Source organism: Streptomyces tailanensis (genome assembly GCF_008386495.1).
GTDB lineage: Bacteria > Actinomycetota > Actinomycetes > Streptomycetales > Streptomycetaceae > Streptomyces > Streptomyces tailanensis.
In genome coordinates this window covers 110501-168171 of sequence record NZ_VTHJ01000003.1, presented here as the reverse complement: position 1 = coordinate 168171, position 57671 = coordinate 110501, and the positions used below count along the sequence as shown (strand labels likewise).

Below are 57671 nucleotides of genomic sequence, written 5' to 3'. Positions count from 1 at the left end.
GGGTCGTCCTCGTCGTCCTCTGTGTCAGCCTGCTGCTGGTCGCCGTCGACGCCACCGTCCTGCATGTGGCGGTGCCCGCCGTCACCGAGGACATCAAGCCCGGCGCCATGGAACTGCTCTGGATCGTCGATGTCTACCCGCTGGTCTGCGCCTCGCTGCTGATCCTCTTCGGCACGCTGGGCGACCGGGTCGGCCGCAGACGGATCCTGCTGCTCGGATACGCCCTCTTCGGCGTCGCCTCCGGGCTCGCGGCCCTCGCCGAGACCCCCCAGATCCTGATCGCGGCCCGCGCCCTGCTCGGCGTCGGCGGCGCGATGATCATGCCCGCGACGCTGTCGATCCTGCGCCAGGTGTTTCCCGACCGACGTGAGCGGGCGCTCGCCATCGGCGTCTGGAGCGCTGTCGCCGCCGTCGGCGCGGCCGTCGGCCCGCTGCTCGGCGGGTTCCTGCTGGAGCACTTCTGGTGGGGCTCGGTCTTCCTCGTCAACATCCCGCTGATGCTCGTCAGCCTCCCGATCGGGCGACTGCTGCTGCCCGAGTCGACGGGCGATCGCGACGGTCCCTGGGACGTGGTCGGCGCCCTCATGGCCGCCGTCGGTCTCTTCGGCATCGTCCTCGGCGTGAAGAAGCTCGGCAGCGGCCACCCGCCGTTCGCCCCGGGCACCGCGCTGGCCCTGCTGGTGGGCGGCACCCTGCTGGCCGCGTTCGTACGACGGCAGCGGCGGCGGGCGAACCCGCTGGTGGACCTGCGGATGTTCGCGCGCCCCGCGTTCAGCACCTCGGTCGGCTGCATCGTGCTGGCGATGCTCGCGCTGGTGGGGCTCGAACTGATCGCGGCGCAGTACCTGCAACTCGTCCTCGGGCTGTCCCCGCTTCAGACGGGCCTGCGGCTGCTGCCGCTGACCATCGCCGCGATGGCCGCCGGGCTCGTCGGCTCCCATCTGCTGCACCGCTTCGGGCCGCGCCGCATGGTGTCGCTCGGCTTCTGCCTCACCGCTCTCGCGGTCGTCCTGCTCACGGCGATGGGGCGCCACGACAACGCGGGGCTGCTGCTCGCCGGGTTCGTCCTGCTGGGTTTCGGCCTGGAGACGACGCTCTTCGGTGCGTACGAGTCGATGCTGAGCGAGGCGCCGGCGTCCTCGGCCGGCGGGGCGGCCGCGATCGGTGAGACGTCCTACCAGCTGGGCGCGGGTATCGGTATCGCCCTCCTCGGCAGCGTCATGAACGCGGCGTACGCGCCCGGGCTGTCCTCGGTGCCGGGTGTTCCCACGGCGGCGTCCAACGCGGCCGGGCACTCGCTCGGCGAGGCGTACGAGGTGGCCGGGCGGCTGGGGGGCTCCTCGGGTGAGGCTCTGCGGCATGCCGCGCGGGACTCGTTCGTGCATGGGCTGCATGTGACGTTGCTGGTGAGTGCGGGGTTGTTGGTGCTGGGGGCGGTGATGGCGCTGCGGCTGCCTCGGGTGATGGAGTGCGGGACCTCCGCGGATGTGCCGGGGCCTCGGGAGGCGACGGCTGTGCAGCCGGTACGTGCGGAATCGGTGCGCTGAGTGGTGTTGGGGCGCCCGGCGGCTGGTGCTGGGCGGCGGTCGGGTGCGCTGCTCGGCGCTACGAGGTGCCGCTGCGCCCACCCGTGCCGCCCCCAGCGGCACGATTGCCCGCAGCTATGCATGGCGATAACGTCGGCGTCGAATCGTAACTAGCGTTGCTAGTTTTCGTGAGCCGGAGGCTGCCATGAGTTTCGACCCCGCCGACCCGCTCGGCCTCGACGACCTGCTGAGCCCCGAAGACCTCGCCGTGCGTGACACCGTGCGGAGTTGGGCGGCGGATCGGGTGTTGCCGCACGTCGCGGAGTGGTACGAGACGGGGGAGTTGCCCGGGATTCGGGAGCTCGCGCGGGAGTTGGGGGACATCGGGGCGCTGGGGATGTCGCTCAGCGGGTACGGGTGTGCCGGGGCCAGTGCCGTCCAGTACGGGCTCGCCTGTCTCGAACTCGAAGCCGCCGACTCGGGGATCCGGTCGCTCGTGTCCGTGCAGGGCTCCCTCGCCATGTACGCCATTCACCGGTTCGGGAGCGAGGCGCAGAAGCAGCAGTGGCTGCCGCGCATGGCCGCCGGTGAGGTCATCGGGTGCTTCGGCCTCACCGAACCCGACCACGGGTCCGACCCGGCGTCGATGCGGACGTACGCCAAGCGCGACGGCGGGGACTGGGTGCTTGGCGGGCGGAAGATGTGGATCACGAACGGGTCCGTCGCCGGGGTCGCCGTCGTGTGGGCGCGGACCGACGACGGCATCCGGGGGTTCGTCGTGCCGACCGACAGCCCCGGGTTCGCGGCGCCGGAGATCAAGCACAAGTGGTCCCTGCGCGCCTCCGTCACCAGTGAACTCGTCATGGACGACGTACGGTTGCCCGCCGATGCCGTACTGCCGCAGGTCACCGGGCTGAAGGGGCCGCTGAGTTGTCTCTCCCACGCCCGCTACGGGATCGTGTGGGGATCGATGGGAGCGGCGCGCACCTGCTTCGAGACCGCCGTCGAATACGCGAAGACGCGGGAGCAGTTCGGGAAGCCGATCGGGGGATTCCAGCTCACCCAGGCCAAACTCGCCGACATGGCGGTCGAGTTGCACAAGGGGATTCTGCTCGCCCACCATCTGGGGCGGCGCATGGACGCGGGACGACTCCGTCCCGAGCAGATCAGCTTCGGCAAGCTGAACAACGTACGAGAGGCGATCGAGATCTGCCGTACCGCCCGCACGATCCTCGGCGCGAACGGGATCTCACTCGAGTACCCCGTGATGCGGCACGCGACGAACCTGGAGTCCGTGCTCACCTACGAGGGCACCGTCGAAATGCACCAACTGGTGCTGGGCAAGGCGCTCACCGGTCTCGACGCCTTCCGGTAACCACGAACGTGTTCGACGAGTGACGTCGTGAACCTCGTGAACGTGGTGAACACCGGGGGGCGGGCGGGTGAGCCGCCCTGCCTCAGCTCTGGTTGAAGAAACCGTCGGCCGGACGGCCCGCGGCTTCGCCGCTGACGATCTCCGTGTCGGCGGGCGTCAGCAGGAACACCCGGTTGGACACCCGCTCGATGGAACCGCGCAGACCGAAGATCAGGCCGGCCGCGAAGTCGACGACACGCTTGGCGTCGGCGGGCTCCATGTTCGTGAGGTTCATGATGACCGGGACGCCGTCCCGGAAGAGCTCGCCGATGTGCCGGGCGTCGCGGAAGCTGTCAGGCGTGACCGTGCCGATCCGGCGGCCCTGCTCCTGCGCGGACTCGGACGTGACCTTCACGCGGGGGTCGGTGACCCAGGCCTCGCCGGACGAGGACTCCCGCTCATCGGCGTAGTCGTCGTCGTAGTAACGCTCGTCATCGTTGTCGTCGACGAGGCCAAGCCAGGCACTCGCCTTGCGCACCGATCCCATGGACGCCTCCTCTCACAGCGGTCTTTGTCTCTTTCCGCATCCCTATCGTCGTCCATGATGCGGATGTCTCGCCAAGTGGATAGACGCCGCACGGGGGTTTCGTGACGGTACTGGTGCAGAACGAATTCGTCGAGAGTCCATGTGCCCCAAGGGCTCTGCCGTACACGTCCGCTGACTGGGAGTGAAATAATATTGTTCACGGCGTTTGGGTGAGTGCGGTGCGTACGGGTGAACGTTCCGGCGCTGCGATCGGCGACGGTCGAGCATGCTCGCGGGGCGGACACGGGGCAATGCGGTGGACACGGGGGAGTTTCGTTGTTCGGAATCGTGAGGCCTTGCAGCCATCGACTCGGTGAGGGGCTGCGGGCGCAGTAGATGGCGCATTTGTGCGGGCTCTGTCTCGCGCTGCGCGGGGACCATGGGCAGTTCGCCCGGGTCGTGACCAACTATGACGGCCTGCTCGTCTCGGTCCTGACGGAGGCTCAGGCCGAGCGGACCACGGGTTGGCGGCGGACCGTCGGGCCCTGTCCGCTGCGTGGGATGCGTACCGCGTCCGTCGCGCGGGGAGAGGGCGCGCGGCTCGCCGCCGCCGTCTCGCTGGTGCTCGCCTCGGCCAAGGTGCGCGACCACGTGGCCGACGGGGACGGGCTGCTCGCCCGGGGGCTGGTGGCGCCGACCGCGCGCCGGGTCGCGGCGAGTTGGGGGCGCGCGGGCGCTCGTACGGGATCGGATGTCGGGTTCGACACGGCGGTGCTGGTCGACGCGGTGGACCGGCAGCCGGCCATCGAGGCGCTCGCCGGGCCGGGGACGCCGCTGTTGACCGTCACCGAGCCGACCGGGACCGCGACCGCCGCCGCCTTCGCGCATACGGCGGTACTGGCCGGACGCCCCGGCAACGCCGAACCGCTCGCCGAGGCCGGCCGCCTCTTCGGACGGCTCGCCCATCTGCTGGACGCGGTGGAGGACCAGGCCGCGGACGCCGCCGCCGGCGCCTGGAACCCGCTGACCGCCACCGGTACCTCCCTGGCCGAGGCCCGGGGGCTCGCCGACGACGCCCTGCACGGGATACGGCTCGCGCTGCGCGAGGTCGCGTTCGTGGACGGCAAGCTGGCCCATCTGCTCCTCGTGCATGAACTGCGGCGCTCGGTGGACCGGGCCTTCGGGACGGTGCCGGTGTGCGTGTCCCACCAGCACGGAGGGCCGCCGCAGCAGGGAGGTCCGTACGCGGGTGGCGGGAATCCGTACGCCGGGGACGGCGGGAATCCGTACGCCGGAGGTGGCGGGAATCCGTTCGCCGGGGGTGATGGGGCACACGGTGGTGGTGGTTCCGGCGGTTTCGGTGGGTTGCCGTCTCCGCAGCCGCCGCAGCGGCGGGGGTTCTGGGCGGGCTGCGGGATGTTCTCGCTGCTGTGCTGCACCTGCCAGTTGTGCTGTGCCGAGGAGTACGAGGGTCCGTGGTCCCGGCAGCAGCGCGAGGGCTGTTGCCGGTGTTGCGACTGCTGCGACTGCTGTGAGGGGTGCGACTGCTGCGGCTGTGACGGCTGCGGCTGTGACTGCTGAAGCGGTCGGCCGGATCGTGGGCCGTTCGGTGGGGCGACTTCCGGACACCCCCGGGTGGCGGGAGAAGCGTCCTGCGGGTGCTGTCGGCGGCCGGCGCGGAGGTCGGATGGCCGCTCGGCGGGGAGTCGGCGTTCGCGCTGGACAGGTCGGAGGCGGCCGACACCGAGAACGCCCTCAGGATTTACACAGAACCCGCACATACCCCGTAGATGAGTTCAACTGCCGTGGGTGGCACGCCGGTTGGATTCCGCGCGACTGAAAGGCACCCTTGCGGGGATCGGCCGTACCACCGAATACTTCCCGGCAGCGCCTTGTCAGGGGCACGGCGTGTCCGGAATCCGGAACGATGCCCTTGATCTGCGCCTCACGGGCCCCGACCCCACGCGGGCCCCCGACTTCCCTTTAGGAGGGAACGAACAGTGAGGATCAAGCGCACCACCCCCCGCAGCGGCATAGCGAGACGGACTCGGCTGATCGCCGTGACCACCGGACTCGTGGCCGCAGCCGCCGTCACGGTCCCCACCGCCAGCGCGGCCGGCACCCAGACCTTCAGCGCTGCCGAGCTGAAGAGCGCCAGCTCATCGGTGCTCAAGGCCGATGTCCCGGGCACCGCCTGGGCGATCGACCCGGCGACGGACAAGGTCGTCGTCACCGTCGACAGCACCGTCTCCCAGGCGGAGCTCGCGAAGATCAAGGAGGCGGCGGGCGACAACGCCGGCGCCCTGACGATCAAGCGGACCCCGGGGAAGTTCAACAAGTTGATCAAGGGCGGCGACGCCATCTATGCGAGTAGCTGGCGCTGCTCCCTCGGCTTCAACGTCCGCAGCGGGAGCACGTACTACTTCCTGACCGCCGGTCACTGCACGGACGGCGCGGGTACCTGGTACTCCAACTCCGGCCGTACGACGGTCCTCGGTCCGACCACCGGGTCGAGCTTCCCGACCAACGACTACGGCATCGTGCGCTACAGCAACACGTCCATCACCAAGGACGGCACCGCGGGCAGCGTGGACATCACCAGCGCCGCCACCCCGAGCGTGGGCACCAACGTCATCCGTACCGGCTCCACCACCGGTACCCGCACCGGACGCGTGACCGCCCTCAACGCGACCGTCAACTACGGTGGCGGCGACGTCGTCTACGGCATGATCCAGACCACGGTCTGCGCCGAGCCCGGCGACTCCGGCGGCCCGCTCTACGGCAGCAACGGTGTGGCGTACGGCCTCACCTCCGGCGGCAGCGGCAACTGCACGTCCGGCGGCACGACCTTCTTCCAGCCTGTCACGGAGGCACTGAGCGCCTACGGCGTCGCTGTCTACTGACAGGTCTACTGACAGGTCTCCTGACCGTCAGTTCCACTCGGAGCCGGTGCTCTTCCCCCGGCACCCGCCCCGAGCACAGCTGCGGCCGGCAGCAGGCGAGCCCCTCGCACACCTGGTGTGCGAGGGGCTCGCCCTCGTTCGGGCGGCGCGGTGTACGTGGTGTCGGCGGCGCGGGTGGTGCAGCAGTACGAGCGGGGTGTGGTGTTCCGGCTCGGCTCGATGGCCCGGCAGGCGAGGCCGACCGTGAGCGGCGGGCCCGGGTCATCAACGCCGACGCCGAGTTGCAGACGTCGAAGAAGCTCGCGGAAGCCGCCAAGGAGATGTCCGAGCAACCCGCCGCACTCCAACTGCAGCTGCTGCAGACGGTGGTGACGGTGGCGGCCGAGAAGAACTCCACGCTCGTACTGCCCTTCCCGGTGGAGCTGCTGCGGTTCCTGGAGCGGGCCCAGCAGGCGCCCCCGCAGCAGCCGGCTGTCGACCGGCAACCGGTGCAGGAGCAACTTCCGCGTCGGGCGCCCCGTTTGGATTCGGGCCCTGAGGTGTCGAATTTCGGACAGGACTAGACCTCACCCGCTGCTGAAGGGGTCGTCGCGTCGCGTGTTTGCAGTGCGAATTCACCTGGTCCGAGGTGCGAATTCACGTGGCGTGATACCAGACGGTAACAATGCGGGGGTGTGCGCCGTCGCGGCGTTTGCGCCCTGATGCGGGGCCTGAAGTCGACCTTGTGTGCGCCCTGTGCGGCTAGGAATAGTTGGCGCCGCAGAGTTGGCATGGACGCGGCGTTTTTGTTGTTCGTCGCCTCCTTGTCCGTACGCCTTCCGGCCGGCGGGGGTCCCCACAACCCTCTCCGGCCAACCCCCCACAGGAGGACGTGAGTTGAAGCACCGACGCATACCCAGGCGCCGTGCCGTCGTGACAGGTGCGGGCATCGCCGCACTCGTCGCCGCGGGAGTGACCTTCCAGACTGCGAACGCGAGTGAGACCGCGCCGACCGCCGAGCCGAAGGCGCTCTCGATCACGGCGGCCGGAAAGCTCGCCTCGACCCTCGGCGCGGACCTCGGCACCGACGCGGCGGGAACGTACTACGACGCGAAGAGCAGGCTCCTCGTCGTGAACGTGCTCGACGAGGCCGCCGCCGAGACCGTCGAGGCGGCCGGCGCCAAGGCCCGCATCGTCGAGAACTCCCTCGCCGAGCTGAAGAGCACCCGGACGACCCTCAAGGAGGACGCCACCATCCCCGGCACCTCCTGGGCCACCGACCCGACCACCAACAAGGTCGTCGTCACCGCCGACCGCACCGTCTCCAAGGCCGAGCTGGCGAGACTCACGAAGGTCGTGGACGGCCTCGGCGCCAAGGCCGAACTCAAGCGCACGAAGGGGGAGTTCAAGCCCTTCGTCGCGGGCGGTGACGCCATCACCGGCGGCAGCGGCCGCTGCTCCCTCGGCTTCAACGTGGTCAAGGGCGGCGAGCCGTTCTTCCTGACGGCCGGTCACTGCACCGAGGGTATCTCCGAGTGGTCGGCCGACGGCCAGGTCATCGGCGAGAACGAGGTCTCCAGCTTCCCGGACGACGACTACGGCCTGGTCAAGTACACCGCCGACGTCGACCACCCGAGCGAGGTCAACCTCTACAACGGCTCCGCCCAGGCCATCAGCGGCGCCGCCGAGGCCACCGTCGGCATGGAGGTCACCCGCAGCGGCTCGACCACCCAGGTCCACAGCGGCACGGTCACCGGCCTCGACGCCACCGTGAACTACGGCAGCGGCGACATCGTCAACGGCCTCATCCAGACCGACGTCTGCGCCGAGCCCGGCGACAGCGGCGGCTCGCTCTTCTCGGGCGACAAGGCCATCGGCCTCACGTCCGGCGGCAGCGGCGACTGCACCTCGGGCGGCGAGACCTTCTTCCAGCCCGTCACCGAAGCGCTGTCGGCGACCGGTACACAGATCGGCTGAGGCTCGAAGAGCCGGAAAGCCCGGGGCTCACGCTTCGGAAGTCCGGCGCTCCGGCTTCTCCTTCAGGGCCGCCATCACCACGGTGATGGCGGCCCCCGCCGTTGCCTGCGAGGCGAAGCCTCCGGGCGTTTGCGCAGGTGGGGTGGGGTCGAGCGGTGATCGCACAGAGGTTCGAAAAGTGGTCTATGGTGGAGGCGGGAAGGTTGTGAACTGATGTTCGAGTGAGCGTGCGAACCACGGAGGTGTGCGTGCTGGGATTCACGCATCTGCACACCGTCTCCGGGTTCTCCCTGCGCTATGGCGCCTCGCACCCGGAGCGGCTGGCCGAGCGCGCCTCCGAGCGGGGTATGGACGCCCTCGCCCTCACCGACCGGGACACCCTCGCGGGCGCGGTCCGGTTCGCCAAGGCCTGTGCCGCGGCGGGGATCCGCCCGTTGTTCGGGGTGGAGCTGGCGGTGGGGGAGCCCGCGCCGACCGTGCGGCAGGTGCGGCGGCGTGCTCCCGTGCGCGGGGGTGCCTTCATCGATGAGTCGACACCCCGGGTGACGTTCCTTGCCCGGGAGGGTGCGACCGGCTGGGCCGAGCTCTGCAGAATCGTTACTGCAGCGCATGCGGGCGACAGTGAGAAAGAGGGGAGCCCGCCCCTGCTGCCCTGGGAGGAGTGTGCCGCCGAGGGCCTGACCGTCCTGCTCGGCCCCGCCTCCGACGTGGGGCGCGCGCTCGCCGCCGGGCGCCCCGACCGCGCCGCGAAGCTCCTCGCGCCCTGGCGGGAGGCGTACGGCGACGCCCTGCGCCTGGAGGCGGTGTGGCACGGCCGCGAAGGCACCGGCCCGGGCTCGCTGCGGCTGGCCGCCCGTACCGTCGGCTTCGCCGCCGAGCAGCGGATCCGCCCGGTGCTCAGCAACGCGGTCCGGTACGCCGACCACGGGATGGGCCCGGTCGCCGACGTGCTGGACGCGGCCCGCCGCCTGGTCCCCGTCGACCCCCGTGGCGAGCTGGACTCCGGCGAGGCCTGGCTCAAGGACGCGGACGCCATGCTGGCCGTCGCCGAGCGGGTCGTCGAGGCCGCCGGGTACCGCCGCAGCGTCGCGTACCGCCTGCTGGAGCAGACCCGCGCCACGGCCGCCGAGTGCCTGGTCGACCCGGAGGACGACCTCGGCCTCGGCACCGTCCACTTCCCCGAGCCGCACCTCGTCGGCGCCGGCCGCCGTACCGCCCAGCGGGCGCTGGCCTCACGCGCGGCGGCGGGCATGGTGCTGCACGGCTACGACCACCGGCGCGCCTACTGGGACCGGATGCACCAGGAACTGGACGTCATCGCCCACCACGGCTTCGCCTCCTACTTCCTCACGGTCGCCCAAGTGGTCGACGACGTACGGAAGATGGGCATCCGCGTCGCCGCACGCGGCTCCGGCGCGGGCTCCCTCGTCAACCACCTCCTCGGCATCGCGCATGCCGATCCCGTCGAACACGGCCTGCTGATGGAGCGGTTCCTGTCCAAGCGGCGGACCGTGCTGCCCGACATCGACATCGACGTGGAGTCCGCGCGCCGTCTGGAGGTCTACCGCGCGATCATCGCCCGCTTCGGCACCGAGCGGGTCGCCACCGTCGCGATGCCGGAGACGTACCGCGTCCGCCACGCCGTCCGCGCCGTGGGCGCGGCCCTCTCCCTGGACCCCGCCGACATCGACCGGATCGCCAAGTCCTTCCCGCACATCCGGGCCCGCGACGCCCGCGCGGCCCTCGAAGAGCTGCCGGAACTCAGGAAGCTGGCGGGGGAGAAGGAGCGGTACGGCCGGCTGTGGGAGCTGGTGGAGGCCCTGGACGCCCTCCCGCGCGGAGTCGCCATGCACCCGTGCGGAGTACTGCTCTCCGACGCCTCCCTCCTGGCCCGTACGCCGGTGATGCCGACCAGCGGCGAGGGGTTCCCCATGTCCCAGTTCGACAAGGACGACGTAGAGGACCTCGGACTGCTCAAACTTGACGTGCTCGGGGTGCGGATGCAGTCGGCCATGGCGCACGCGGTGGCGGAGGTGGCGCGGGCGACGGGGGAGCGGCTCGACCTCGACGCGCTCGACTTCGAACGGGGCGACGGCGACCCGGCGACGTATCGACTGATCCGTTCCACCGAGACGCTGGGGTGCTTCCAGATCGAGTCGCCGGGCCAGCGGGACCTGGTCGGACGGCTGCAACCGGCCACCTTCCACGACCTGGTGGTCGACATCTCCCTCTTCCGGCCCGGGCCGGTCGCCGCCGACATGGTGCGGCCGTTCATCGCGGCCCGGCACGGGCGGGCGCCGGTCCGCTACCCGCATCCGGACCTGGAGGAACCGCTGAAGGAGACGTACGGCGTCGTCGTCTTCCACGAGCAGATCATCCACATCGTCGACATCATGACCGGCTGCGGACGCGACGAGGCGGACCGGGTGCGGCGCGGGCTGTCCGACCCGGAGTCGCAGGGGCGGATCCGGGTGTGGTTCGCGCAGCACGCGGCGGCGAAGGGGTACGACGCCGAGACGGTCGCGCGGACCTGGGAGATCGTCGAGGCCTTCGGGTCGTACGGCTTCTGCAAGGCGCACGCGGTGGCCTTCGCGGTGCCGACGTACCAGTCGGCGTGGCTGAAGACGCATCATCCGGCGGCCTTCTACGCGGGGCTGCTCACGCACGACCCCGGGATGTATCCGAAGCGGCTGCTGCTGGCGGACGCGCGGCGGCGCGGGGTGCCGATCCTGCCGGTGGACGTGAACCGGTCGGCGGTCGCACACTGTATCGAACTGGTGTCTGAATTCATGGTGTGGGGGCTGCGGTTGGCCCTCTCCGACGTGCACGGCATCAACGAGGCCGAGGCGGCGCGGATCGAGGCCGGGCAGCCGTACGCCTCGCTGCTGGACTTCTGGGAGCGGGCGCGGCCGAGCCGACCGCTCGCCCAGCGACTCGCCCAGGTCGGCGCGTTGGACGACTTCGGCGCCAACCGGCGTGACCTGCAACTGCACCTGACGGAACTGCACCGGGGCGCCCGCGGTGCGGGTGGCGGTCAGCTGCCGTTGGCGGGCGGGCGCAGGACCGCGCCGGCCGGGCTGCCGGACCTGTCCTCCGCCGAGAGGCTCAGCGCCGAGCTGGGCGTGCTGTCGATGGACGTCTCGCGCAATCTGATGGACGACCACCGGAAGTTCCTCGACGAGCTGGGCGTGGTGCCGGCGCGGCGGCTGCGCGAGGCACGGCACGGGGAGACGGTCCTGGTCGCGGGCGCCAAGGCGGCCACCCAGACCCCGCCGATCCGCTCCGGCAAACGGGTCATCTTCACCACCCTCGACGACGGCACGGGCCTGGTCGACCTCGCCTTCTTCGACGACTCCCACGACGCCTGCGCCCACACCGTCTTCCACTCCTGGCTGCTGCTGGTGCGCGGCGTGGTGCAGCGGCGCGGCCCGCGGAGCCTCAGCGTGGTCGGCGCGGCCGCCTGGAACCTCGCCGAACTCGTCGAACTGCGCCGCGAGGGCGGCCTCGACGCGGTGATGCCACGGCTGGCGGAGCCGGTGGCGGAGGGCACCCACCGCGACCCCACGAACGGCCGGCGCATCCGCATGCCCACCGGATACGAGATGAATCCATGGGCCGATCTGCGGCCCGCGGGCGAAGAGCCCACGAACGTACGGAAGTTGTGGCACCAGAGTCCAGGGAGTGCGGGATGAACATTGTTCGCGTACCTGACGACAAGCCGTCCACCTTCTTCCACGTACGGCTGTCGCGTCCCGAAGGGCTGCCCGAGCTGATGGCGGTGCTGGAGCGGTTCACACCTGCCGCGCAGGCGCTGGCGCCGTCCGCCGCTGTCGCCCAACTCGGCGGTGCGCTAAGGCTGTTCGGGGCGGGGCCGGTCGATCTCGCGGAGCGGATCCGGGTGCAGGCCCTGGCCTGGTACGGGCTGGACACGGCCGTGGGCATCGGCCCCTCCTGGACGGTCGCCGCGATGGCCTCGGCCCGTGCCGGACCCGGCGGCATCCGGTACGTCGTACCGGAACAGGCCGAGGCGTTCCTGGGCCCGCTGCCCGTCGAGGACCTGTACGGGATCCGGCGAGCGCAGGCTGCGGAGCTGCGGAGCCTGGGCGTGGAGACGGTCGGGCAACTGGCCGGCCTCCCGGCCGGCACCGTCCTGCGGATCCTCGGCCAGCCCGGCCGTGAGCTGCGGGAACGCGCACACGGGATCGACCGCCGTACGGTCGTCCCGGGGCGCGGCGCGCAGTCGGTGAGCGTCCGCGCGGACTTCCCGCTCGACACACTGGACGGCGTCGAGATCCGCGCCGCCGCGCTGCGGCTGGCCACGGAACTCGGCGCACGACTGCGCACCCGCGACCGGGCGGCACGCCGGATCACCGTCACGGTACGGACGGCCGACCGGCGGGACCTGTCCAGGACCCGGACCCTGCCCGCGCCCTCGGCCCACACCGACGACCTGAGGGAGGCGGTGTACGCCGTCCTCGACGGCTACGGCCTCCAGCGCGCCCGGATTCGGCGGCTCACCCTGACCGCCGAGCACCTCGTGGACGCCGCCCTGGCCCACACCCAGCTGACACTGGACCGCGGCAGGGAGGCACGGCTGCGCGCGGAGCCCGTCATCGACGCCCTCAACGAACGGTACGGACCCGGCACGGTGGGCCCGGCCGCCATCGTCAACAGGGGGCCGCACGCGGCGTGACCGCCTGATCGGTGCCTGCGGCCGGGCCTCAGCGCGCCCAGGGCGGAGCGATCCGCGTACCGTCCGCGAGCACCGCCTCAAGACCGATGGACGTGGTGACCCAGGAGACCGCGACCGCCGCCGTCGGGTTCTCGACGGCGAGGGTCGTCCCCGGGTTGATGATCACCGTGTCGCCCGCGGTGATGCGGTGGGTCCGGTCGTCGAGGGTGATCAGGAGTTCGCCGTCGAGCAGATGGAAGATCTCCTCGCGGTCGACGGTGTGAGCGGGGGCCTTCGTGCCCGCGGGGATCTCGCCGCGCCAGGCGCAGAGTTCCTTGCTGCCGGTGCGGGTTGAGGCGTGCGAGATGAATCGGGCGCCGTGCAACTCGTGGACGACGGCTTCGGACGAGCGGATGACTGGCATGGCTGCCTCCCCGTAGAGGATGTGTGATGGATTAGCTTGGTCAAGCTGCTTGACTATGTAGATTGGTCAAGCAGCTTGACCAATCCGTCAAGGGTGTTTCAATGCGGGTGTGCAGAACTCCGAGGCCCTCGCCCTGACCGCCGCCCTGCTCGCCGCCGCGGGCGACCTCACGCAGCGCATCAACGACGGTGTCGTCGCCCGAGGTTTCGAGGGGCGGCCCGCGTACGGCTTCGCCTTCACCCGGCTCTCCCGGGGGGGCGCCACGGTCACCGACCTCGCCACCCATCTCGGCGTGACCAAACAGGCCGCCAGTCAGCTCGTGGAGGAGCTCGTGCGCAAGGGGTACGTCGAGCGGCGGCCGCATCCCGGGGACGCGCGCGCCCGGCTGGTCGTGCTGACCGAGCGGGGCTGGGGCTGTACTCGGGCGGCGGAGGAGGCGGCCGCGGAGGTCATCCAGGAGTGGGCCGAACTGCTCGGTGGGGAGGGTGAAGTGCGGGTGCTGCGCGATCAATTGACGCGCATCGCGCCCTACGGCCCCATCCGGCCCGCCTGGTGACCGTTGAAGTTTTTACTGACGCGTAACTTCCCACTTTTTCTACTCGCCCGTAACTTGGCGAAGAAGAACAGCATCCTCGTGATCCGGATCACTGGGCGCACGCCGTAGCACGTCCCTTGAGCCGCAAGGAGATCACTCGATGCTGCCCTGGAAGCGCCTGATCAGACCCCTGGCCGCCCTGCTTCTGGCCTCCGCCGTGACCGCCGTCCCCGCCACCGCCGCCGAGGCGGCCGACGTTTCTAGCCGTGGCTGGAACGACTACTCCTGCAAACCCTCCAGCGCCCACCCGCGCCCCGTCGTCCTCGTCCACGGCACTTTCGCCAACTCCGTGGACAACTGGCTGGGCCTCGCGCCGTATCTCGTGAACCGCGGATACTGCGTCTACTCCGTCGACTACGGCCAACTGCCCGGCGTCGCCTTCTTCAACGGCCTCGGCCCCATCGACAAGTCGGCGGAACAACTGGACGCCTTCGTCGACAGGGTGCTCGCCGCGACCGGAGCCGCCGAGGCCGACCTCGTCGGGCACTCGCAGGGCGGCATGATGCCCCGCTACTACCTCAAGTTCCTCGGCGGAGCCGCGGAGGTGAACGCCCTCGTCGGCATCGCACCCTCCAACCACGGCACGACCCTGGGCGGCCTCACCGAACTCCTCAAGTACTTCCCGGGCGCCGGCGATCTGCTGTCGTCCTCCACCCCCGCCCTCGCCGACCAGGTGGCCGGCTCGCCCTTCATGACCAAGCTCAACGCGGGCGGAGACACCGTCCCGGGCGTCACGTACACCGTGCTCGCCACCAAGTACGACGAGGTGGTCACGCCGTACCGGTCACAGTTCCTGAACGGGCCCAACGTGCGGAACATCCTCCTTCAGGACCTGTGCGCCGCCGACCTCTCCGAGCACGCGGCGATCGGCCTCATCGACCGCATCGCGTTCCACGAGGTCGCCAACGCCCTCGACCCGGCCCACGCGACCCCGACGACCTGCCTTTCGGTCGTCGGCTGACACGTGCACATCCGGTGACACGTACGTGTGTCGTCCGGTCATGACGGAGCCCCCACGCCCGGCGCCCAGGCCGGGCGTCGGGTGCGGGGGCTGCTTTGCTGGAATTTGTGGACACACACGCGCGTGTGCCGGGTGGGCTCAGCCGTCCGGCCACCAGGTGCGCGCGATGTCCTTTCGCACTTCCCGGCGCTCGACGGGGCGTTCGTCCGCCTCTTCCCGCATCCGGCGGGACTCGGACTTCCTCAGGGGCTTCTGCACGGTCGTACGGCGCATGGCTGCCTCCTTGCGTCTACCGGGTTCCGCTGTTTCACGGAGGTAGACCCTTTCCGGGAGCGTTACTCATCGGTCGTGCTCTGTCAGTGGCGGTTGTCACCATCTGGACTGTCAGTGGCAGGTGTCACTCTGGCGGCATGACCAACATCGACGACGACGAAACCTCCCGAGCCTCCGAAACCCCGAAGAACTCGGCGTCGAACGACCCGCCCGCGACCGTCGACTGGGACGCGGAGGCGGCCACGTTCGACGACGAACCCGATCATGGCCTGCGGGATCCCGCCGTCCGGGACGCCTGGGCGACCCGACTGCGGGGCTGGCTGCCGGGCCTGGCCTGCGACGTACTGGACCTCGGCTGCGGCACCGGCAGCCTGTCACTTCTCGCCACCGAACAGGGGCACCGGGTGACCGGCGTCGACAGTTCCCCGGCCATGGTCGGCGTCGCGCGCGGCAAGCTTGCCGGGCACCCCGCCGTGTTCCTCGTCGGCGACGCGGCGGCCCCACCGGTGGGGGAGGAGCGCTTCGACGTCGTCCTCGTCCGCCACGTTCTGTGGGCCCTGCCCGATCCGGGGCGCGCCCTGCGCCACTGGTGCGGGCTGCTGCGGCCCCAAGGGCGGCTCGTGCTGGTCGAGGGGGTGTGGGGCACGGTGAGCCCGGTCGGGATGTCCGCCGAGCGGCTGACCGGGCTGCTCGCGCGGCTGGTGTCCGACATACGGGTGGAACTGCTGTCGGACGAGGCGCCGCTGTGGGGGAGGGCGGTCGAGGATGAGCGGTACGCGGTGGTGGCCCGCCCCTGACCGGCTACGTGAGCAACGACTCCAGGCCGCCGTCGACGGTGGCCAACACCTCCAGCTCGTCGAGGGCGGCGACGGCGGCTGCCGCGGCCTCCGGGTCTCTCTCCCTGAGCCCGCTCTCCTCGAACTCGTCCTCGTCCAGCCGCAGTACGGCCGTGCCGTCCGCGGAGCGCCACAGGTCCAGGTCGAGGTCCTCGACGACGAGCTCACCGCCGGACAGTGTGGCGGGGCGTGTGATGTCGCAGTACCAGCCCTTCAGCCGGCCCTGTCCGTCGCGCACCTCCTTCACGGCGTACCACCGGTCGCGCCAGTAGTACTCGGTGAAGACATCGCCCGGCTCGAACCGTACGAAGCCGAAGTCCCGTACGCCGTCGCTCGCCCAGTCGGCGCGCACGGTGACCCGGGTGCCGTCGTCGCCGAGCAGTCGCGCGGGGTAACGGATCTTCGTACGGCCCGCCTTGAGCAGGACGACGTCCAACTCGTCCGTCGGCTCAGCCGAGTTCGCGGACATGGCGCACCTCCGTCGCACACACCTCGTAGCCGAACCACTTGTTGATCGCGATCATAGGGCCGTTGCCGGCGTCGTTGCCCGTGAACGCCTCCGTGTAGCCGGCGGCGCGGGCGCGGTGCAGGGAGTCGTTCTTGGCGAGCTTGGCGAGGCCCCGGCCGCGGAAGGCGCGGGCGGTGCCCGTCATGCCGGTGAAGTAGCGGTTCCGGCCGTCCGTGCGGACCGCGGTGAACGCGGCCGGGGTGCCGTCCACCAAGACCACCGTGCTCAGATCGTGGTCGAGGAGCGGGTGGCGGTAGGTCTGGGCGACCCACTGCTCGTAGTCGTCGAACTCCGCGTCGAGATCGCTCGGTTCGTCCGCCACCGTCTCCGCGTCCAGGTCGAACAGGGGGCGCGGGTCGTCGGCGAAGTCGGCGGCCGTGTGCAGTTCGACGTCCGGGGGTGGGGACTGGACCGAGGGGAGGGTGCCCTTCGCCAGGTCCAGGCGGAGGAAGTGGGCCGAGCGGCTGCTCGTGTAGCCGCGCCGCTCGGCGAACGCGCGGTTGTCCGGGGTGTCCAGCACCCAGGAGAGCAGCCGGGTCGCCCCCACCGCGGCCAGCCGCTCCTCGGCGGCGCGCACGAGCAGCCCGCCCGCGCCCCGGCGCACGTGCTCCGGGTGCACATACACGTTGAGGTACCCCTGGCCCGGTGCGTGGCTGTCGTGGGCGATGCCCAGCTGTACCGTGCCGATCACCTCGCCGTCCGCCTCGGCCACCAACTGCTGGTAGTGGGCCTCGGCGGGTGCGCTGGTGGCGTCGTGGAGGAGGGACTCGGCGGTGCTGACCATGAAGGGCAGGGCCCCCCTTCGTACGTCGGCGAAGGCCTCGGCGTCCGCGCGGTCGGCGGTGCGGAGGGCGCGCACGATCGGTGTCATGTGTGCCCACGGTACGCGTGGGGTGCGGCCCGCTGCCTCCGATTTTCCGGTGGGTACGGGACAATCGCCGCGTGACCTTGAAGATTCGCATCGTGGAGGGGGCCGCGCCGTACGAGCAGGTGCGGGCCCAGATCTCGGAACAGGCCCGCTCCGGGGCGCTGCCCGTGGGGTATCGGCTGCCGACCGTGCGGGGGCTCGCCGAGGAGCTCGGGCTCGCCGCCAATACCGTCGCCAAGGCGTATCGGGCGCTGGAGACGGATGGGGTGATCGAGACGCGGGGGCGCAACGGGACGTTTGTGGCTGCCGCCGGGTCGGCCGCGGAGCGGGAGGCCGCGGCCGCGGCGGCGGTGTACGCGGAGCGGGTGCGGCGTCTCGGGCTGAGCGAGGCGGAGGCGTTGGCCGCGGCCCGGGATGCCCTGCGGGCGGCGTACGGGGAGTAGGGAGCGCGGGATGTCTTTCGCCCCCGCCGCCCCTACCCGTACCTCCCCCACTCTCGGCTCCGCTCGAGCGGGGGGACCCCCATCTGGGGCTCCGCCCCAGACCGCGCTCCTCAAACGCCGGAGGGGCTGAATTTTCCCGGATTTCCGCGGCTACGCCCGTGCCAGCTTCTTCGGTGTTCGTGTCACCTTCAGGCCCGCCCTCCTCGCCGCCCGGGCGAACGTCATCGCGTCCTCCACCGCCGCCGCGTGCGGGTCGTTGTTGAAGTAGGCGTAGACGTCGTGGTCGGAGGGCCAGGTGTCGGTGATGCGGTGGGTCCAGGTGGTGAGGGACTGGCGGCCGTAGTGGGGCCAGGGGCGGGCGCGGCCGACGTGGAAGCGGAGGTAGCCCCAGTCGGCGGTGCGCCAGAGAGGGGTGGCGGGGCGGGACTCGACGTCGGCCCAGCAGAGGGCCGCGCCGCGGGACTCCAGGACCTCGCGTGTCTCGTCCGTCCACCAGGAGTCGTGGCGGGGCTCCACGGCGACCCGGGTGCCGCGAGGGAAGCAGGCCAGGCAGGCGTCCAGGAGGCCGGGGTCGGCGTGGAGGTTGGGTGGGAGTTGGAGGAGGATCGGGCCCAGGCGGTCGCCCAGGCCCGCGGCATGGCTCATCAGGCGGTCCACCGGCTCCTCGGGGTCCCGCAACCGCTTGATGTGGGTCAGGAAGCGGCTCGCCTTCACCGCGACCACGAAACCCGGCGGGGTGCGCTCCCGCCAGGCATCGAACGTCTCGCGTGACGGCAGCCGGTAGAACGCGTTGTTGTTCTCCACCGTGGCGAAATGCTCGGCGTACTCCTCCAGCCACAGCCGGGTGGGACAGTCCTCCGGGTAGAGGGCGCCCCGCCAGTCCTTGTACTGCCACCCCGACGTGCCGACGAACAGGGTCATACCTCTATGAAAGCACCGCTCATGGAAGTGCTGCCCATGGAAGCACTACAGGTACAGCCCCGCGTCCACCCCACCCCGCGGCTCCGGCACCGACGTCGGAGACGTCCCCCGGCGCAGCGCGTACAGCTCCGCCAGGGTCGCCCCGTCGCGGCCGACGCCCTCGTCCGTACCGAGCCAGCTCACCGCCTCCTCGCGGGTGAGCGGGCCCACCTCGATACGGGCCAGGCAGCGGCCGGGGCGGACGACCGCCGGATGGAGGCGCTCCAGGTCCTCGTTGGTCGTGACGCCGACCAGGACGTTGCGACCCTGGCCGAGGAGGCCGTCGGTCAGGTTCAGCAACCGCGACAACGCCTGGCCGGCCGTGTGCTTGGCCTCGCCGCGGATCAGTTCGTCGCAGTCCTCCAGGAGGAGCAGCCGCCAGCGGCCCTTGCCCGCCGCGTCCTCCTCGCCGATCGCGATGTCCATCAGATAGCCGACATCACTGAACAACCTCTCCGGATCCAGGACGCAGTCCACCTGGCACCAGTCCCGCCAGGAGCGGGCCAGTGTGCGCAGGGCCGAGGTCTTGCCGGTGCCGGGCGGGCCGTGCAGAAGCAGGAGACGGCCCGCGATGTCCTCGGGGGTCGTCTTCATCAGCCGGTCCATCGCGTCCGCCACCGGGGCCGTGTAGTTCGGCCGTACCTCTTCCCAGGTGCCCGCCGAGATCTGCCGGGTCGTACGGTGCGGGCCCCGGCGCGGCGACACGTACCAGAAGCCCATCGTCACGTTCTCCGGCTGCGGCTCGGGCTCGTCGGCCGCGCCGTCCGTGGCCTGGCCGAGCACCTTCTCCGCGAGCTCGGCACTGGTCGCCGTCACGGTGATGTCGGCGCCGCGGTTCCAGCGGGAGATCAGCACGGTCCAACCGTCGCCCTCGGCGAGGGTCGCGCTGCGGTCGTCGTCGCGCGCGGAGCGCAGGACCCGCGCGTCCGGCGGCAGCAGGGTGGCGCCCTTCCGTACGCGGTCGATGTTCGCCGCGTGCGCGTACGGCTGCTCGCCCGTCGCGAAACGGCCGAGGAACAGCGCGTCGACGACATCGGACGGGGAGTCGCTGTCGTCGACGTTGAGCCGGATCGGCAGTGCGTCGTGTGGGTTCGCAGACATGCCGACATGATCCGTCACCGAGGGCGCCCGTGCATCCGCTTTCCGTAGCGCGCCGAATCCTGTCGTCGGGGCCCGGCGATGTGGCTCAGGAGTTCACCGCGGAAGCTCCCCCACCGCCACCTCGCGCCGTTACTGTTGCCCTTGATGGCACGTCATGGGTGGAATTCGGGGGAGCGGCGGTGGCGACTCACCGCGCTCCTCGGCGTGGGGGCGGCCGCCGTGGCCCTCGTCGTGACCCTGGTCAACACGCTTCCCGGGGGCGGCGGAAGCACCGCCGGCACCTCCCGCGACGGCGACAAGGTGCACGGCACGCCCGCCGTCCCCTCCGGCGACATCGGGCCCGACGTGGGCTGGGGCTTCACACACACCCAGTACAGCGCCGACGTGGGCAGCGGGGCGGCGGTGAAGCGGGTCGAGGAACGCCTCGCCGATCAGCCCCTGCCGCAGATCCAGCACATCATGGGCTGGGGCGCCGGCAATCCCGAACCCGTCAAGGGGCGTTACGACTTCGAGGAGATGGACCGGCGCATCGACTTCGTCCGCGCCACCGGCGGCACACCTGTCGTCACCCTGTGCTGCGCCCCCGACTGGATGAAGGGCGGCGAGTCCGGGGCCGACAGTACCGACTGGAGCCAGGCCGCGCTGGAGACCGCCCCCGAGCCCGAGCACTTCGAGGACTACGCCGCCCTCGCCGCGACCGTCGCCAAGCGGTACCCCGACGTACGGCACTTCATCGTCTGGAACGAGTTCAAGGGCTTCTGGAACGACAGCGAGGGCCGCTGGGACTACGAGGGTTACACCGAGCTGTACAACCTCGTCCACAAGGCGCTGAAGAAGGTCGACGAGGACATCATGGTCGGCGGGCCGTATCTCGTCATGGACAGCGTCGACCCGCGCCAGAAGCAGGATGCGTCCACGTCCCTGAAGGGCGCGTGGGGTGCGATGGACCAGCGGGTCCTCGACGCGTTCGACTACTGGAACAAGAACAAGACCGGCGCCGACTTCGTCGTGGTCGACGGCTCCAGTTACACCAAGGACGACGATCTGCTGCCGGACGAGTTCGCGGCGACGGAGAAGTTCACGGCCGTGAGCGAGTGGGTGCGGGAGCGTTCCGGCGATCTGCCGCTGTGGTGGGCCGAGTACTACGTCGAGCCCGCCGACGGTGACGACAACCGTCATGGCTGGTCCGAGACCCGTCGTGTCGCCGTGCAGGCGTCCGGGTTGATCGGTATGGCGAAGGGCGGGGCGACTTCCGGCTTCTACTGGAACCCGGAGGAGAAGAGCGGCGACTGCCCCGGGTGCCTGTGGACTCCGACCGACAAGAGCGACGGTGGCGAGTCGCTGCCCATGTTCGATCTGCTGTCCCGGTTCAGCGAGGAGTTCCCACCGGGGACGACGTACGAGACGGTGTCCGTCGCCGACGACGACAAGCCCAACGTGCGAGTGCTGGCCGACGACAAGACCGTGCTCGTGGTCAACACCCTCGACCGCACGATCAGCGCGAACATCGACGGCCAGAAGTTCGACATGGGCGCGTACGAGGTGAAGTGGCTCAAGCGCTGAGCCACTACGCCGAGCCCATCGTCAAGAAGCGCTGTACGAGTGACGCCAGCAACAGCGCCAGCAGCGGCAAGCTGAACCAGAAGGTGCTCTGCAGCCACCTCAGCTGGCGGACGCTCGGGCGTACCGCCACCCGTACGACCTCGCGTGCCGTCAGCAGGACGATCAGGGCGATGGCCGCCATGCCGCCCACCACCGACCACGGGGTCCAGGTCACCTGGGGGCCGATCGGGCCGGGGTCGGCCTTGGGGGCCGTACCGGTCTGGTCGCGCAGCTCGAAGATGGTGACATCCTCGTTGGCGAAGGCCCGCTTCAGTTCCCCCCGTTTGTCGAGGTTCTGGATGAGCCGGGACTCCCAGTTCCTGGAGTAGCCGGAGTCCAGCTGGAGGGAGACGACCTGGCTGCGGTTGACCATCAGATAGGAGTTGGGGCCGGCGTCCTTGAGCGACTTGACCAGGCCCGATACCAGGACCGGGTCGCTCGGTGCGAGCGTCGGCACGTACTCGACCTTCTCCATGCCCCGGGCGCCCCACGGCATCGCGGGCGTCACCGAGTTCACGGGGTCGTCGCTCAGCCAGAGCAGCCGCAGGGTGGGGTCGTCGTGGGCGTACACGTACTCCATGGCGGCGACCTCGCCCGTGCGGACGCGCTCGAAGGGCTCGTTGCCCCAGCGGGCGATCAGGAAGCCGCCGATGAGGACGAGGCCGGCCATGAGGGCGGCCAGCGGGGCGAGGCTCACCCGGTCCTTGTCGCGTTCCTCGGCGGTGACTCCGGTGCGCGGGAACAGGGCGAGACCGGCGAGCAGGGCGGCGCCGGGGAGGGCGAACATGAAGACGCGCAGGGCCATTTCGCCGCCGTACGACTGCATGCCGAAGCCCAGGAACGGGATGAAGGCCAGGACGAGGAGGGAGCGTTCGCGGTACTTGTTCTCGCGGCGGCGCCAGAAGCCGTAGCAGGCCAGGAGCATCACGGTGCCGGCGAGGGCCACGCGCGCGTAGAGGACGAGTTTGTGGGTCGAACTGCCTTCGCCGATACGGCCGGAGACGGAGGACGTGACGTTTCCGCCGACGCCGCCGACGCCGCCGAAGAGTTCGTCGAAGTGGCCGGACCAGTACGGCTCGGCCAGGAAGCCCACCCAGACGGCGACCATGACGGCGAACAGGATCGGCAGTCCGCGCAGTTCGGAGCGGCCGGCGAGGACCAGGACCGCGAGGACGCCCAGCATCACGAACGGGGTGAGCTGGTGGGCTGGGACCGTGGCCGCGTAGAGCGCGATGAGGACCATCAGGAGGACGGCCCGCTGGCGGCGGTCGGTCGGTTCCACCTCCGCCTCGCCGGGGCGCACCTTGCCCCACAGCATGCGCGGGGCACGGAACCAGACCAGGAGGATCGCCACGAAGGCCAGGTAGAGGAGGTACGTGAAGCCCTGGGGGGAGAAGTAGTCCTGGCCCACCCAGCCGCTCAGTACGAAGATCCAGACGCCCGTCCACTTCGCGCGCCAGCCCGCCCGCATATGGCGGGTGAGCAGGAACATGGGCGCCAGGTAGAGCAGTTGCATGGCCGTCGGCCACCAGCGGATGATCTCCGTGAAGCCGGTGATGCCGCAGGCCTGCGCGACGAACGTGGCCGCCGCGAAGAAGCCCGGCCAGCTCCAGCGGGCGTCCAGGTCGGGTACGGCCGAGCCGGTGCGGTCGATGTAGTCGATGAAGCCGAGGTGCTGCCAGGCGGTCGCGAAGCGGGGCTCGGTCTCGATCACGGCCGGCAGCGCGTGCAGGGACACGACGGTGGCCAGGAGGGTGATGAGGAGCAGGCCCTTGTGCTCGCGGCCCAGCCACAGCAGGGAGGCGAAGACCGTGGCCAGCAGCGCGGCCCCGACCAGGGTCGGTGCGGGCAGCACGGAGATCAGGCCGAGTCCGTCCATCCGGTCCAGGTCGCTGTCGTTCAGCGCCAGCGCGGGCACCCAGTAGAGCAGCAGTGCCGAGAGCAGGAGGCAGCCGAGGACCACGCCGGTGATCGTGGGGTGCAGCAGCCGTTCCCGCAAGGGCGCCACGGACGGTTTCACAGGCTCCCGTACGGCGGCCTTGGGCTTCACGATCTCGCGGGCGGTCGACTCCTGCCGTACGGCGGTTGCCTCCGGTACGGCCTCCTCGCGGTTCGGTACGCCCCTCTCTTCCTCCTCGAACGGCGCATCCACCTCCGGCACTTCGGCCGGGCCCAGCGAGGCCTCCGAGCCGGGCTCCCGGTTCTCCATGGGCAGTCCCACCGCCGGTGGTGTCCCGAGGGCCCAGGTCGGCCGGTGGTCCCTGCGGACCCCCGCCGTTCCGGTGGGCGGGGTGCCCGGGCCGGGGCGTACGTCGGGGCGGCGCTCCAGGTGGTCGAAGTCGACGTGGAGGCCGAGCGCGAGGGTGTCGGAGTCGAGCCGCCGGGACCAGGCGCCGCTCTGCTTCTTCGCGGCGGCGGCCACCTTGCCCAGGTCGGCGAGGTCGCCGTCCGGTGCCGCGTCCGCCGGCACCTCGGCGGGCGGCGCTCCCCGTACGATCCTGTACAGCCTGGGCGCGGCGATCAGCACGATCACCGCGAGACTGGCGACCTCGGCGATGCCCGCGCCGGTCAGTCCCATCCGGGGGAGCAGGAGCAGCGTCAGGCCGAGCACCAGGACGCACAACAGGCCCTGCAGCCAGGCGAGTCCGGCGGTACGGCTCTGGGCGCGCAGCACCGCGAAGTACGTCTCCATCACGACCCGCAGCAGGGCGCCCACGGCGAACCAGCGCAGCAGCACGGTGGCCGCGTCCGCGTAACCCTGCCCGAAGACGGCCAGGATCCAGGGCGCCCCGAAGAACAGCACCGCGCACACCGGCAGCATGATCCGCGCCATCCGCTTCAGCGCGGCCCGGGTGTTGGCGGCGAGGCGTGCCGGGTCGTGGGCGCCCTCCACGGTCAGCGAGGCGCCCATGTTGATGGCGAGCAGATTGACCGTGCCGCCGATGGTGGTGGTGATGTAGAAGTAGGCGTTGTCGGCGGAGGCGACCTGGGCGGCGACGATCACCGGGACCAGGTAGACCACGGCCAGCGAGAACAGCGAGCCGGTGTAGTCGCCCGCGAGGAAGCGGCCGATCTCCCGCAGCGACGGCGGACTCGCGTGGTCCTCGGTGGCCTTCACATGCCTGGGGATCAGGCGCCGGAACACCATCCAGCCCAGGGGCAGCACGGACATCGCGATCGCCGCGACCCAGGACACGAACACACCCATGGTCGGGACCGCCGCGGCGAACAGCACCAGCAGCACCAGCTTCACCGCCGAGAACACGGTGTTGCCGACCGGCACCCACACCGCGCTGCGCAGTCCGGTGAGCACCCCGTCCTGAAGCGTCAGCACCGACCAGGCGACCACCGCGAGAACGAAGAACACGGCGTTCACCGGGTCGTGCAGGAAGCGGTACGACGACCCCCACAGACCCAGCGTCAGCAGGAACACACCCGCCGCCAGCGCCACGACCACCGAACTGCCCGCGTACGTACGGAAGACCAGCCGTCCCGTGCCGCGTCCGGCGACAGGGATGAACCGGGCCAGGGCACCCGTCAGCGTCAGCGCGGTGAGCCCCGCCAGGAGCTTCATCGCGGCGATCGCGGCGGAGCCCTGACCGACCGCGTCCTCGGTGTAGTAGCGGGCGGCGGCCAGCCAGAAGCCGAGCCCCAGGACGGCCGAGATGCCGGTGTTGAGCATCAGGGCGTAGGCGTTGCGGAACAGCTGGTTGCCTCCCGCCCCCTTGCCCATCCCGGGCAGTCGCAGCCGGCGTCCGGAGCCGGACCGCTGCTCGGCGCCCTTGGTGGCCTCGGACATGGTGGTCTCGGCCGTGGTGGTCGTCGTGTCAGACACGGGAACGGATGGCCTTCCGGACCTGTCGTGCTCTTCGGACCATGGCGAACCCCTTGGTCAGGGCACGGTCCCGGGCGAAGTTGCGGCCGATCGCACGGCCCTCGATCAGCCGCTCGAACTCCTCGACTCCGGTGGAGCGCCGCACCGTGACCCGCCTGAGCGCGTACGGGCCCTGGCCGCGCCGGGCGAGCACGTTGCCCACCGCCAGCGCCTGCGCGAACCCCGTCTCGCGCACCGCGACCCGCACCCGGCGGCTGGAGTAGCCGTACGGGTACGCGAACGAGGCGGGCCGGGTGCCCAGTTCGTCGGCGACGATTCTCCGGCAGCGCCGCAGTTCGAACCGGAGCCGGTCCTCGTCGAGGTCGTCGAGCTGCGGATGGGTGTGGCTGTGGCCGCCGATCTCGACGCCGCCCGCGGCGAGCTCGCGCACCTGGTCCCAGTCGAGCATGGTGTCGAGGCCGCCGCCGTTGTCGTACGGGCCCTTGAGCCAGCCCGTGGTGACGAACAGCGAGGCCGCGAAGCCGTGCTTGGTGAGGGCGGGCAGGGCGTGGCGGTGCACGCCCTCGTAGCCGTCGTCGAAGGTGATCAGCACGGGCCGGGCGGGGAGCGGGCGGCCGTCCCGCCAACTCGCCGCCAGGTCAGCCGTGTTGACCGGGGTGAAGCCCAGGTCCCCGATCAGCGCCATCTGCTCCGCGAACGCCTCCGGGGCCACGGACAGGTCCCGGGTGGCGTCGTTCGGCGCGGTGGACACCGCGTGGTACATCAGGATCGGTACCGCAGCTTCGTTCATGACGAGCCCCCCTCGCCCCCTTTGGCACCCGGGATCTCGCCGACGGAGAACGTGACATCACCCCTGCGGGCCCGGACGCTCCCGACAACGTACCCCCCGGCCGCCGCGGCCACCCCCGCGACGATCGCGCCCACCCGTCCCGCGCCCCCCGCGCGTCCGAGCAGCGCGTCCCGCGCCCCGCGCGCCACCCCGGCGGGCAGCACGCGGGTGGTGTACCGGCGCTCCGACTCCAGCCCCTTGCCGGCACCCACGCTCCGGGCGACCAGCGCCTTGGACAGGCCCTCGGCGTAGGTGCGCGTGCGGAAGTACCCGAAGCGCTCCCGCACACCGGGCACCCGGTGGTGGATCACCGCGCGGTCGTCGAGCAGCAGGATCGCGTCGGGTCTGGCGCGGGAGAGGCGGATGCACAGTTCCGTCTCCTCGCAGCCCAGCGGGCGCTTGTCCCCGTCGCGGCCGATACCGGTGGCGAAGCCCCCCGCCGCGTCGAACGCGGTGCGGCGGAACGAGGCGTTGCCGCCGAGTACGTTGCGCACCCGGGCGACCCCGCCGGGCAGGCCCTTGTAGGCGCAGCCCACCACCCAGTCGAACTCCTCCGGGAACCAGGCCGGGCGGCGGCCCGACGCCCAGATGGGCACCGTACGGCCGCCGACGGCCATGACCCGGGGGTCGGTGTATCCCTCGGCGAAGTACGCGAGCCAGTCGCGCTCGGCGACGGCGTCGTCGTCGAGGAAGGCGATGATCTCGCCGTGCGAGGCGGCGATGCCCGTGTTGCGGCCGGCGGACAGTCCGCGCGGGCCCGCGTTGGCGAGCACCCTCACCTCGGCGACCTCCTTGTACTCCCTGGTGAGACGCTCCAGCAGACCCTGGTTGTGGTCCACCACCAGGAGCGTCTCCAGGGCCGGCCGGGACTGGGCGCGCACCGAGGCGACCGCCGCGAGGATGTCCTCCCAGCGGTCCTCGGTGTACACACAGATGACGACCGAGACGGCCGGCTCGTTCAAGACGACTCTCCCCGGCCGGCGGTGAGCATGGTCGCGTGCGAACGGCTGCGCAGCGCACGCCGGTTGGAACGTTCCTTCAGGATCACCTTCAGCACCCGCAGCCCGTCGCGTACGGCACGCAGGTTGCTCGCGCCGTGGATGCGCAGATACTCGTGGCTGGGGATCTCCTGCACCTTCAGGCCGGCCTTGACGACCCGGATGTTCATCAGGGTCTCGACCTCGAAGCCGGTGCAGTCGAGGTCGATCTTGTCCAGGCAGTGCCGCCAGAACGCGTTGTAGCCGTAGCAGAGGTCGGTGTAACGGGCGCCGAACTTGCGGTTCACGGTGGTGCACAGCGCCCAGTTGCCGAGTTTGCGGATCAGGGTCATGTCGTCGGTGCCGCCGCCGTTGGCGAAGCGGGACCCCTTGGCGAAGTCCGCGCCCGAGACCAGGGCGGAGACGTACGACACGATCTCGTGGCCGTCGGCCGAGCCGTCCGCGTCGACCATCACGATGATGTCGCCGGTCGCCGCCTCGAACCCGGTGATCAGGGCGTCCCCCTTGCCCTTCCCGCGCTGCGGCACGACCTTGACGTCCGGCCACAGCTCACGGGCCACCTCGACGGTGTTGTCGGTGGAATTGCCGTCGACCAGGACCACTTCGTGGATCCAGCCCGGCAGGGTCTTGAACACGTACGGCAGGTTCTCCGCCTCGTTCATGGCGGGGATCACCACGCTCACCGGCGGCGCGATGGCCAGGTGGTTGGAGATCGGCCGGTACTTGCCGTCGGAATTGGATACCGCCGGGCGCAGAACTGAGCTCATGAGTCTGGTCCCTCTCGTCCGGTGGACCGCCCGCCCCTGGGCGGTCCGGCTTTGTGTCCGGTTCGAAAGGGGGGTTCTCACTTACGGCACGCGAAATCGATCTCCGTATCGATCTTTTGTGCATACCAAGTGAGCTGGCAAAAGCCGGCCGACTGTCGCGACTCGGCAGTCGGTCGCGCGGCACGACTCGGCAACAGCGTGATCACCGAGCACGGCACCCCCCTACCGCGCCCCGCGCCGGGACCGTCGCGCTCCTCGAGCCCTCCCCTTGGAGCATGTACCGACGGACCGATGCGGGTAGATGTACAACGATGTACGAAGGTATTGATGATTGAGCCCATATGGCAAGGCCTATTACGCAGCCTCACGTTTTTGTTGTTGTGTCCGATACTGGTCGTCTACTTGTCGTCACGTACGTCTCGCCCCGACCGGATTTTCCCCATCCGTTTCAGTAGTTTGTCTGCCGGTTCGAACAATTCCGGCCGCGCCAACACCGTGTTCCGCAGCGCCCGGACCGGGGCTCGGCGAGCCCGGTGCCCGAGTGCCACGGGATGGCGTCGGGTGACCCACCCCTCGGACACGGAGATCTCCCGTGTCTTCAGGGAATCCTTGTACTGCTTCTGGCCACGGCCCAGATCCAGGTACGCGATGCCGTCGGCGGCGCCCTCCTCAGCCATGTGCAGATGCAGGAGCAGCCCCGGCGAGAACTTCGCGAACGCCGGGTCGTACGCCGGGAACCAGCAGGTCAGCACCCGCTCGGACTGCAGCCCGAAGTGGGCCGCGATCGGCTTGCCGTCCGAGTACAGCACCGACAGCCGCCCGGCGAAGGAGTCGGAGCGGGTGTGGAAGAGCTGGTGCACGAGCCGGATGATCCACGGGTGCGCGAAGCGGTCGCTGCGCCCGGTCCTGCGGTACTGCGCAGACTTCCAGGCCATCAGGGTGCGCAGGATCCTCGGGTCGCGTTCGTCGTGCACATAGCGCACCTCGCCGACCGCCCGGCCGAGCCTGCGTTCCTTGGCGCGCGTCGCCCTCACGAACTTCGGCGAGTCGGCGCGCAGTTGGCCGAGATAGGCCTCGTAGCCCTGCTCCAGATCCATGACCGGTGACGGGAAGGTGCCGGTGATGTGGCGTGCGAACGGCGTCTGGCCCGCCGCGAGATGGTCGAACTCCCATACGGCCAGCCCGCAGGCCCGCAGCAGCGCGTGGGCGTCCCAGGTGAATCCGGGGCGGTGGACCACGCCCTGGCAGTCGGAGAGGCCGAGACCGATGGCTCTGCCGACGCCGGCGGCGGATCTCTGGAACGGGAAGAAGGCCGCCGGTTCACCGTCCTCGCGTACGACCGCGATCCGCACCCCGTGCCGGCAGCGGCCGACCGCGAGGGCGAACTCGGGGGACAGGAACGGGTTCGCCAGCTCGGGCGCGCCGTGGAGATGGGCCTTCGACTGCAAAGCGGTCCAGGCCGCCCGGTCGGCGGCGGTCAGCTCGCCGGGGCGGTACACACTGATGTCCACGTCAGGTCCGTCTTCTCTCCGTACGGCCGCGCAGGCGCCGCAGTGGAGTCAGCAGGAGAACGAGCGAACTGATCACGGTCACGGCCGCGATCCCGCCGGGCATCGACCACGAGTGTGTGGCGATCATGCCCTGCGCGACGAGGAGGTTCACCGCGATCGCACCGGCGGCGGACACCACGATGCGGCCGAACGGTGCCAGTCCGCGCAAGCCGGTGCCGATGGCGGCGCCCGGCGCGACAAGGAGGAAGAACAGCGTGAACGGGCCGCGCAGCACCGAGTCCGCGTCGGCGAACGCGAGTACCGCGCCGACCCCCGCGACAGCCGCGGCCGCGCCCGCGAGCAGCGGCGACAGATCCCTCCGAGCCTCCTGCCGCGGCGGCCCCTCACCGCTCGATGACGAGGGAGATGGCTTGATACGTATGGTCTGCATTGGCGACTTTGCCCCCCGAAGCGCCGGATGCCGGGCTTCAATGTCGCTCAGAGGGCGAGGGGCAGTCAAGATGCGGAACCGGCCCCGACGGGTATTCGTAATGTACGGGCAAAGGAATTCCCGTCCGCATACGAAGAGTCCCCGGAGGCGAGGTGCGCCTCCGGGGAACTCCCGTTCACGGCCTGCCAGTTGGTGTTACCGGACTGGTGTTACTGGACGATCTGGAGCAGACGGTTCGGGGAACCGGTGCCCGGGCTGGTGACCTTGCCCGTGACGGCCCCGGCGGTCAGGGCCGAGGCGACCTGGGCCGGGGTGGCCGAGGTGTGGCCGGCCAGGTAGACGGCGGCTGCGCCCGCGACGTGCGGGGTGGCCATCGAGGTGCCCGAGATGGTGTTGGTCGCGGTGTCGCTGGTGTACCAGCCGGCCGTGATCGAGGAACCCGGGGCGAAGATGTCCAGAACCGAGCCGTAGTTGGAGTAGCTGGCCTTGGCGTCGGTGCTGGTGGTGGCGCCGACCGTGATCGCCTCCGTGACGCGGGCCGGGGAGTACGAGGAGGCGTTGGCGCTGCTGTTGCCGGCCGCGATGGCGTAGGTGACACCGCTGGCTATGGAGTTGCGGACGGCCGTGTCGAGGGCGGTGGACGCGCCGCCGCCGAGCGACATGTTGGCGACCGAGGGGCCGCTGTGGTTCGCGGTCACCCAGTCGATGCCCGCGACGACACCGGCCGTGGTGCCGGAGCCGGAGTTGTTGAGCACGCGCACGGCCACGACCTTCGCCTGCTTGGCGATGCCGTAGGTGGAGCCCGCGATGGTGGACGCCACGTGGGTGCCGTGGCCGTTGCCGTCCTGCGCGACGCTGTCGCCGTCCACCGCGTCGTAGCCGTTGACCGCCCGGCCGCCGAACTGGGAGTGCGAGATACGGACGCCGGTGTCGATGACGTACGCGGTCACACCGCTGCCCGCGCTGTCCGGGTAGGTGTACGTGCCGGAGAGCGGCAGCGACGCCTGGTCGGAACGGTCCAGACCCCACGGGGCGTTGGTCTGCGTGGCACTGGCCGTGAACACCTGGTTCTGCTCGACGGAGGCGACCGCCGGGTCGGCGGCGAGTCTCTTCGCCTCGGTCGCGGAGAGTTCGGCCGAGTAGCCGTTGAGCGCGGTCTTGAAGGTCCGCTCGACCGTGCCGCCGTACTCCTTGACCAGGTCCTTGCCCGCGCTCGACGCGGCCTTGAGGCCCGCGCTCTTCTTGAGCGTGACGATGTAGCTGTCCTTGATCGCGGTGGGGGAGTCGGCCGCGAGCACCTTGCCCTCGGCCGGCGCGGCCTGGGCGGGCATCGAGGTGAGGCCGCCCAACAGGGCGGCGGCCGCCAGGGTGGTGACGGCGGCGACACGGGTCTTCTTGCTACGCAGTTTTGCCATTACGAGGGAGTCCTCCTCATAGGCGGCGCACGCCTGGGTGGGGCGCGCGTCTGTGGGGGGTGTGTGCGTGCTCGCACTCACGACCGGGAGCGTCGCGTTCCGCTCACGGCTGTAAGCAGATTGATCGATCCAGGCAGGTAGCTCAAGAGTGTTGAGGCCTTGTCATGTTTCTGTCACGCATCCGTAATAGAACGCGGGTTGAAGAAGGTGAGTACGTTCCGGTAGGGCCGGGAAAGTATTGACATGGACACTTCCCATCAACCCGCGTAGTTGCTACGACGGTTGAGGCAGAGATCCTGCTAAAGGGAGGTTCCATGAGACGTTCCCGACTTGCGGCATACGCGACCTCACTCCTCCTCGCCGCCGGCACCGCCCTCACCGGGGCGACACCGGCCCAGGCGTCCCAACAGGCCGCCCCCACCGGCTATGTGGCCCTCGGCGACTCGTACTCCTCGGGGGTCGGCGCCGGCAGCTACATCTCCTCCAGCGGCGACTGCAAGCGCAGCACCAAGGCCTACCCGCACCTCTGGGCGGCCGCCCACTCACCCTCGTCCTTCCACTTCACGGCCTGCTCGGGCGCCCGAACGGGTGATGTTCTGGCCAGTCAACTGGGCCCGCTGGGCCCGAACACCGGGCTGGTCTCCCTCACCATCGGCGGCAACGACGCCGGCTTCGCCGACGTCATGACCACCTGCGTCCTGAAGTCCGACAGCGCCTGCGTCTCCCGCATCAACACCGCGAAGGCGTACGTCGACTCGACGCTGCCCGGCCGGCTCGACAGTGTCTACTCGGCGATCAGGTCGAAGGCACCCGCAGCCCATGTGGTGGTCCTCGGCTACCCCCGCTTCTACAAGCTCGGCGGCACCTGCCCCGGGCTGTCCCAGACCAAGCGGTCCGCCATCAACAACGCGTCCGACTATCTGAACACCGCGATCGCCAAACGCGCCGCCGACCACGGCTTCACCTTCGGCGACGTCCGCTCCCCGTTCACCGGGCACGAACTGTGCTCGGGCAGCGCGTGGCTGCACGGTCTCAACCTGCTCAACGTCGGTGTGTCGTACCACCCGAAGGCCGCGGGCCAGTCGGGTGGCTATCTGCCGGTGTTCCGCAAGGTCGCCTGACAGTCACTCAGAAGGCGTGGGGGAGGCCCCGCCCGTGGTCGGGGCCTCCGTCTCGCAGGTGACCGAGAACGCCACGGAGTTCGACCAGAGCTCGACCGGGCCGCGCACCTCCACGCTGATCTCGTCCTCGAACGTCCCCGACGTCTGGTCCGTGGTGACGACGACCTGGTCCTCCTTCGTCGTCCCGCCGCCCGAGGGGAACGACAGCGTCTGCCAGCCCGGATCCGAGACCGCGCCGCTCTTCGTCACCCAGCGGTACTGCACATCCACGGGCGCACGGCCCACCGTGAACGTCGCGGTGAAGGCGGGCGCCTCGCCGTCGGGCGGCGGACAGGCACCGGAGTAGTCGGTGTTGGATCCCGTGACCTTCACCTGCACGGTCTGGCTCGCGGGCGGCGGAGAGCTGGTCCCGTTGTCGTCGGGCGGGTCGTCGGAGGGCGACTCGGCGTCCTCCTCGTCGTCGGTGCTGTCGTCCGTGCTCTCGTCGTCGCCCGGATTCCCGCCGGAACCTTCGTCGCCCGTCCCGCCGTTGGTGCCGCCGTTCGTGCCCGCGCCACTGGTGGTGTCGTTCTTCTTCCCGCCGTCGTCCTGGTTGACCAGGGCGTACGTCAGTCCGGCGACCGCCAGCGCGATCGCGGCGATGCCCGCGACCAGGAAGAGCAGGGCCCGGCGATTGCGGTCCGGCTCGCCCGCGGGCACCGTCGAGGAGGCGGCCGGGGAGGGGCGCGGCGGGGTCGGCGGCCCGAACCCGTTCGCGCCCGGGGCCGGTGTCCGGCTCGGCGTCGGGGCCGGTGTCGGCTGGGCGGCCACCGTCGGGGCGTACGGGGTCGAGGTGACCGTGTCGGCGCGTGGGGTGCCGCCCGCCCCGATGACCCGCAGGTCCCGCTCCGCGTCCTCGGCGGAGATCCGCTCGGCCGGATCCTTGCGCAGCAGCCCCTCGACGACCGGGGCAAGAGGGCCCGCGCGGCGGGGCGGCGGGAGTTCCTCGTCGACGACCGCGCACAGGGTGCTCAGCGGAGTGTTCTGCCGGAAGGGCGAGTTGCCCTCGACCGCCGCGTACAGCAGCACACCGAGCGACCACAGGTCCGACTCGGGGCCGAACGCCCGGCCGAGCGCCCGCTCGGGGGCGAGGAACTCGGGCGAGCCGATGACCTCGCCGGTCATGGTCAGCGCGGAGCTGCCCTCCACCGTGGCGATGCCGAAGTCGGTGAGGACGACCCGACCGTCGTTGGACATCAGCACGTTGGCCGGCTTCACGTCCCGGTGCAGGACCCCGGCCTCGTGCGCGGCGCGCAGCGCGGCCAGCACCTCGGCGCCGATGTGCGCGGCGCGCTGCGGGGGGAGCGGGCCCTCGGCGTCCAGCAGGTCGGCGAGCGACAGCCCCCGGACCAGCTCCATCACGATCCACGGGCGGCCGTCCTCCATGGCCACGTCGTACACCGTGACCACGTTGCGGCTGTCGACCCGGGCCGCGGCCCAGGCCTCCCGTTCCAGCCGGGTGTACATCCGCTCGACGTCGGACACCGCGATCCCGCCCGGCGCGCGCACCTCCTTGACGGCGACCTCGCGGTGCAGAACCTCGTCGCGGGCCCGCCACACGGTTCCCATGCCGCCCTCGCCCAGCGGGGTCAGCAGGCGGTAGCGGCCCGCGATCACACGTTCACTACCCGGTTCTTCGGACACGGGCGTCCCCCATTCGCATCCGCGCGAAATCTCCACTCCGTGCGATTTCTCCCCAAAAGTAGCTCAGCCGAGTGCGGATGCCGCCCCCTTGAGCACCAAACCAGCCCCCAGGACGACAACCATCGCCGCCGACGCCAGCGGCACCGTCCGCCGCACCAGCGCCGCCGTCGGACCGCCGAGCCTGCCTTGGCCCTTGTCCAGCACCCGCGTCACCCAGCCGCCCGCCTTCACCACGGCGTACCCGGCCGCCGTCAGCGTGAGCGCCAGCCCGATCCCGTACGCCAGCACGAGCAGCAGCCCGAACCACGCCTTCCCGAGCGCCGCCGCGCCGACCAGCACGACCACGGCCGACGGGCTCGGCACCATGCCGCCCGCGAAACCGAGCAGGATCGTGCCGCGCAGGGTGGGCGCGGTGGGGTGGGTGTGGGTGAAACCGCCGTGGGTGTGGGTGACGCCGCCGCCGAAGAGGGAGCGCTTTTGGTCGTGACCGTGGTCGTGGCTGTGCTTGTGGTCATGGCCGTGTGTGTGGTCGTGCGTGTGGCCGTGGTCGTGGGAGTGCGTCTTGGATGTCGAGTGCTCATGGGTGTGGGCCTCGGCCGACGCGTGGGTCTGGGAGTGGGCGAGGACGAGTTCACGCTTGGGCTCGTGGGAGTGCCCGTGATCGTGCCCGTGCTCGTGGTCATGCTCGTGGCTGTCGTCGTGCGTGTGGCCGTGCCCAGGTGCCTGCTCGTGCATGAGCGCGAGCTTGCGGTTCAGCCAGGCGCGGCGTACGAGCGTCACGCCCGCCGCCAGTACGAAGAGGCCGCTCGCGATGCCCAGCCAGGTGATGACGGCCGGGGCGGCGGCCGAACCGGCGAGGACCAGGAGGCCGAGGGCGACCACGCCCAGGGTGTGGGTGACCGTCACCGAGGCGGCCATGGGCAGGACGTCTCGCATCCGGGCCCGGTCCCGTGCGGCGGCGGTGGCGGCCATCAGGGTCTTGCCGTGGCCCGGGCCGAGGGCGTGCATCGCGCCGAGGAAGATGGCGATACCGAAGGCCAGCGCCCCGAAGCCGAGGGTGAGGTCGTTGCCGGCGACCAGGTCGTCCAGGGCCCGGGTCCAGCGGTCCGCGCCGCGCGGGAGGATCGAGGCACCGGGCGCGTCGCGCTCCTCCGCCTCCGCCAGCGCGGGGCCGCCGGGCCGGACCTGGAGGGATGCCTTCGCCGTGTCCTTCGGCGACTGCAGCAACTCCTGGGGGTAGTTGGTGAGTTGCTCGGACACCGACTCCTCGGGCACGTCCGAACCGGTCAGCGTCATCCGATCGCCCTGAGCGGTGACCTCGCGCCAGCCCGGACCGGACTCCACGGCGGCGTGGAAGCGTACGTCGGCCGCCCGGTCCGGCAGCGGGGCCGTCAGCCGGCACTCCACGCGCAGTGTCTTCAGCCCCGCCTGGCCCGGCCGCTCCACGGCACGGCTCGACTTGAGTGTCACCTCGACGGCACTCCCGTCGACGGTGACCTCGGTGCCTTCGGCGGCCGTCTCGCACCGCTCCCGGGACCAATTCCCCATGCCCTGCCGCTTGATGGCGGCCGCGGCCTGGGTCGCCGGGATCTCCGCGAGGTCCTCGACATGGAAGACCTTGAGCTGGCCGGGGGCGGCGACCAGGCCGTCGTAGCGGTTGACGGTGAAGTTGCCGAGGGGATGGGCGCTCGCCGTCGCGGTGGGGACGAGGACGAGCGTGCAGGCGGCCAGGAAGACCGATGCGCAGGAGGCGAACACGCGCCGACGGGATGTCACTTGGCGGCCTCCAGAGCCTTCAGGGTCCTACGGGCCTCCGCGGCGCCGAGTGGCGAGAAGCCGGGGTTGAGGTCGAGCGCCGCCTTCAGCGAGGCCCGCGCCTCCTTCTCGTCGCCGGCGGCGTACTCGACCATGCCGCGGTGGTACAGGACCGTCGCGTCCTGGTACCCGGTCCCGGTCGCGCGGCGGGCGTACGGCAGGGCCTCGGCGTCACGGCCGTTGACGTGCAGGGCCCAGGCGAGGGCGTCCGCCGTGTGGACCGTCTCCCGGCGCTTCCACTCGGCCTCCGCGGCCCGCAGCGCGGCCTTCTCGTCGCCGTGGTCGGCGGCGGCCATCGCGGTGTCGAGGTCGGCGTTGACGCCATTGACGCGGGCGATGGCGGTGTAGGCGTCCACCAGCGCGTACTGCTCGCGCGCCGCGGCTTTGGCGCCCTTCGCCTCGTACAGCTCACCGAGCACCACCAGCGGGCCCGGCAGCGGGTAGGTGGCCACGACCGGCTCAAGGCCGCCGATCGCCTCGGCCTCGTCACCGCTCGCGGCCTGGGCGCGGGCACGACCCTCCAGCGCGGGAAGGTAGGTGTCGTCGGCGCCCAGGGCACGGGCGTAGTGGTCGAGGGAAGTCTTGTAGTCGCCCTGTTTCCAGGCGAGTTGTCCGAGCTGGGTGGCCACGTAGGCGATGTCGCCGCGCGTCACAGCCGAGTTGAGCGCCTGCTCCAGGACCCGCTTGGCGGTCTTCACGTCGCCGCGCAGCTCGTACACGTAGGCGTACCGCGTGAATACGGGGATGCCGGGGCGCCGGGTGTCGGCGAGCCGCGCCGCCTTCAACGCCTCGTCGTAGCGGCCGAGTTCGACGAGGGCGTCGATCCGGGTGCACAACGCCCGCTCGCTGTACGGGTTCTCCTTCAGTGCCCGGTCCGCGTAGCCCAGCGCGTCCTCGAACTCGTGCCGCGCGGCGGCCAGTGCGGCGAGGCCCGCGAGCGCCGGGTCGTTGTCCGGCCGCAGCTTCAGCGAGCGCTTCAGCGCCTTCTCGGCCTGCGGATAGCGGGAGGGGTCGCCCTTCGTGCGGGCCTGCTCGACGTATGCGAGACCGAGCGTGGACCAGGAGCCGAAGTCCTTCGGCTGCTCCCGGAGATGGGCCTGCAACCCCGCGACCGCCGTGTCGAGATCACCACTGGCGAGCTGCGCCGCCGAGACACCGGGCGAGGTGGACGTGATCACCGTCCGCTCGTCCTCCCCCGCCCCCAGCGCCACCGCGAACCCGGTGAACGCCACCGCCAGCGCCGCCGCACACGCGATGTACCGCACCACCCGCCGCCGGAACGAATGTCGATCGTCTGCGGGAGCCCCCTCGTCGGGACGCGGACGCCGGTCCTCCGGCGCGCTCTCGTTCGTACGCGGGGACATGCCCTCTCCTCAAATTCCTTGCCGTGAACCCGAGTTACGGTGATGAGGCGCGGCCCGCGCCGTGGGGGATGGGTACGAGCGGGCCGCGCCGGTCGGTGGACCGGGCCCCAGGGGACGGGCCCGGTCGGGCCGGGCTTAGTAGTAGGCCCGGTCGTTCATCCGGCGGCGCCACCACAGCAGGCCCGTGCCGACCAGCAGGACACCGGCGGCGCCGGCGCCGGCCGAGGCCGCGATCAGCGTGGTGTCGTCCATGCCGGACTCGGTGACCCCGGTGCCGATGGCGCTGCGGACGTTGTTCGTGCTGTTGCCCTTGACCGTCTTGCCGCGCGAACCGGCCGTCGGCAGACCCACGTACGGGAACTTCTTGCCGAACTTCTTGTCGTTCTTGTCGACCGCGTCGCCCAAGTCGTTCGGGGCGTCGACCAGTTCACCCTCGACGACCTGGAGCGCGATGTCGATCACGTCGTCGGTGAGGCGGCGGCCGTTCGGGAAGCCCTGGTTGTCGCCGTCGAGGACACCGAGCCGCTTCGGCTTCTTGGTGGGCTCGATCGAGGTGTTGAGGCGCAGCTGCTCTGACGGTGTCACGTGCTCGGGCTGGTTGAGGCCCTCGACGCCCTTGAGGAAGACGTCGACGAGGTCGTTGCGCGGCTCTGCCGGGGCGGGGATCTTGTAGATCGCCTCGATGAGCTTGGGCAGCTCGGGCTCGGTGACGTTCTTCAGGAACTGCGCGTCGTCCACGGGCGAGGACGCGTTGAACGTGTCCTTGTCCTTGATGGGGTTGACGACCTCGTTGACCAGCGGCATGCCGAGGCGCGAGACCTGGTGGAACTGGCCGTCGGCGCCCTCGCGCTGGGTCGTGGACCAGATGCCGACGATCGGCTGGTCCTTCGACTCGACGAGCGCCTCGCTCGGCACCTGCAGGGCGATCGAGTTGACGTTGTAGCCCTTGAGGGTGTCCCGCCCGACCTCGGACAGGTCACCGCCGTACAGCAGGTCGAAGACGCGCAGGTCCAGGAAGAACGGGTCGTCGGCCTGTCCGGCGTACGTCGTCACACCGCTGGCGGTCTCGTAGACGGCCTCGTCGCGCAGCTTCTTGAAGTCCGGCATCGACGCCTTGCCGACGTTCGACGGCGCCACCCACACATCGTCCGCGAGCTTCGTCTTCGACACCGCGCTGCGGTTCTTGAGCTTGATGAGCTCGATGTCGTACGTCTGCGTGATGTTGAGGTCCGGGTCGTCGAGGCTCTCGACCACGCCCGTGTTGTAGAGGAACGTGTCCTTGTTCTTCGTCTTCGTCTTGAACGTGTAGCGGAAGATGAGGTCTTCCTGCGCGTCGCCGTCCTGGTCGATCCGCAGGTCGTACTGGGCGTCCTCGGCGAAGGTGAAGAAGTTCGGGCCGCCCGCCGGCTCCTCCATGGGGATCCAGTTCGCGACGATCGTCGTGGTGTCCGGCTTGTCCGGGCTCACGAAGGCGTACACGTCGGTGTTGTCGAACTGGGGCTGCCCCGAGATCAGCGGGGCCTCGCGGTGGCTGGAGGCGGAGGCCGCCCCCGGTTCCAGCGCGGTGACGCCGGCGGCTGCGAGCCCTCCGGCGGCCAGCGAACCACAGATGAGGGACGCGATGCTCCTGCGTCCCGCGCCGCTCCTGGAAGTAGGTGTCATGCCGTCCGTCCTCTGTCCCAACTTGCCTGACGAACGCCATTCGGAGCGGTCGCCGGGGTGGATTGGTCGAATCCCAAACGTTCTTACGGCGCGTTTGAAGAGTTGTTTCAGTGGCGAACGTGATTCGTCGGACCGATTCCCCGACGGTCGTACCGATTGCTCGACGGGGGACCCGCGTTTTGGGCAGGCTTCATCCGTAACCCCATCCGGAGGTGGGTTCGTTGCGAATGCCTTACGCGCGGGGATGGCCGTGCTCAGCGGGAGGCGAGGGGGAGCGAGTGGAGGCGGACAAGCTTCTGGTCCGGGTGGCCGGAGGCGACCAGAGAGCGTTCGAGGAGCTGTACGGACTGGTGTCCGGCCCGGTGTTCGGGTTGGTCCGCCGGGTCGTACGGGATCCCGCGCAGTCGGAGGAGGTGGCTCAGGAGGTGCTGCTCGAACTCTGGCGCTCCGCGGGTCGGTTCGACCCCGCCCGCGGCAGCGCCCTGTCCTGGATCCTCACCCTCGCGCACCGCCGCGCGGTGGACCGCGTGCGCAGCGCCCGCGCCGCCACCGAGCGCGAGCAGCGCGAGGGCTGGAAGGCCCACAACCCGGCCTTCGACCAGGTCGCCGAGGAGGTCGAGGCCGGACTCGAACGCCAGTGGGTGCGCCACTGCCTGGAGAAGCTCACCAGCCTCCAGCGCGAGTCCGTCACCCTCGCCTACTACGACGGCTACACCTACCGAGAAGTGGCCGAGCGGCTCTCCTTACCGCTCGGCACGGTCAAGACCCGTATGCGCGACGGACTCACACGGCTGCGCGAATGCCTGGGAGGAGTCGCATGAGCGCGCTGTTCGGCCTCACGAAACACGAGGCAGGTGCCGTATGAGCCTGTTCCGCCGCGGGGACCTCCACTCGCTCGCCGCGCCCTACGCGCTCGACGCCTTGGAGCCGGGCGAGCGGCGCCGCTTCGAGAAGCACCTCGAGCGCTGCGACCGCTGTACGGCCGAGGTGCGCGCCCTGTCCGAGGACGCGGTGCGGCTGGCGTGGTCGACGGCAGCCCCGGCGCCGGCCGCGATGCGCGACCGGGTCTTCGCCGCCGTACGCAACATGCCACAGGAGGCTCCGGCGCAGGCGCGCCCCCAGCAGCATCTGCCGGCGCATGTGTGGGGTACCGAGCCGCCGCCGAAGTCGCGCACCCGTGCGCCCCGTTCGCGCCCTTTGTTCGCCCCGCTGGCCACCGCGACGGCCGCCGCGGCGCTCGTCGTGGCCTCGCTCTTCGCCGTCCAGGCCGACCGGACCCAGGACCAACTTGCCGCGGAGCGCGACCGGGCACGTGAGATCGCCCACGTCCTCACCGCGCCGGACGCCGAGGCGACCAGCGAACGGGACGCGGAGGGCAATGGAATCGGAGTGATCGCTTCCGCGGAAGAGGGGAGCGCGATCGTCACCCTCAGCGGGTTCGAGGACCTCCCGGCCGGCCGGGTACACCAGCTCTGGCTCATGCGCCCCGACGTGCAACCGCGCTCCCTGGGCCTGTTCGACGGCGACACGCCCTTGGTCACCAGCGGAATGAACACTGATGCGACGTCACTCGCCGTGACCGTCGAACCCGACGGCGGATCACCGCAACCAACCAGCCAGCCAGTTGTCCAACTCGCCCTGGAATCGGTCGGATTCGGAGAGTAATCAACAACCCTGTTACGGGGAAGAGGAATAGGAGGGTCGTGATTCCCGAGTGCTCGGGCGGAGCGATATGGTTACGCTGCCCGGGCCGGGTGGACTCGTACGGGTGGGGAGTGACATGGAACAGATAACAGTACGCAGGGCGCGCGTTCCCGCGATCACCTGCGGCAGCAGCGCGACCAGTTCGCGCCTCGACCGCCATCTCTCGGTGCTGAGCGGCCCCGCCGTGCCACAGCGTGAGACGGCGGAGGCGACCTCGCTGATGCGCGAGATCACCGCCCGTACCCCGCACGAGCGCAAGAGCCGCAAGGACACGCGCCTCGGCAGGGTCTCGCTGTTCGCACCCCTGAAGCGTCTGCGCCGCTCGCTCTTCGGCGGCCGCTAGCACCACGGATTTCCTGGAGGAGGCCCGCGCTCAGGCGACCACACCGTCCCGGCGCAGCGCTGCGATCTCATCGTCCGTCATCCCCACGGCACGCAGCAGCGACTCGGTGTGTTCCCCGAGCGCGGGTACCGCCCCCATCCGCGCCTCGTCCCCGCCCGGCAGCGATGGGAGTCCCCCCGGTTCGAGCGAAGCCGAGAACTGGGGGAGGGGGGGGCAGCAGCGCCCTGGCGAAGGGCGCCGCGACGGCCTGCTCGACGGCTACGACGGTGATGCCCTCCAGAGGGCGCCGGGAGACGGTCCATGGGGTCCATGGCGTGGGCCATGTCACCGGGGCGTCCCGAAGGTCACTCCCGATGGTCACTTGCCCCCGGCCGCTTACCGCATGGTCACTTGCCCCCGGCCGCTTACCGCATGGTCACTTGCTCCCGGCCGCGTACCGCCGGACCGCGAGCGGCACGAACACCGCGAGCAGGACGGCGGACCAGGCCAGCGACCCGGCGACCGGATGGCTCACCGGCCAGGCGGCGCCCTCCGGGACGGGCGCGTTCCCGAAGAGGTCGCGCAGGGCCGTGGTGACCGCGCTGATCGGGTTCCACTCGGCGACGGTGCGCAGCCGACCCGGCCGGCCCTCGGTCGGGATGTACGCGTTGGACAGCGGCGGCAGCAGGAAGGTCGCGCCGCCCAGTTGCCCGGCCGCCTCCCCGTTCCGGGTGAGCAGGCCCAGGAAGATGCCGATCCACACGGCCGTGAACTGGAACAGCAGCAACAGGCCGAACGCGCCGACCGCCGCGAGCGCGCTGCCCTCGATCCGCCAGCCCACCGCGAGCCCGACCAGCAGGAACGGCACCGCACCGGCGGCCGTGACGACCACGTCCGCAGCCGCCTGTCCGAGCGGCACGGCCGCCCGGCTCATCGGCAGCGTGCGGAAGCGGTCCATCACGCCCCGATGGGTGTCCTGCGCGGCCTGGAACATGCCGGTCATGATCCCGGCGGCGGCCGTCGCCACCAGCAGCCCCGGCACCAGGAATGACCGGTACGCCTCGCCCGGCACCGCGAGGGTCGCGTCCGGTGCCTATCCGAGGCTGGCGGCGGCTTTTGCGGCGGATTCGAGGCCGATTGATCTGGGGGATGGGCAACAAAGTGCCCATCTACAACAGCGTGAACTGGCCCTCCGGTCCCTCCTCGTGGTGGTCCAGGACCGAGGCCGGTTTGCGGGACGCCTCCGGTGCGGGCAGGACGCCTGCCTTGCGCAGCTCGGCCGTGGTGATCGGGTTTTCCACCTTCAGGTCGGCCTGCCTCGGGCGGAGTTCCGCGAGCAGTGCCAGCACGGTGATCAGTTCCAGGAGCTCCGATGTCCACGTCTGGGGCCAGGTCGTCGGGCGGATGGCCTCCAGAGTGCCCGGCTCGGGCGGGGACGTTCGTCTGGTGAACCACTCCTCCAGGACGCGGACTCCGCCCGCGTGGAAGTCCCAAGCCTCCGCCGGTACGGGGGAGATGCGGCCCTCGTCGATGAGGAGGGCCTCTTCCTCGGGGTCGTAGCGAAGCCGGGAGTGGGGGAGGGAGGGTAGTGGGGCGCGGACGTAGGGGCGGCGGCCGCCGGGGAGTTTGGGGCGGTCGCCGTGGCGGCGCATCAGCCAGAGGAGGCGGTGGCCCAGCTCGACGCCCTCGGACCAGAGTTCGGGGTCCTCGGTGAGGGGGACGGTGAGGGTCGGGCGGGCCGTCGCCAGGGTCCAGGCGAGGACGTCCGGGGCGGTGGGGGTGAGGCCCAGGCGGGTGCTCAGGTGGTCCAGCAGGCCGGGCGCGAGGTTGGGTTCGGTGCCGCCGGGGCGGCGGTAGAGGGGGCGGACGCGGCCGGGGCGCAGGAGGGGGAGGCAGGACGTGGCGAGCACGTGGGGCCCGTCGCCCTCCGTGGGCGTCTCGACGACGAAGACCTGGTGCTCGTCCGTGACCCGCCACAGCTCGGGGCGGGCGGAGTCGATCAGCCGGTGGTCGGGGATCAGCCACTGCTCGTCGAAGGGCGCCGCCAGCACCCGTACCGGCTCGGAACAGGGGCCGGACGCGCGGGCCAGCTTCTCCGTGCCGCTGGACTGGCCCGGCAGCTGTCCGACCGCCGACCGCAGCGTACGTGAGCGGCTGGGCTCGAACAGGGTCTCGCGGTCCGGGCGCTCGGCCTTGATCAGGGCGTCCCAGCGGGCCTTCAGGGATGCCGCGTCGGGGGCCGTCGGCCACCCCCGGCCCAGCCGTGGCGGTGCGACGGACCACGGCATGAGGTCCGCGAGCAGCGGAGCGTCGTCGTGCGTCACGCTGGGCATCGTACGACCTCATCAATTGGCATCGAGGGTCACCGTGAAGGAGAAGCGGTCGCCGCGGTAATGGATGACCGCCACGTCCAGGACGCGGCCGTCCTCGTCGTACGTCACGCCCGTGTAGTGCAGGATCGGGCTGAGCAGCGGGACGTGGAGCAGGCGGGCGGTCTCGGGGTCCGCGAGGCGGGCCTCCACGGTGTCGGTGATGCGGCTGATGGCCACGCCGACCACGTCGCGCAGCACCTTGGTCATCGGCCAGCGGATCAGGTCCTGCCGGTCGATGCGTTCGGCCAGCTCGGGGCGGACGTAGTTGCGGGCGTGGTTGGTGGGCTCGCCCGTCTTCTCGTCGCCGCGCAGCCGGTGGTACGTGGCCACCTCGGTCAAGTCCGGGAAGTACTCAGAGAGTTCACCCGACAGAGGGGCCTTGCCGTGGTCCAGCAGCTCGGTCGTCATGCCCGACTGCTGGGCCACGATCGCGTCCACCGAGCCGAGCAGCCGCACGGGTGAGCCCCGTTGGGCGTCCGGCTCGATGAAGGTGCCGCGCCGGCGGTGCCGGGAGATCAGGCCCTCGTCCTCCAGCTCCTTCAGCGCCTGCCGCATGGTCAGCACACTCACTCCGTAGTGCCCGGCCAGCTGCTCCTCGGTGGGCAGCCGCAGCGAATCCCCCGGCGAGCGGCCGAGTATCGAGGCCCGCAGGGACTGCGAGACCTGATACCAGAGGGGCAGTTTGCGGTTCAGGACGATCGAGTCCGGCGCGAAGGAGGTCACGACGGTATCCGTACCCGGCGTCACGCGTTCAGTGCAACGGGCCGAAGTGGCGCCGGAGCCCCGACCACACATCGTCGTACCCCTGCTGCCGGTGCTCCGCCTGTGCCGCCTGCTCGGTCGTCAGGACGGGCCACCGCGTTTCGAACATGAACGCCAGCCCGTCATCCACCTTCTGCGGCTTCAACTCGGCGGCGCTCGCCTTCTCGAACGTCTCCCGGTCAGGCCCGTGCGCCGACATCATGTTGTGCAGCGAGCCGCCACCGGGCACGAAGCCCTCCGCCTTGGCGTCGTACGCGCCCTCGATCAGCCCCATGTACTCGCTCATCACGTTCCGGTGGAAGTACGGCGGCCGGAACGTGTCCTCGCCGACCAGCCAGCGCGGAGCGAACACGACGAAGTCCACGCCGGCCAGGCCCGGGGTGTCGGACGGCGAGGTCAGCACCGTGAAGATCGACGGGTCCGGGTGGTCGTACGAGATCGTGCCGATGACGTTGAAACGGCGCAGGTCGTAGGCATACGGCGTGAAGTTGCCGTGCCAGGCGACCACGTCCAGGGGCGAGTGGTCGTACGTGGCCGTCCAGAGGTTGCCGCAGAACTTGTTCACCACCTCCACCGGGCCCTCGACGTCCTCGTACGCCGCCACCGGCGCCCGGAAGTCGCGAGCGTTCGCAAGGCCGTTGGCGCCGATCGGACCGAGGTCGGGCAGGCGGAACGGGGCGCCGTAGTTCTCGCAGACGTAGCCACGGGCGGAGGCATCGAGGAGATCCACACGGAAGCGGACGCCTCGGGGGATCAGAGCCACCTCGCCCGGTTCGGCGTGGAGAAGACCGAACTCCGTGCGCAGGAGAAGGCCACCGCGCTCCGGCACGATCAGGAGCTCACCGTCCGCGTCGCTGAAGACGCGGTCCATCGACGCGTTGGCGTGATAGAGGTGCACGGCCATGCCGGTGCGCTGGGCCGCGTCCCCGTTACCCCCGAGGGTCCACAGACCACCGAGGAAGTCCGTGCCTGCCGGGGGCTCCGGGAGGGGGTTCCAGCGCAGGCGGTTGGGGTCGGGGACCGTCTCGGCGAAGGGGGCCGTACGCAGGTTGCCGTTGCCGTTGCCGTTGCCGGTGCGTGTGAAGCCGGGGTGGGCTGCCGACGGACGGATCCGATACAGCCACGAGCGGCGGTTGTGCGCCCTCGGCTCAGTGAACGCGGTACCACTGAGCTGCTCCGCGTACAGCCCGAGCGGAGCGCGCTGGGGGGAGTTTCGCCCGTGCGGCAGGGCACCCGGAACGGCCTCCGAGGAGTGTTCATTCCCGAACCCGGAGAGGTGCTCCAGCCCTTCGGCCATCTTCCGCAGGTCCTCGCTCATGCCGGCTCCCTCGCACACGTTATTCCTATGCTTCACCGTAGGATTGGAGGTGGACCGGCGCAAGAGGGCACCGCAAGCGCCCCAAAGGGGCGCGGGGAACTGCGCGATCAACCACACAAAATCCGCACTCGCCGAATATCCCCATCCCGCCGAGCTAGTAGGCGAAGGGGGTCGAAGGGGCACAGCCCCTGGGGATGGAACGGGTAGGGGCGGCGGGGGGCGAAAAAATCCCCCGAACCAGATCCGCTGCGGATCCGTCTTGTCAGTGCGGTGCTCTAGTCTCCCGGCACCGGCCGTACAGACAACGGAAGGCTCATCGGACCTCATCGGACCTCGATTGGACCTCGGCGGAAAGGCATCATGAATCCCGTGCCCCAGGCGACCCCCTTGCGCCGCGCCCCCGTACAGCGGCGCAGCGCCGAACGACTGACCAGGATCCTCGACGCCTGCGCCGACCTCCTAGACGAGGTGGGTTACGACGCGCTGAGCACCCGTGCCGTCGCGCTGCGCGCGGGCGTCCCCATCGGCTCCGTCTACCGCTTCTTCGGCAACAAGCGTGCGATGGCCGACGCGCTCGCCGAACGCAACCTCGACCGCTTCACCGAGCGCGTCTCCCAGCGCCTCCGGGTGGCCGGGGGTGGGGACTGGCGCACCGCGATGGACGCCGTCCTCGACGAGTACCTCGACATGAAGCGCAACGCCCCCGGCTTCGCCCTCATCGACTTCGGCAACCAGATCCCCGTCGGCGGCCACCGACAGGAGCCCAACCACCGCGTCGCCGACCGCCTCTCCGAGCTGCTCTCCGCCTACATCGACCGCACCCCCGACGAGGACCTCCGCCGCACCTTCCTCATAGCCGTCGAGACCGCCGACACCCTCGTCCACCTCGCTTTCCGGGTCTCCCCGGAGGGGGACGCCAGGATCATCGAGGAGATGCGGGAGCTGCTGCGGGCGTATCTGGCAAGGGTGCTGGACTGAATGTGAGCGGCGGCCGGAAACCCGCCGCTGACTCTCCCGCCCCCTCCCGCTCATGCATACCGGTCAGTATGCTCGGTCCCGGTGCCGTGCGAATCACGCGCGCGGCACCCCGCCCCAGCGTCACCGTCGCCGCCGTCCTCCGGGAGGACCCGTGTCCACCACCACCGACTCCCGCACCGCCCTGCGGATCTGCCCGCTCTGCGAGGCCACCTGCGGGCTCACCCTCACCATCGAGGGCACGCGGGTGACCAAGGCGCGCGGCGACCGGGACGATGTGTTCAGCAAGGGGTTCATCTGCCCGAAGGGCGCCTCGTTCGGGGCGGCCGACGGCGACCCGGACCGGCTGCGCACCCCGCTGGTCCGCAGGGACGGGGAGCTGAGGGAGGCCACCTGGGAGGAGGCCTTCGACGCCGTCGCCGCCGGGCTGCGGCCCGTCGTCGAGGCGCACGGGCCGAACGCCGTCGGTGTCGTCCTCGGCAACCCGAACGTCCACACCATGGCCGGTGCCCTCTACCCGCCCGTCCTCCTCGCCGGCCTCGGCACCCGCAGCCTGTTCACCGCCTCCACGGTCGACCAGATGCCCAAACACGTCTCCAGCGGACTGCTCTACGGCGACGCCCACGCCATCCCCGTACCGGACCTGGACCACACCGACCATCTGCTGCTCCTCGGCGCCAACCCCCTGGAGTCCAACGGCAGTCTGTGCACCGCCCCCGACTTCCCCGGCAAGCTGAAGGCCCTCAAGGCCCGCGGCGGCACCCTGACCGTCGTAGACCCCCGCCTGACCCGTACGGCCAAGCTCGCCGACCGGCACATCGCCATCCGGCCGGGCACGGACGCGCTGCTGCTCGCGGCGATGGCGTACGTCCTCTTCGAGGAGGGGCTCGCCGACCTCGGGGACCTCGCCGCGCATGTGGAGGGCGTGGACGAACTCGCTCTCACGCTCGGCGAGTTCACGCCCGAGGCCACTGCCGACGCCTGTGACGTCGAGGCCGACACGATTCGTCTGATGGCCCGCGAACTCGCCGCCGCGCCCACCGCCGCCGTATACGGCCGCATCGGCAGCTGCACCGTTCCGCACGGCACCCTCGCCAGCTGGCTGGTCGACGTGCTCAACATCCTCACCGGCAACCTCGACCGGCCCGGCGGCGCGCTCTTCCCCCAGTCCGCGACCGACAAGACGCCCCGGCCCGCCGGGCCCGGCCGCGGCTTCGGCCTGGGCCGCTGGCGCAGCCGGGTGAGCGGTCACCCCGAGGCCAAGGGCGAGCTGCCGCTGTCCTCGCTCGCCGAGGAGATCGACACCGCCACCCCCGAGGGCAGCCCCATCCGCGCCCTCGTCACCGTCGCCGCCAACCCCGTGCTCTCCGCGCCCGACGGCGACCGCCTCGACAAGGCGCTCGGCTCGCTGGACTTCATGGTCAGCGTCGACCCGTACCTGGGCGAGACCGCCCGCCACGCCGCCGTCGTGCTGCCGCCGCCCCCGCCCTCCCAGGCCCCGCACTTCGACTTCGCGTTCAACGCCTTCGCCGTACGCAACCAGGTCCGTTACAACCGCGCCGCCGTGCCCCTGGAGGAGGGACGGATGGCCGAGACGGAGATCCTCGCGCGGCTCACCCTCGCCGCCACCGGCATGCACGGCGCCGACCCCTCCGCCGTAGACGACCTGGTCATCGGCCAGACCCTGGGCAAGGCCGTCAAGGAGGCCCACTCGCCCGTCCACGGCCGGGACCCGCAGGAACTCGCCGGCCTGCTGACGGGCGACAGCGGCCCCGAGCGGCGACTCGACATGATGCTGCGCCTCGGCCCGTACGGCGACGGCTTCGGCGCCCGGCCGGACGGCCTGACCCTGGAGAAACTGCTCGCCCACCCGCACGGCATCGACCTCGGGCCGCTCCGGCCGCGCCTGCCGCAGCCGCTGAAGACGGTGAGCGGCAAGGTCGAGCTGCTGCCGCAGCCGATCGTCGACGATCTGCCGAGGCTCCGGGCAGCCCTGCGTGAGCGTCCGGCGGGGCTGGTCCTCATCGGGCGACGGCATCTGCGGTCCAACAACAGCTGGCTGCACAACATCCCCGCCCTCACCGGCGGCACCAACCGCTGCACCCTCCACATCCACCCCGAGGACGCCGACCGCCTCGGCCTCGCAGACGGGGACACCGTACGGATCAAGGGAGCCGGGGGAGAGGTCACCGCTCCCGTCGAGGTCACCGACGGCGTCCGCACGGGCGTGGTGAGCCTGCCGCACGGCTGGGGCCACGACCGCCCCGGCACCCGTATGAGCCACGCCGCACTCGACCCCGGCGTCAACGTCAACCAGCTCCTCGACGGCTCGCTGCTCGACCCGCTGTCGGGCAACGCGGTCCTCAATGGCGTCCCCGTGGAGGTGTCCCGAGCAGGCGCAACGCTGTGACCTGGAGTTTTGCGCTTATTGCTCGCATGTCAACGTCTTGTTAACGCTTGTGGAGCCGCCCTAACGTCGTCGCACCGCCGGTGCCCTGGTGGGAGTTCAAGGGCGAACGTTAGGTATCCACACATGTTGACCATCCTCGGCTTCGCCATGATCGCGACCTTCCTGGTCCTGATCATGATGAAGAAGATGTCGCCGATCGCGGCGCTCGTGCTGATCCCGGCACTTTTCTGCGTGTTCGTAGGAAAGGGTGCCCATCTCGGCGACTACGTCATCGAGGGGGTGGGCAATCTCGCGCCCACCGCCGCGATGCTGATGTTCGCCATCGTCTACTTCGGCCTCATGATCGACGTCGGCCTCTTCGACCCGATCGTTCGCGGCATCCTGAAGTTCTGCAAGGCCGACCCGCTGCGCATCGTCATCGGCACGGCCCTGCTCGCCGCGATCGTCTCGCTGGACGGCGACGGCTCGACGACCTTCATGATCACGGTCTCGGCGATGTACCCGCTGTACAAGCGCCTGAAGATGAGCCTGGTCGTGATGACCGGTGTCGCCGCCACCGCCAACGGCGTGATGAACACGCTGCCCTGGGGCGGCCCGACCGCCCGCGCCGCCACCGCGCTCAAGCTCGACGCCGGCGACATCTTCGTCCCGATGATCCCGGCACTCCTCGTCGGCCTGCTCTTCGTCTTCGTCCTGTCCTACTTCCTCGGCATCCGGGAGCGGAAGCGCCTCGGTGTGTTGAGCCTCGACGACGTCCTGGAGCAGGAGAAGATCGTCAAGGACGCGGACGAGAAGCAGGAGTCCGAGGAGACCGTCCTCGTCGGCGCCGGCGGTTCCGGTGACGGCAAGGTCCGTACGACGAAGACCACCGGCGGCGCGGGCTCCGGCACCGACGCCGATCCTGAGGACGACGACGTCGAGGATGTCCGCCTCCAGGGCCTGGACCCCAACCGCCCGACGCTGCGCCCCAAGCTGTACTGGTTCAACGCGCTGCTCACGGTCACGCTGCTCACCGCCATGATCATGGAGTGGCTGCCGATCCCGGTGCTGTTCATCCTCGGTGCCGCGCTCGCCCTGACGGTCAACTTCCCCCACATCCCCGACCAGAAGGCGCGCCTCGCCGCCCACGCCGACAACGTCCTCAACGTCTCCGGCATGGTCTTCGCCGCCGCCGTCTTCACCGGCGTCCTCCAGGGCACCGGCATGGTCGACTCGATGGCCAAGTGGATCGTCGACGGCATCCCGGCCGGCATGGGCCCGCACATGGCCCTCGTCACCGGCTTCCTGAGCCTGCCGCTCACGTACTTCATGTCCAACGACGGCTTCTACTTCGGCGTCCTGCCGGTGCTCGCCGAGGCCGGCGCCGCGCACGGGGTCTCGCCGCTGGAGATCGCCCGCGCCTCGCTCGTCGGCCAGCCGCTGCACATGTCCAGCCCGCTCGTCCCGGCCGTGTACGTGCTGGTGGGTATGGCGAAGGTCGAGTTCGGCGACCACACGAAGTTCGTCGTGAAGTGGGCGGCGCTCACCTCGCTGGTGATCCTGGGCGCCGGAATCCTGATGGGCATCATCTGAGCCGACTCCCGTCCCTGTCTCGTCGATGGGCATCGTCCGAACCCCGGGAGGGGCCGTCCGTATCGCGGACGGCCCCTCCCGGGGTCGCCCCCGCCTCGGGAGACCCTGACCCCATCGGACTCATAGCACTGATCGGACTCGTCGGACTCGTCGGACTCGTCGGACTCGTCGGACTCGGGAAGAGCCCCAACTCGCCAAGGAGGAACGCATCGTGAGGCCCGGCAGGAACCGCGGCTGGCTGCTCCGCCTCGTCATCGCCTTCAGCTTCGCGCAGGGGGCGGTGTCGATGGCCCGACCCGCCGTCTCCTACCGGGCCCTCGCGCTGGGCGCCGACGAGCGGGCGGTCGGTGTGATCGCGGGTGTGTACGCCCTGCTCCCGCTGTTCGCCGCCGTACCGCTCGGCCGCCGTACCGACCAGGGGCGGTGCGCGCCCCTGTTGCCGGTCGGCGTCGTCCTCATCGCCGGCGGCTGCGCGCTGAGCGGCCTGGCGAACTCCCTGGTGGCGATGGCCGTGTGGAGCGGTGTGATGGGGCTCGGGCACCTCTCCTTCGTCATCGGCGCCCAGTCGCTGGTCGCCCGCCAGTCCGCACCGTACGAACACGACCGCAACTTCGGCCACTTCACCATCGGCGCCTCGCTCGGCCAGTTGGTCGGCCCGATCGCGGCGGGTGTCCTCATCGGCGGCCCCGACATGGCGCGTACGAGTGCCCTCGCGCTGGTGGTCGCGGGGGCGGGCGCGGCGGTCGCGTTCACCTCGCTGTGGCGCATTGAGCGTCCGGTCGAGCCCAAGTCCCGTACGACGCAGGGCAAGCGGGTCCCGGTGCACCGCATACTGCGCACCAGGGGAGTGCCCGGCGGCATCTTCATCAGCCTCGCCGTGCTGTCGGCGACCGACATCCTCACCGCGTACCTCCCGGTGGTCGGTGAGCACCGGGGCATCGCGCCGTCGGTGATCGGCGTCCTGCTGAGTCTGCGCGCGGCGGCGACCATCGCGTGCCGTCTGGTCATGCCGCCCATGCTGCGGCTGCTCGGCAGGACCGCGCTGCTCACCGTGACCTGTGGGCTGGGGGCCCTGATCTGCGCCGGGATCGCGTTCCCGGTGCCGGTGTGGGGGCTGGCGCTGATGCTCGCAGCCCTCGGGTTCTGTCTGGGTGTCGGGCAGCCGTTGTCCATGACGACGGTCGTGCAGGCGGCGCCGGAGGAGGCCCGGTCCACCGCCCTCGCCCTGCGGCTGACCGGCAACCGGCTCGGACAGGCAGCGGCGCCCGCCGCCGCGGGCCTGATCGCCGGTGTCGCGGGTGTGGCCGCGCCGTTCGTGATGCTCGGCGCACTGCTGCTGGTGTCGTCGGGGATAGCGCTGCGCTCGCCGGCCGTGCCGGAACGGGAGAAGCCGGAGCAACCCGGGGCATCCGGTGAACCCGGGGTGTCCTTGGGCCGGAAGAGGGAAATCTGACGGGTTGTGAGGCGCGGCTTCCGTCGCGCGTCAGGTGATGTGACAGAGAGTCAGACGACAGCGTGATTTGTATGAAAATCATCTGACTCGGAGGTCTCGCATGTCCACCTCGTCCCGTCCACGCCGCGCCGGAGCGCGCGTGAGCGCCGCCGCCCTCGCGGCACTCACCGCCACGGGAGCCGCCCTGATCACGGCACCGGCGGCCGTCGCTCAGGAACCCGACGTCCTGATCCACCGGGTGGGCCCCGATGAGTTCGACGACCCGACCGAGTATTCGGGCGACGTCTGCGACTTCTACCTCGCCGCATTCGACTTCGCCACCGCCAGGAAGATCAACTGGCGGATCGACAACGAGCCCCCCGGCGCGAACCCCGTGCCCGTTGTCACGGGGTCCATCGCACTCGATGCCGGCAGCGGGTACACCCCGCCCGTGATGCCCAGTGGCCAGGTGCGGCTCCCCGAAGGGGAATACAGGCTGACCTGGGTGATCGACGAGACCCCGGACAACACCACGGACGACCAGGTGACGTTGGGCGAGGGCACCGACAGGACCTTCACCGTCAACTGCCCGCCCCTCGCCCCCAACGGCGGCCCCCCGGCCGGTGGCGGCGGTCTCGCCATGACCCAGGACTTCACACCGGTCGCCGGCGCGGCTGCCGTGGGCCTCGCCGCGGGCGGCGGCGTGTTCTACCTCCGGCTGCGCCGTCGCCGCCCCGATGGCGCTGCGTAGACGCGCCCCGAGGCCCTGGCACCGGACGCGCGCCTACCGCCTGACGCGGACGATCGTGATGACCGTCGCGCTGGTGGTGGGCGGCGTCCAATGGGCGCAGCACGACGAGCGGACCGGCCCCGCCGAGGCCCGCATCGCCGGCGCCGACGCCGAGGCGCGCGGTGCGGGGGCACCGCGCGCCTCGGAGCCCCTGTACTTCACGCCCCCACGCGTCACGCCCACGCCCACGCCCACACCCAAGCCGACCACACCTGCGCCCACCGCGACTCCGCGGAAGGCGACGCCCACCGGGCGGCCCGGTTCACGAAGGCCCACCCCCACCGAGCCCGCCCGTCCTACGCCCTCGAAGCCCACCGCCCGCCCGAAGCCCACCCCCACCAGACCGGCCAAGCCGGCCAAGCCGAAGAGACCCGCCTCCCCCCGTACCCTCCCGCCCTCCCCGGCGAAGAGCCTCACCATCCGTTATCTCGGCATCAAGGCGGCCTCGGTCATCGGGCTCCGCCTCGACGGCGAAGGGCGCCTCCCGGCGCCTCCGGAAGACAAGCCGAAGACGGTCGGCTGGTACTCGGCCGGGCCCGCCCCCGGCGGCCTCGGCACCGCGGTCGTCGTCGGTCACCGCGACACCAGGACGGGGCCGGCCGTTTTCTCCGCGCTCGAGATGATCAAGCCCGGCCGCATCGTGGAGATCCGGCGCGCCGACGGCCGTACCGCCGTCTACACCGTGGACGCCGTGAAGTCGTACGAGAAGTCCCGCTTCCCCAACAAGGTGGTGTACGGCCCCCGCAACCGCCCCGAACTGCGCCTGATCACCTGCGGCGGCGAGTACGACCGGAGGGAGGGCTACGCCAGCAACGTCGTCGTCTTCGCCCACCTCACCGCGACCCGGGACCCGGCGCGCAAGACCTCAATCCACCGGTGGTGAGGTCGAGCCCACTGCGTGGGGCTCTGGTGTCGGAAAACTATCAGGGCTAGTTTTTGGTGCGTACGACACGGCCCGCCCGGGCCTCGGCCGGGACCCGCACCGGGAGGCAACACGATGAAGGCACACGACGGCATGTACATCGACGGCGCCTGGCGGCCCGCCGCCGGTACCGACACGATCGAGGTCGTGAACCCGGCCGACGAGCAGGTGATCGACCGGGTCCCGGCGGGCACCGCCGAGGACGTCGACGCGGCCGTACGCGCCGCCCGCGCCGCCCTCCCCGGCTGGGCCGCGACAGCGCCCGCCGAGCGAGGCACGGTCATCGGCGCGCTACGTGACGCGCTCGCCGCGCGCCGGGAGGAGATCGCCGAGACCGTAACGGCGGAGCTGGGCTCGCCGCTGCCGTTCTCCCGGAAGGTGCACGCGGACCTGCCGGTCGCGGTCGCCGGTTCGTACGCCGAACTGGCCGCGACCTACGCCTTCGAGGAGAAGGTCGGCAACTCCACCGTGCACCTGGAGCCCATCGGCGTCGTCGGCGCGATCACCCCCTGGAACTACCCGCTGCACCAGATCGTCGCCAAGGTCGCCCCGGCGCTCGCCGCGGGGTGCACGGTCGTCCTCAAGCCCGCCGAGGACACTCCGCTCGTCGCACAGCTCTTCGCGGAGGCGGTGGACGAGGCGGGCGTACCCGCCGGGGTGTTCAACCTGGTCACCGGGCTCGGCACGGTCGCCGGGCAGGCACTCGCCGCGCACGACGGCGTCGACCTCGTCTCCTTCACCGGCTCCACGGCGGTCGGCCGGAGCATCGGCGCGACTGCCGGTGTCGCCCTCAAGAAGGTGGCCCTGGAACTCGGCGGCAAGTCCGCGAACGTGATCCTCCCGAGTGCCGACCTCGCCAAGGCCGTGAACGTCGGCGTCGCGAACGTCATGTCCAACTCCGGCCAGACGTGCAGCGCCTGGACGCGCATGCTGGTGCACACCTCCCAGTACGAGCAGGCGGTCGAGCTCGCCGCCGAGGCCGCCGCGAAGTACGGCGAGCGCATCGGCCCGCTGGTCAACGCCAAGCAGCGGCAACGGGTGCGGAGTTACATCGAGAAGGGCGTCGCCGAGGGCGCCCGCCTGGTCGTCGGCGGCCCCGAATCCCCGCGTGAGCAGGGCTACTTCGTCAGCCCCACCGTGTTCGCCGACGTCACTCCGGGGATGACCATCGCCCAGGAGGAGATCTTCGGCCCGGTCCTGTCGATCCTGCGCTACGAGGACGAGGCGGACGCCCTGCGGATCGCCAACGGCACGGTCTACGGGCTGGCCGGCGCCGTCTGGGCGGGGGAGGAGGCCGAGGCGGTCGCCTTCGCCCGCCGTATGGACACAGGCCAGGTCGACATCAACGGCGGCCGCTTCAACCCGCAGGCCCCGTTCGGCGGTTACAAGCAGTCGGGCGTGGGCCGCGAACTCGGCGCACACGGCCTCGCCGAGTACCTCCAGACCAAGTCCCTTCAGTTCTAGCCCTAGTTTCAGGAGAGTCGCTCGCCATGGTCGAGGTCCGCGCCGCCGTACTGCCCGCCATCGGCACCCCGTTGGAGATCGCCGAGATCGAGCTGCCCGACCCGGGCCCTGGTCAGGTCCGGGTCCGGCTCGCCGCCGCCGGAGTATGTCACTCCGACCTGTCCCTGTCCGACGGGACCATGCGCGTGCCGGTGCCCGCCGTGCTCGGGCACGAGGGCGCGGGGACGGTCGTCGCCGTCGGCGAAGGGGTCACCCATGTCTCGCCCGGCGACGGTGTCGTCCTCAACTGGGCTCCCTCGTGCGGCAGTTGCCATGCCTGCTCGCTGGGCGAGGTGTGGTTGTGCGCGAACGCGCTGACCGGCGCCGGGAACGTGTACGCCCGCCGCGCCTCCGACGGCACCGACCTGTACCCCGGGCTGAACGTGGCCGCGTTCGCCGAGGAGACGGTCGTGGCCGCCGGCTGTGTACTCCCCGCCCCGGCCGGTGTCCCACTCACCGACGCGGCCCTGCTCGGCTGCGCCGTCCTCACCGGCTACGGCGCCGTCCACCACTCGGCGCGGGTCCAGCCGGGCGAGACCGTCGCGGTGTTCGGGGTGGGCGGGGTCGGGCTGGCGGCGCTGCAGGCGGCGCGGATCGCGGGCGCGTCCCGGGTGATCGCGGTGGACGTCTCCCCGGCGAAGGAGGAGCTGGCCCGTGCGGCCGGCGCCACGGAGTACGTCGTCGCCTCCGAGAACACCGCCCGCGAGATCCGTGCCCTGACCGGCAAGCAGGGAGTGGACGTCGCCGTGGAGTGCGTGGGCCGGGCGGCCACCATCCGGGCGGCCTGGGACGCGACCCGGCGCGGCGGCCGTACCACCGTCGTCGGCATCGGCGGCAAGGACCAGCAGGTCACCTTCAACGCGCTGGAGATCTTCCACTGGGGCCGCACCCTCTCCGGCTGCGTCTACGGCAACTCCGACCCGGCCCGCGACCTGCCGGTCCTCGCCGAGCACATCAGGACGGGCCGCCTGGACCTCGGCGCCCTGGTCACGGAACGCATCACGCTGGAGGGCATCCCCGCTGCGTTCGACAACATGCCGGCGGGCAAGGGCGGCCGGGCTCTGGTGGTGTTCTAGGCGAGCCTTCCGCCAGGAGCGGCGGGCCGCATACGCATGGACACGTGTAACCACATGTAAGAAGCACGTGAATCCAACCCGTGCAAGACCGTTGACTGCATACCGTCCGGTCAGTACGTTCCCGGGAACGTCCCCGCACCGACCGGAGTGTGCACGTATGGACACCGCTCCTTCCGCATCGCGTCCCCAGCCGCCCGTCTCCGCCGCCACCGACCGCCCCCGGAGCCATCGCAAGGTGGCCACCGCCGCGGCGCTCGCCTCGGCCGTGGAGTGGTACGACTACTTCGTCTTCGGCATAGCCGCGGCGCTGGTCCTCGGCGACCTCTACTTCCCGGCGGGCAGCTCCTCCGCCGGAGTCCTCGCCGCGTTCGCCACCTTCGCCGTCGGCTTCCTGGCCCGCCCCCTCGGCGGCATCGTCGCCGGCCACCTCGGCGACAAGCGCGGCCGCAAGCCGATGCTGGTCCTGGCGCTCACCCTGATGGGCGTGGCCACCACCGGCATCGGCCTCCTCCCCACGTACGAGACGATCGGGATCGCCGCTCCGATCCTGCTCGTCCTCCTCCGGACCGCCCAGGGCGTCGCCGTCGGCGCCCAGTGGGGCGGCGCGATGCTGCTGGCCACCGAGTACGCCCCCGAGGGCAAGCGCGGGGTGTACGGCAGCTTCGTCCAACTCGGCGTCCCCATCGGGGTGGTGACCGCCAACACGATGTTCCTCGTCGTGGGCGCGGCGACCAGCGACAGCGCGTTCGCCGCGTGGGGCTGGCGCGTGCCCTTCCTGGTCGGCCTGTTCGTCCTCGGGCTCGCCTGGTACATCCACCGCCACGTCGAGGAGACCCCCGAGTTCCGGGCCGCCGAACGGGCGCTGACGGAACAGGAGAAGGGCGAGAAGAGCTCCCCGCTCAGGACCATCCTCCGCGGCCACCTCGGCACGGTCTTCCTCGCCGGCGGCTCCTTCGCCGTGAACACCGCGACGTTCTACATCCTCATCACCGGCATTCTCGACTACACGACCCGTGAACTCGGCATGAAGCGCGAGGCGGTCCTCACCGTCTCCCTCTGCATCAGCCTCACCCAACTCGTCCTGATCCCCGCCGCCGCGGCCCTCTCCGACCGCATCGGCCGCATCAAGATCTACGCGCTCGGCGCGGTCGGCATCGCCGTGTGGGCCATACCGCTGTTCCTGCTCATCGACACGGGCTCACTGCTATGGCTGGCGGTCGCCACGTTCGTCGCGGGCTGCTTCCTGAGCATCATGTACGGACCCCAAGCCGCCCTGTTCGCCGAGCTGTTCACCCCCGAGATGCGGTACACGGGCGCCTCCCTCGGCTACCAGATCGCGGCGGTCTTCGGCGGCGGCCTCGCCCCGTTCCTCATGGTCCTGCTCCTGGAGGCGACGGGCACGTCCATGGCGGTGTCCGCGTACATCATCGGCCTGTCGGTGATCGCCCTGGTCTCGATCAAGGTCCTGGCAAACAGGGCGAGTTCACGAGAGCAGGAGCGTTCGTAGCTGCGGGCAATCGTGCCGCTGGGGCGATGGGGGAGGGTGGGCGCAGCGGCACCCGGCCGGCGCCGGTG

46 protein-coding genes and 3 pseudogenes (1 of these 49 cut by a window edge) are annotated in these 57671 nt (G+C 70.8%); 26 read left to right on the top strand and 23 right to left on the bottom strand.

The window, feature by feature from the left end; translation table 11 throughout:
• Together F3T56_RS04405 and F3T56_RS04400 are read left to right on the top strand one after the other, a co-directional pair.
• On the top strand, window positions 1–1547 hold the 3' portion of the coding sequence (locus F3T56_RS04405) for an MFS transporter (protein ID WP_149823345.1). Its footprint begins 64 nt before the window's first position; only the last 1547 of its 1611 coding nucleotides appear in the window; its start codon lies beyond the left edge, outside the window; it ends in the stop codon at window positions 1545–1547.
• Between the two features lie 184 nt (window positions 1548–1731).
• Window positions 1732–2901 (top strand): acyl-CoA dehydrogenase family protein, encoded by a 1170-nt coding sequence (locus F3T56_RS04400; protein WP_149823344.1) that lies wholly within the window; start codon window positions 1732–1734, stop codon window positions 2899–2901.
• Window positions 2902–2983: 82 nt separating this feature from the next.
• Here the strand turns inward: F3T56_RS04400 and F3T56_RS04395 are convergent, their stop codons facing one another.
• On the bottom strand, window positions 2984–3427 hold the full coding sequence (locus tag F3T56_RS04395; RefSeq protein WP_149823343.1) for a cell division protein SepF: 444 nt from the start codon (window positions 3425–3427) through the stop codon (window positions 2984–2986).
• Window positions 3428–3802: 375 nt separating this feature from the next.
• Here F3T56_RS04395 and F3T56_RS04390 point away from each other — a divergent pair, with 375 nt between their 5' ends.
• The 6 genes and pseudogenes from F3T56_RS04390 (at window position 3803) to F3T56_RS04365 (ending at window position 12958) form a co-directional block, all read left to right on the top strand.
• On the top strand, window positions 3803–4987 hold the full coding sequence (locus tag F3T56_RS04390; RefSeq protein ID WP_172638796.1) for a DUF5685 family protein: 1185 nt from the start codon (window positions 3803–3805) through the stop codon (window positions 4985–4987).
• A 419-nt stretch (window positions 4988–5406) separates the two neighbouring features.
• Window positions 5407–6309: a S1 family peptidase gene (locus F3T56_RS04385; protein WP_149823342.1), complete on the top strand. Its 903-nt coding sequence runs from the start codon at window positions 5407–5409 to the stop codon at window positions 6307–6309.
• Window positions 6310–6542: 233 nt separating this feature from the next.
• Window positions 6543–6872 (top strand): annotated as a pseudogene (locus tag F3T56_RS04380) (slipin family protein); the annotation flags it as partial.
• Window positions 6873–7185: 313 nt separating this feature from the next.
• A complete protein-coding gene (locus F3T56_RS04375) occupies window positions 7186–8265 on the top strand; it encodes a S1 family peptidase (protein WP_149823341.1) in 1080 nt (359 codons plus the stop codon).
• A gap of 248 nt (window positions 8266–8513) precedes the next feature.
• Window positions 8514–11957 (top strand): DNA polymerase III subunit alpha, encoded by a 3444-nt coding sequence (locus tag F3T56_RS04370; RefSeq protein ID WP_149823340.1) that lies wholly within the window; start codon window positions 8514–8516, stop codon window positions 11955–11957.
• A complete protein-coding gene (locus F3T56_RS04365) occupies window positions 11954–12958 on the top strand; it encodes a DNA polymerase Y family protein (RefSeq protein ID WP_172638795.1) in 1005 nt (334 codons plus the stop codon). The genes F3T56_RS04370 and F3T56_RS04365 overlap by 4 nt, the downstream gene beginning before the upstream one ends.
• A 28-nt stretch (window positions 12959–12986) precedes the next feature.
• Here F3T56_RS04365 and F3T56_RS04360 read toward each other — a convergent pair whose 3' ends face one another.
• Window positions 12987–13361, bottom strand: a complete 375-nt coding sequence (locus F3T56_RS04360; RefSeq protein WP_149823338.1) for a cupin domain-containing protein — start codon at window positions 13359–13361, stop codon at window positions 12987–12989.
• A gap of 109 nt (window positions 13362–13470) precedes the next feature.
• Between F3T56_RS04360 and F3T56_RS04355 the strand changes: the two genes are divergently transcribed.
• The gene (locus F3T56_RS04355; protein ID WP_149823337.1) at window positions 13471–13917 is read left to right on the top strand and encodes a MarR family winged helix-turn-helix transcriptional regulator; all 447 of its coding nucleotides are present in this window, start codon (window positions 13471–13473) and stop codon (window positions 13915–13917) included.
• Window positions 13918–14056: 139 nt separating this feature from the next.
• Window positions 14057–14917 (top strand): esterase/lipase family protein, encoded by an 861-nt coding sequence (locus F3T56_RS04350; RefSeq protein ID WP_149823336.1) that lies wholly within the window; start codon window positions 14057–14059, stop codon window positions 14915–14917.
• 138 nt (window positions 14918–15055) lie between these two features.
• Here F3T56_RS04350 and F3T56_RS49235 read toward each other — a convergent pair whose 3' ends face one another.
• Window positions 15056–15190 (bottom strand): hypothetical protein, encoded by a 135-nt coding sequence (locus F3T56_RS49235; protein WP_268257058.1) that lies wholly within the window; start codon window positions 15188–15190, stop codon window positions 15056–15058.
• A 137-nt stretch (window positions 15191–15327) separates the two neighbouring features.
• Between F3T56_RS49235 and F3T56_RS04345 the strand changes: the two genes are divergently transcribed.
• Entirely contained in the window at window positions 15328–15987 is a 660-nt protein-coding gene (locus F3T56_RS04345) for a class I SAM-dependent methyltransferase (protein ID WP_149823335.1), read from the top strand.
• A 4-nt stretch (window positions 15988–15991) separates the two neighbouring features.
• Here F3T56_RS04345 and F3T56_RS04340 read toward each other — a convergent pair whose 3' ends face one another.
• Both F3T56_RS04340 and F3T56_RS04335 read right to left on the bottom strand, forming a co-directional pair.
• The gene (locus F3T56_RS04340; protein WP_149823334.1) at window positions 15992–16495 is read right to left on the bottom strand and encodes a ribonuclease FAU-1 family protein; all 504 of its coding nucleotides are present in this window, start codon (window positions 16493–16495) and stop codon (window positions 15992–15994) included.
• On the bottom strand, window positions 16476–17405 hold the full coding sequence (locus F3T56_RS04335; protein ID WP_149823333.1) for a GNAT family N-acetyltransferase: 930 nt from the start codon (window positions 17403–17405) through the stop codon (window positions 16476–16478). The genes F3T56_RS04340 and F3T56_RS04335 overlap by 20 nt, the downstream gene beginning before the upstream one ends.
• A 71-nt stretch (window positions 17406–17476) precedes the next feature.
• On the opposite strand from F3T56_RS04335, the gene F3T56_RS04330 reads away from it, so the two are divergent.
• The gene (locus F3T56_RS04330; RefSeq protein WP_172638794.1) at window positions 17477–17845 is read left to right on the top strand and encodes a GntR family transcriptional regulator; all 369 of its coding nucleotides are present in this window, start codon (window positions 17477–17479) and stop codon (window positions 17843–17845) included.
• Between the two features lie 150 nt (window positions 17846–17995).
• Here F3T56_RS04330 and F3T56_RS04325 read toward each other — a convergent pair whose 3' ends face one another.
• Together F3T56_RS04325 and F3T56_RS04320 are read right to left on the bottom strand one after the other, a co-directional pair.
• A complete protein-coding gene (locus F3T56_RS04325; protein WP_149823332.1) occupies window positions 17996–18766 on the bottom strand; it encodes a DUF72 domain-containing protein in 771 nt (256 codons plus the stop codon).
• A gap of 45 nt (window positions 18767–18811) precedes the next feature.
• Entirely contained in the window at window positions 18812–19906 is a 1095-nt protein-coding gene (locus F3T56_RS04320) for a DUF5925 domain-containing protein (protein WP_149823331.1), read from the bottom strand.
• A gap of 144 nt (window positions 19907–20050) precedes the next feature.
• Here F3T56_RS04320 and F3T56_RS04315 point away from each other — a divergent pair, with 144 nt between their 5' ends.
• Window positions 20051–21469 (top strand): GH39 family glycosyl hydrolase, encoded by a 1419-nt coding sequence (locus tag F3T56_RS04315; RefSeq protein ID WP_149823330.1) that lies wholly within the window; start codon window positions 20051–20053, stop codon window positions 21467–21469.
• 4 nt (window positions 21470–21473) lie between these two features.
• Here F3T56_RS04315 and F3T56_RS04310 read toward each other — a convergent pair whose 3' ends face one another.
• The 7 genes from F3T56_RS04310 to F3T56_RS04280 all read right to left on the bottom strand — a co-directional run bounded on the left by F3T56_RS04310 (window position 21474) and on the right by F3T56_RS04280 (window position 31293).
• Window positions 21474–25343: a lipopolysaccharide biosynthesis protein gene (locus tag F3T56_RS04310; protein ID WP_149823329.1), complete on the bottom strand. Its 3870-nt coding sequence runs from the start codon at window positions 25341–25343 to the stop codon at window positions 21474–21476.
• Complete coding sequence (locus tag F3T56_RS04305; protein ID WP_149823328.1) at window positions 25336–26133, bottom strand: polysaccharide deacetylase family protein; 798 nt, start codon at window positions 26131–26133, stop codon at window positions 25336–25338. The genes F3T56_RS04310 and F3T56_RS04305 overlap by 8 nt, the downstream gene beginning before the upstream one ends.
• The gene (locus tag F3T56_RS04300; protein ID WP_149823327.1) at window positions 26130–27134 is read right to left on the bottom strand and encodes a glycosyltransferase family 2 protein; all 1005 of its coding nucleotides are present in this window, start codon (window positions 27132–27134) and stop codon (window positions 26130–26132) included. The genes F3T56_RS04305 and F3T56_RS04300 overlap by 4 nt, the downstream gene beginning before the upstream one ends.
• A complete protein-coding gene (locus F3T56_RS04295) occupies window positions 27131–27937 on the bottom strand; it encodes a glycosyltransferase family 2 protein (protein WP_149823326.1) in 807 nt (268 codons plus the stop codon). Before F3T56_RS04295 ends, F3T56_RS04300 begins: the two co-directional genes overlap by 4 nt.
• 398 nt (window positions 27938–28335) lie before the next feature.
• A complete protein-coding gene (locus F3T56_RS04290; protein WP_149823325.1) occupies window positions 28336–29448 on the bottom strand; it encodes a GNAT family N-acetyltransferase in 1113 nt (370 codons plus the stop codon).
• Window position 29449: 1 nt separating this feature from the next.
• Window positions 29450–29878 (bottom strand): hypothetical protein, encoded by a 429-nt coding sequence (locus tag F3T56_RS04285; protein ID WP_172638793.1) that lies wholly within the window; start codon window positions 29876–29878, stop codon window positions 29450–29452.
• Between the two features lie 209 nt (window positions 29879–30087).
• On the bottom strand, window positions 30088–31293 hold the full coding sequence (locus F3T56_RS04280) for a S8 family peptidase (protein WP_149823324.1): 1206 nt from the start codon (window positions 31291–31293) through the stop codon (window positions 30088–30090).
• 314 nt (window positions 31294–31607) lie between these two features.
• Between F3T56_RS04280 and F3T56_RS04275 the strand changes: the two genes are divergently transcribed.
• Complete coding sequence (locus F3T56_RS04275) at window positions 31608–32414, top strand: SGNH/GDSL hydrolase family protein (RefSeq protein ID WP_149823323.1); 807 nt, start codon at window positions 31608–31610, stop codon at window positions 32412–32414.
• A gap of 3 nt (window positions 32415–32417) precedes the next feature.
• On the opposite strand, the gene F3T56_RS04270 is transcribed toward F3T56_RS04275, so the two are convergent.
• From F3T56_RS04270 to F3T56_RS04255, 4 genes are all read right to left on the bottom strand, one after another.
• A complete protein-coding gene (locus F3T56_RS04270) occupies window positions 32418–34097 on the bottom strand; it encodes a serine/threonine-protein kinase (RefSeq protein WP_149823322.1) in 1680 nt (559 codons plus the stop codon).
• A 63-nt stretch (window positions 34098–34160) separates the two neighbouring features.
• A complete protein-coding gene (locus tag F3T56_RS04265; protein ID WP_149823321.1) occupies window positions 34161–35873 on the bottom strand; it encodes a HoxN/HupN/NixA family nickel/cobalt transporter in 1713 nt (570 codons plus the stop codon).
• Window positions 35870–37276, bottom strand: coding sequence for a tetratricopeptide repeat protein (locus F3T56_RS04260; protein WP_149823320.1), 1407 nt, complete (start codon window positions 37274–37276; stop codon window positions 35870–35872). Before F3T56_RS04260 ends, F3T56_RS04265 begins: the two co-directional genes overlap by 4 nt.
• A gap of 135 nt (window positions 37277–37411) precedes the next feature.
• Window positions 37412–38938 (bottom strand): DUF4331 domain-containing protein, encoded by a 1527-nt coding sequence (locus F3T56_RS04255; protein WP_149823319.1) that lies wholly within the window; start codon window positions 38936–38938, stop codon window positions 37412–37414.
• Window positions 38939–39216: 278 nt separating this feature from the next.
• Here F3T56_RS04255 and F3T56_RS04250 point away from each other — a divergent pair, with 278 nt between their 5' ends.
• The 3 genes from F3T56_RS04250 to F3T56_RS04240 all read left to right on the top strand — a co-directional run bounded on the left by F3T56_RS04250 (window position 39217) and on the right by F3T56_RS04240 (window position 40985).
• Window positions 39217–39759 carry a sigma-70 family RNA polymerase sigma factor gene (locus F3T56_RS04250; protein ID WP_149823318.1) on the top strand — a complete coding sequence of 181 codons (543 nt, stop codon included), beginning with the start codon at window positions 39217–39219 and terminating at the stop codon, window positions 39757–39759.
• A 40-nt stretch (window positions 39760–39799) separates the two neighbouring features.
• Window positions 39800–40603 carry an anti-sigma factor gene (locus F3T56_RS04245; protein ID WP_149823317.1) on the top strand — a complete coding sequence of 268 codons (804 nt, stop codon included), beginning with the start codon at window positions 39800–39802 and terminating at the stop codon, window positions 40601–40603.
• A 115-nt stretch (window positions 40604–40718) separates the two neighbouring features.
• Window positions 40719–40985 carry a hypothetical protein gene (locus F3T56_RS04240; protein ID WP_149823316.1) on the top strand — a complete coding sequence of 89 codons (267 nt, stop codon included), beginning with the start codon at window positions 40719–40721 and terminating at the stop codon, window positions 40983–40985.
• A 30-nt stretch (window positions 40986–41015) separates the two neighbouring features.
• On the opposite strand, the pseudogene F3T56_RS04235 reads toward F3T56_RS04240, so the two are convergent.
• The 5 genes and pseudogenes from F3T56_RS04235 to hmgA form a co-directional block, all read right to left on the bottom strand.
• Window positions 41016–41150 (bottom strand): annotated as a pseudogene (locus F3T56_RS04235) (CoA transferase); the annotation flags it as partial.
• A 250-nt stretch (window positions 41151–41400) separates the two neighbouring features.
• A pseudogene (locus tag F3T56_RS04230) lies at window positions 41401–42048 on the bottom strand (ABC transporter permease); the annotation flags it as partial.
• A gap of 85 nt (window positions 42049–42133) precedes the next feature.
• Window positions 42134–43297, bottom strand: a complete 1164-nt coding sequence (locus F3T56_RS04225; protein WP_149823314.1) for a type ISP restriction/modification enzyme — start codon at window positions 43295–43297, stop codon at window positions 42134–42136.
• A 12-nt stretch (window positions 43298–43309) separates the two neighbouring features.
• Window positions 43310–44059 carry a GntR family transcriptional regulator gene (locus F3T56_RS04220; RefSeq protein ID WP_149823313.1) on the bottom strand — a complete coding sequence of 250 codons (750 nt, stop codon included), beginning with the start codon at window positions 44057–44059 and terminating at the stop codon, window positions 43310–43312.
• A gap of 28 nt (window positions 44060–44087) precedes the next feature.
• Complete coding sequence (gene hmgA / locus F3T56_RS04215; RefSeq protein ID WP_149823312.1) at window positions 44088–45416, bottom strand: homogentisate 1,2-dioxygenase; 1329 nt, start codon at window positions 45414–45416, stop codon at window positions 44088–44090.
• A gap of 360 nt (window positions 45417–45776) precedes the next feature.
• Between hmgA and F3T56_RS04210 the strand changes: the two genes are divergently transcribed.
• The 9 genes from F3T56_RS04210 to F3T56_RS04170 all read left to right on the top strand — a co-directional run bounded on the left by F3T56_RS04210 (window position 45777) and on the right by F3T56_RS04170 (window position 57603).
• On the top strand, window positions 45777–46394 hold the full coding sequence (locus F3T56_RS04210; protein ID WP_149823311.1) for a TetR/AcrR family transcriptional regulator: 618 nt from the start codon (window positions 45777–45779) through the stop codon (window positions 46392–46394).
• Window positions 46395–46545: 151 nt separating this feature from the next.
• Window positions 46546–48801 carry a molybdopterin oxidoreductase family protein gene (locus F3T56_RS04205; RefSeq protein WP_149823310.1) on the top strand — a complete coding sequence of 752 codons (2256 nt, stop codon included), beginning with the start codon at window positions 46546–46548 and terminating at the stop codon, window positions 48799–48801.
• Between the two features lie 123 nt (window positions 48802–48924).
• Window positions 48925–50373 carry a CitMHS family transporter gene (locus tag F3T56_RS04200; protein ID WP_149823309.1) on the top strand — a complete coding sequence of 483 codons (1449 nt, stop codon included), beginning with the start codon at window positions 48925–48927 and terminating at the stop codon, window positions 50371–50373.
• Window positions 50374–50584: 211 nt separating this feature from the next.
• A complete protein-coding gene (locus tag F3T56_RS04195; protein ID WP_149823308.1) occupies window positions 50585–51826 on the top strand; it encodes an MFS transporter in 1242 nt (413 codons plus the stop codon).
• A gap of 139 nt (window positions 51827–51965) precedes the next feature.
• Entirely contained in the window at window positions 51966–52556 is a 591-nt protein-coding gene (locus F3T56_RS04190; protein WP_342786897.1) for a hypothetical protein, read from the top strand.
• Window positions 52543–53478: a class F sortase gene (locus F3T56_RS04185; protein WP_149823306.1), complete on the top strand. Its 936-nt coding sequence runs from the start codon at window positions 52543–52545 to the stop codon at window positions 53476–53478. Before F3T56_RS04190 ends, F3T56_RS04185 begins: the two co-directional genes overlap by 14 nt.
• A 114-nt stretch (window positions 53479–53592) precedes the next feature.
• Window positions 53593–54981, top strand: coding sequence for an aldehyde dehydrogenase family protein (locus F3T56_RS04180; protein WP_149823305.1), 1389 nt, complete (start codon window positions 53593–53595; stop codon window positions 54979–54981).
• Between the two features lie 26 nt (window positions 54982–55007).
• Window positions 55008–56096 (top strand): Zn-dependent alcohol dehydrogenase, encoded by a 1089-nt coding sequence (locus F3T56_RS04175; protein ID WP_149823304.1) that lies wholly within the window; start codon window positions 55008–55010, stop codon window positions 56094–56096.
• A 157-nt stretch (window positions 56097–56253) separates the two neighbouring features.
• Window positions 56254–57603: an MFS transporter gene (locus F3T56_RS04170; protein WP_149823303.1), complete on the top strand. Its 1350-nt coding sequence runs from the start codon at window positions 56254–56256 to the stop codon at window positions 57601–57603.
• The last annotated feature ends 68 nt before the right edge of the window (window positions 57604–57671 follow it).

Excerpts from the sequence above, each read along its gene's own strand:
- F3T56_RS04260 (WP_149823320.1), bottom strand. The coding sequence starts at position 37,276 with ATGTCCCCGCGTACGAACGAGAGCGCGCCGGAGGACCGGCGTCCGCGT.
- F3T56_RS04335 (WP_149823333.1), bottom strand. The coding sequence starts at position 17,405 with ATGACACCGATCGTGCGCGCCCTCCGCACCGCCGACCGCGCGGACGCC.
- F3T56_RS04210 (WP_149823311.1), top strand. The coding sequence starts at position 45,777 with ATGAATCCCGTGCCCCAGGCGACCCCCTTGCGCCGCGCCCCCGTACAG.
- F3T56_RS49235 (WP_268257058.1), bottom strand. The coding sequence starts at position 15,190 with ATGCGCCGTACGACCGTGCAGAAGCCCCTGAGGAAGTCCGAGTCCCGC.
- F3T56_RS04340 (WP_149823334.1), bottom strand. The coding sequence starts at position 16,495 with ATGTCCGCGAACTCGGCTGAGCCGACGGACGAGTTGGACGTCGTCCTG.
- F3T56_RS04240 (WP_149823316.1), top strand. The coding sequence starts at position 40,719 with ATGGAACAGATAACAGTACGCAGGGCGCGCGTTCCCGCGATCACCTGC.
- F3T56_RS04175 (WP_149823304.1), top strand. The coding sequence starts at position 55,008 with ATGGTCGAGGTCCGCGCCGCCGTACTGCCCGCCATCGGCACCCCGTTG.
- F3T56_RS04395 (WP_149823343.1), bottom strand. The coding sequence starts at position 3,427 with ATGGGATCGGTGCGCAAGGCGAGTGCCTGGCTTGGCCTCGTCGACGAC.
- F3T56_RS04285 (WP_172638793.1), bottom strand. The coding sequence starts at position 29,878 with ATGCAGACCATACGTATCAAGCCATCTCCCTCGTCATCGAGCGGTGAG.
- F3T56_RS04200 (WP_149823309.1), top strand. The coding sequence starts at position 48,925 with ATGTTGACCATCCTCGGCTTCGCCATGATCGCGACCTTCCTGGTCCTG.
- F3T56_RS04225 (WP_149823314.1), bottom strand. The coding sequence starts at position 43,297 with ATGCCCAGCGTGACGCACGACGACGCTCCGCTGCTCGCGGACCTCATG.
- F3T56_RS04180 (WP_149823305.1), top strand. The coding sequence starts at position 53,593 with ATGAAGGCACACGACGGCATGTACATCGACGGCGCCTGGCGGCCCGCC.
- F3T56_RS04185 (WP_149823306.1), top strand. The coding sequence starts at position 52,543 with ATGGCGCTGCGTAGACGCGCCCCGAGGCCCTGGCACCGGACGCGCGCC.
- F3T56_RS04305 (WP_149823328.1), bottom strand. The coding sequence starts at position 26,133 with ATGAACGAAGCTGCGGTACCGATCCTGATGTACCACGCGGTGTCCACC.
- F3T56_RS04280 (WP_149823324.1), bottom strand. The coding sequence starts at position 31,293 with ATGGCAAAACTGCGTAGCAAGAAGACCCGTGTCGCCGCCGTCACCACC.
- F3T56_RS04400 (WP_149823344.1), top strand. The coding sequence starts at position 1,732 with ATGAGTTTCGACCCCGCCGACCCGCTCGGCCTCGACGACCTGCTGAGC.
- F3T56_RS04255 (WP_149823319.1), bottom strand. The coding sequence starts at position 38,938 with ATGACACCTACTTCCAGGAGCGGCGCGGGACGCAGGAGCATCGCGTCC.
- F3T56_RS04315 (WP_149823330.1), top strand. The coding sequence starts at position 20,051 with ATGGCACGTCATGGGTGGAATTCGGGGGAGCGGCGGTGGCGACTCACC.
- hmgA (WP_149823312.1), bottom strand. The coding sequence starts at position 45,416 with ATGAGCGAGGACCTGCGGAAGATGGCCGAAGGGCTGGAGCACCTCTCC.
- F3T56_RS04345 (WP_149823335.1), top strand. The coding sequence starts at position 15,328 with ATGACCAACATCGACGACGACGAAACCTCCCGAGCCTCCGAAACCCCG.
- F3T56_RS04360 (WP_149823338.1), bottom strand. The coding sequence starts at position 13,361 with ATGCCAGTCATCCGCTCGTCCGAAGCCGTCGTCCACGAGTTGCACGGC.
- F3T56_RS04275 (WP_149823323.1), top strand. The coding sequence starts at position 31,608 with ATGAGACGTTCCCGACTTGCGGCATACGCGACCTCACTCCTCCTCGCC.
- F3T56_RS04390 (WP_172638796.1), top strand. The coding sequence starts at position 3,803 with ATGGCGCATTTGTGCGGGCTCTGTCTCGCGCTGCGCGGGGACCATGGG.
- F3T56_RS04365 (WP_172638795.1), top strand. The coding sequence starts at position 11,954 with ATGAACATTGTTCGCGTACCTGACGACAAGCCGTCCACCTTCTTCCAC.
- F3T56_RS04170 (WP_149823303.1), top strand. The coding sequence starts at position 56,254 with ATGGACACCGCTCCTTCCGCATCGCGTCCCCAGCCGCCCGTCTCCGCC.
- F3T56_RS04245 (WP_149823317.1), top strand. The coding sequence starts at position 39,800 with ATGAGCCTGTTCCGCCGCGGGGACCTCCACTCGCTCGCCGCGCCCTAC.
- F3T56_RS04325 (WP_149823332.1), bottom strand. The coding sequence starts at position 18,766 with ATGACCCTGTTCGTCGGCACGTCGGGGTGGCAGTACAAGGACTGGCGG.
- F3T56_RS04350 (WP_149823336.1), top strand. The coding sequence starts at position 14,057 with ATGCTGCCCTGGAAGCGCCTGATCAGACCCCTGGCCGCCCTGCTTCTG.
- F3T56_RS04295 (WP_149823326.1), bottom strand. The coding sequence starts at position 27,937 with ATGAGCTCAGTTCTGCGCCCGGCGGTATCCAATTCCGACGGCAAGTAC.
- F3T56_RS04320 (WP_149823331.1), bottom strand. The coding sequence starts at position 19,906 with ATGTCTGCGAACCCACACGACGCACTGCCGATCCGGCTCAACGTCGAC.